31 protein-coding genes, 1 pseudogene and 1 riboswitch (1 of these 33 running past the window's edge) are annotated in these 41,116 nt (G+C 75.2%); of the genes and pseudogenes, 20 read left to right on the top strand and 12 right to left on the bottom strand.

The window, feature by feature from the left end; translation table 11 throughout:
• A pseudogene (locus ABT015_RS26245) lies at window positions 1–239 on the bottom strand (manganese transporter); the annotation flags it as partial.
• A gap of 327 nt (window positions 240–566) precedes the next feature.
• A riboswitch (M-box (ykoK) riboswitch) is annotated at window positions 567–744 on the bottom strand.
• 212 nt (window positions 745–956) lie between these two features.
• On the opposite strand from ABT015_RS26245, the gene ABT015_RS26240 reads away from it, so the two are divergent.
• Complete coding sequence (locus tag ABT015_RS26240) at window positions 957–2,255, top strand: YhgE/Pip domain-containing protein (protein WP_350883132.1); 1,299 nt, start codon at window positions 957–959, stop codon at window positions 2,253–2,255.
• 47 nt (window positions 2,256–2,302) lie between these two features.
• On the opposite strand, the gene ABT015_RS26235 is transcribed toward ABT015_RS26240, so the two are convergent.
• Together ABT015_RS26235 and ABT015_RS26230 are read right to left on the bottom strand one after the other, a co-directional pair.
• Complete coding sequence (locus tag ABT015_RS26235) at window positions 2,303–4,570, bottom strand: FdhF/YdeP family oxidoreductase (protein WP_350883140.1); 2,268 nt, start codon at window positions 4,568–4,570, stop codon at window positions 2,303–2,305.
• A 92-nt stretch (window positions 4,571–4,662) separates the two neighbouring features.
• A complete protein-coding gene (locus ABT015_RS26230) occupies window positions 4,663–5,133 on the bottom strand; it encodes a GreA/GreB family elongation factor (RefSeq protein WP_350883130.1) in 471 nt (156 codons plus the stop codon).
• Between the two features lie 297 nt (window positions 5,134–5,430).
• Here ABT015_RS26230 and ABT015_RS26225 point away from each other — a divergent pair, with 297 nt between their 5' ends.
• The 5 genes from ABT015_RS26225 to ABT015_RS26205 all read left to right on the top strand — a co-directional run bounded on the left by ABT015_RS26225 (window position 5,431) and on the right by ABT015_RS26205 (window position 14,099).
• The gene (locus tag ABT015_RS26225; RefSeq protein WP_350883128.1) at window positions 5,431–6,873 is read left to right on the top strand and encodes a glyceraldehyde-3-phosphate dehydrogenase; all 1,443 of its coding nucleotides are present in this window, start codon (window positions 5,431–5,433) and stop codon (window positions 6,871–6,873) included.
• A gap of 196 nt (window positions 6,874–7,069) precedes the next feature.
• On the top strand, window positions 7,070–7,903 hold the full coding sequence (locus ABT015_RS26220) for a hypothetical protein (RefSeq protein WP_350883126.1): 834 nt from the start codon (window positions 7,070–7,072) through the stop codon (window positions 7,901–7,903).
• A 313-nt stretch (window positions 7,904–8,216) separates the two neighbouring features.
• Window positions 8,217–9,245: a hypothetical protein gene (locus tag ABT015_RS26215; RefSeq protein ID WP_350883124.1), complete on the top strand. Its 1,029-nt coding sequence runs from the start codon at window positions 8,217–8,219 to the stop codon at window positions 9,243–9,245.
• A gap of 55 nt (window positions 9,246–9,300) precedes the next feature.
• Entirely contained in the window at window positions 9,301–11,187 is a 1,887-nt protein-coding gene (locus ABT015_RS26210) for an HSP90 family protein (RefSeq protein ID WP_063349747.1), read from the top strand.
• A complete protein-coding gene (locus tag ABT015_RS26205) occupies window positions 11,187–14,099 on the top strand; it encodes a tetratricopeptide repeat protein (RefSeq protein ID WP_350883122.1) in 2,913 nt (970 codons plus the stop codon). The genes ABT015_RS26210 and ABT015_RS26205 overlap by 1 nt, the downstream gene beginning before the upstream one ends.
• A gap of 60 nt (window positions 14,100–14,159) precedes the next feature.
• Here ABT015_RS26205 and ABT015_RS26200 read toward each other — a convergent pair whose 3' ends face one another.
• Window positions 14,160–15,452, bottom strand: a complete 1,293-nt coding sequence (locus tag ABT015_RS26200; protein WP_350883120.1) for a carbohydrate-binding protein — start codon at window positions 15,450–15,452, stop codon at window positions 14,160–14,162.
• A 219-nt stretch (window positions 15,453–15,671) separates the two neighbouring features.
• The gene (locus tag ABT015_RS26195; RefSeq protein ID WP_350883118.1) at window positions 15,672–16,622 is read right to left on the bottom strand and encodes a LysR family transcriptional regulator; all 951 of its coding nucleotides are present in this window, start codon (window positions 16,620–16,622) and stop codon (window positions 15,672–15,674) included.
• Between the two features lie 177 nt (window positions 16,623–16,799).
• On the opposite strand from ABT015_RS26195, the gene ABT015_RS26190 reads away from it, so the two are divergent.
• The 3 genes from ABT015_RS26190 to ABT015_RS26180 are packed head-to-tail and all read left to right on the top strand — an operon-like array spanning window position 16,800 to window position 19,699.
• Entirely contained in the window at window positions 16,800–17,738 is a 939-nt protein-coding gene (locus tag ABT015_RS26190; RefSeq protein ID WP_350883116.1) for a DMT family transporter, read from the top strand.
• Between the two features lie 9 nt (window positions 17,739–17,747).
• A complete protein-coding gene (locus tag ABT015_RS26185; RefSeq protein WP_350883114.1) occupies window positions 17,748–19,058 on the top strand; it encodes a sensor histidine kinase in 1,311 nt (436 codons plus the stop codon).
• Window positions 19,043–19,699 (top strand): LuxR C-terminal-related transcriptional regulator, encoded by a 657-nt coding sequence (locus tag ABT015_RS26180; protein WP_350883112.1) that lies wholly within the window; start codon window positions 19,043–19,045, stop codon window positions 19,697–19,699. Before ABT015_RS26185 ends, ABT015_RS26180 begins: the two co-directional genes overlap by 16 nt.
• 82 nt (window positions 19,700–19,781) lie before the next feature.
• On the opposite strand, the gene ABT015_RS26175 is transcribed toward ABT015_RS26180, so the two are convergent.
• The 5 genes from ABT015_RS26175 to ABT015_RS26155 form a co-directional block, all read right to left on the bottom strand.
• Complete coding sequence (locus ABT015_RS26175; RefSeq protein WP_350883110.1) at window positions 19,782–21,014, bottom strand: lanthionine synthetase LanC family protein; 1,233 nt, start codon at window positions 21,012–21,014, stop codon at window positions 19,782–19,784.
• A gap of 137 nt (window positions 21,015–21,151) precedes the next feature.
• Window positions 21,152–21,322, bottom strand: a complete 171-nt coding sequence (locus tag ABT015_RS26170) for a hypothetical protein (RefSeq protein ID WP_350883108.1) — start codon at window positions 21,320–21,322, stop codon at window positions 21,152–21,154.
• 12 nt (window positions 21,323–21,334) lie between these two features.
• Entirely contained in the window at window positions 21,335–24,106 is a 2,772-nt protein-coding gene (locus tag ABT015_RS26165) for a lantibiotic dehydratase family protein (protein WP_350883106.1), read from the bottom strand.
• 1 nt (window position 24,107) lies between these two features.
• A complete protein-coding gene (locus ABT015_RS26160; protein WP_350883104.1) occupies window positions 24,108–25,070 on the bottom strand; it encodes a thiopeptide-type bacteriocin biosynthesis protein in 963 nt (320 codons plus the stop codon).
• A gap of 264 nt (window positions 25,071–25,334) precedes the next feature.
• Complete coding sequence (locus ABT015_RS26155) at window positions 25,335–26,486, bottom strand: glycosyltransferase family 4 protein (protein WP_350883102.1); 1,152 nt, start codon at window positions 26,484–26,486, stop codon at window positions 25,335–25,337.
• Window positions 26,487–26,754: 268 nt separating this feature from the next.
• On the opposite strand from ABT015_RS26155, the gene ABT015_RS26150 reads away from it, so the two are divergent.
• The 9 genes from ABT015_RS26150 (at window position 26,755) to ABT015_RS26110 (ending at window position 37,711) form a co-directional block, all read left to right on the top strand.
• A complete protein-coding gene (locus ABT015_RS26150; protein ID WP_350883100.1) occupies window positions 26,755–27,756 on the top strand; it encodes a GNAT family N-acetyltransferase in 1,002 nt (333 codons plus the stop codon).
• The gene (locus ABT015_RS26145) at window positions 27,749–28,540 is read left to right on the top strand and encodes an aminotransferase class IV (RefSeq protein ID WP_350883097.1); all 792 of its coding nucleotides are present in this window, start codon (window positions 27,749–27,751) and stop codon (window positions 28,538–28,540) included. Before ABT015_RS26150 ends, ABT015_RS26145 begins: the two co-directional genes overlap by 8 nt.
• A gap of 152 nt (window positions 28,541–28,692) precedes the next feature.
• Window positions 28,693–29,550 (top strand): ABC transporter ATP-binding protein, encoded by an 858-nt coding sequence (locus ABT015_RS26140; protein ID WP_350883095.1) that lies wholly within the window; start codon window positions 28,693–28,695, stop codon window positions 29,548–29,550.
• A gap of 43 nt (window positions 29,551–29,593) precedes the next feature.
• A complete protein-coding gene (locus ABT015_RS26135) occupies window positions 29,594–32,209 on the top strand; it encodes an FtsX-like permease family protein (RefSeq protein WP_350883093.1) in 2,616 nt (871 codons plus the stop codon).
• A 279-nt stretch (window positions 32,210–32,488) separates the two neighbouring features.
• Window positions 32,489–32,959, top strand: coding sequence for a hypothetical protein (locus ABT015_RS26130; protein ID WP_350883091.1), 471 nt, complete (start codon window positions 32,489–32,491; stop codon window positions 32,957–32,959).
• A complete protein-coding gene (locus tag ABT015_RS26125; protein ID WP_350883089.1) occupies window positions 32,956–34,548 on the top strand; it encodes a multicopper oxidase family protein in 1,593 nt (530 codons plus the stop codon). The genes ABT015_RS26130 and ABT015_RS26125 overlap by 4 nt, the downstream gene beginning before the upstream one ends.
• 150 nt (window positions 34,549–34,698) lie before the next feature.
• Entirely contained in the window at window positions 34,699–36,057 is a 1,359-nt protein-coding gene (locus ABT015_RS26120; RefSeq protein WP_350883087.1) for a DUF2252 domain-containing protein, read from the top strand.
• 87 nt (window positions 36,058–36,144) lie between these two features.
• Complete coding sequence (locus ABT015_RS26115) at window positions 36,145–36,687, top strand: GNAT family N-acetyltransferase (protein ID WP_350883085.1); 543 nt, start codon at window positions 36,145–36,147, stop codon at window positions 36,685–36,687.
• 103 nt (window positions 36,688–36,790) lie between these two features.
• Window positions 36,791–37,711 carry a DUF6891 domain-containing protein gene (locus ABT015_RS26110; protein WP_350883138.1) on the top strand — a complete coding sequence of 307 codons (921 nt, stop codon included), beginning with the start codon at window positions 36,791–36,793 and terminating at the stop codon, window positions 37,709–37,711.
• A 31-nt stretch (window positions 37,712–37,742) separates the two neighbouring features.
• On the opposite strand, the gene ABT015_RS26105 is transcribed toward ABT015_RS26110, so the two are convergent.
• Together ABT015_RS26105 and ABT015_RS26100 are read right to left on the bottom strand one after the other, a co-directional pair.
• The gene (locus ABT015_RS26105; protein WP_350883083.1) at window positions 37,743–38,654 is read right to left on the bottom strand and encodes a diacylglycerol kinase; all 912 of its coding nucleotides are present in this window, start codon (window positions 38,652–38,654) and stop codon (window positions 37,743–37,745) included.
• Window positions 38,651–40,273: an FAD-binding oxidoreductase gene (locus tag ABT015_RS26100; protein WP_350883081.1), complete on the bottom strand. Its 1,623-nt coding sequence runs from the start codon at window positions 40,271–40,273 to the stop codon at window positions 38,651–38,653. Before ABT015_RS26100 ends, ABT015_RS26105 begins: the two co-directional genes overlap by 4 nt.
• 20 nt (window positions 40,274–40,293) lie before the next feature.
• Between ABT015_RS26100 and ABT015_RS26095 the strand changes: the two genes are divergently transcribed.
• Window positions 40,294–40,908 carry a TetR/AcrR family transcriptional regulator gene (locus tag ABT015_RS26095; protein ID WP_350883079.1) on the top strand — a complete coding sequence of 205 codons (615 nt, stop codon included), beginning with the start codon at window positions 40,294–40,296 and terminating at the stop codon, window positions 40,906–40,908.
• Window positions 40,905–41,116: the 5' end (the start) of a glycerol-3-phosphate dehydrogenase/oxidase gene (locus ABT015_RS26090; RefSeq protein WP_350883077.1), read on the top strand. Its footprint extends 1,378 nt past the window's final position; the window shows 212 of its 1,590 coding nt (coding positions 1–212); it begins with the start codon at window positions 40,905–40,907; its stop codon lies beyond the right edge, outside the window. The genes ABT015_RS26095 and ABT015_RS26090 overlap by 4 nt, the downstream gene beginning before the upstream one ends.

Raw genomic sequence — 41,116 nt, 5'->3', positions numbered from 1 at the left:
TGCCCCGCCTGTCCGTACGTCGAGAAGGCGCCCGCGTCGTTGTCGCCGACCATCACGATCAGGCCGGGGCCCACGATCGCGAGCAGGGTCTTGAGTCTTGCGGACAGGCCGTGGCGTGGCGTGGTGTCGTCGAGCCGGATGGTGCCGAGCGCACCCTTGATGTCGCCGACGTGGGCGTCGTCCAGTACCGCTGAACGCGGGGCGGGGACCTTGGAGTCGAGTGTGGCGTTGGTGGTCATGACGATCCTCCCGTGGGCCCCGGGGCAGGCGGGGCGATCGGGGGCGCACGGCGGCGATCCCCCTGCGGACGGGCGCGGCGCATCGCCACCCGGCGGTGCGGGCCCGTTCGGGCACGGCGAAGCCGGGTGTCGAGGTGATGAGCCGTCAAAGATGTTCGCAGGGAGGGTCGTTACCGCGTGCCGGGAGTGTGCGAGGACAAGCGGGGGTAGGGGCAACTGTGGCCCGGACTACTGCAATCCATGTCTCTCGCCTCCTCCCGGTCGACGCACCCCGTGGTGCGTGTGATCGACGCGGCAAGGAGTTCGCCGGCGCGCGAAGCGACCGCCGGTTCACCCCAACTCGTCAGAGCTTTGGCACTCCACGGCGTGTCCAGCCCGGTCGGGCCGGAAGCCACTTCGGATCAACCCTTAGGTCGGGAAGATCTGTCCTAACCCTGGGCGTCTCTCGACGTCGTCGGATCAGTGGCCTGTGTCCGTGAAGAAGCCTCACCGAACGAGGTGCCTTCTTCAAACCTCCAGAAGCATAGACCGCGCGGAGGCCGATACTTGCGTACTTGGTAGAACCTTTACCTTAGGTCTCCGGCCGCCCCGGCCGAGGCGCGGCGGGCGGCGGCGGGGCGGATCGGGTGACGTGGGGTTTTGCCGCCGGGCCGCCACGGAACGACTTCCCACCGCATCGGCAGCAGCACCAGGTTGCGCCCGAATCCGAGGGGTGGCATGGCGTCCGCAGGCTCCCAGGGCGGTCCCCGGCAGGCGCGGGCCCTCGTGCTCGCCCGCCACGCGAAGCTGTGGCTCGTTCCGAGCATCCTGTGCGGCCTGCTGGCCGTGGTGCTGTCGCTGCTCTACATGGGCGGCATCCTCAACCCGAACGGGCACCTGCACCGGCTCCCGATCGCCCTGGTGAACGCGGATCAGGGCCCGCCGCCGCCGGGCCGGACGGAGAGCCTGGGCGCGCGGCTCAGCCGGGAGATCGTCGCCGGGACGCCCGGCAGCACCGTCGAATGGCGCCAGGTCGACCAGGCCGAGGCGATGGACCAGCTCTCCACCGGGAAGGTCTACGGCGCGCTGCTCGTCCCGCAGGCGTTCACCGCCGACGTGGCGGCACTGACCACCGGCCGGGCCACCGAACGGCCCACCCTGACGGTGCTGACCAACCCCGGCCTCGGCAGCCTCGGCTCCTCGCTGGCCTCCCAGATCACCCAGTCCGCCGCCCACCAGGCCTCGCTGGCGCTCGGCAAGGAACTGACCGCGGCCGTGCCGCCCACCGCCTCCGGCACGGGCACCAGCGCCACCGCGCGGCTGCTGCTCGCGGACCCGCTCGCCGTCACCACCCGGGTCGGCCACCCGATCGGCGCCCACAGCGGGCTCGGCCTGAGCGCCTTCTACTACACCCTGCTGGCCGTGCTGACCGGCTTCATCGGCGGCAACATCATCCACAACGGCGTCGACACCGCGCTCGGCTACAGCGACAGCGAGCTCGGCCCCTGGCACACCCGGCGCCCGACCGTCCCGATCACCCGCACCCAGACCCTGCTGCTGAAGATGGTCATGACGGCCGGCATCATGCTGCTCACCACCACCCTGGTGATGCTCTGCTCGGTCACCGTGCTCGGCATGGACGCCCCGCACCAGGGGCTGCTCTGGGTCTTCGCCTACTGCGCCAGCCTCGCCGTCGGCCTCGGGGTCCAGGCGATCAACGCGGCGTTCGGCGGGATCGGGCAGCTGGTGTCCATGTTCGTCTTCATCGCGCTGGCGCTGCCCTCCTCGGGGGCGACCATCCCGCTCCAGGCGGTGCCCGGCTTCTACCGCTTCCTCAGCGTCTTCGAGCCGATGCGCCAGCTCAGCGACGGCATCCGGGCGATCCTGTTCTTCGACGCCCGGGCGGACGCGGGCCTGGCCCGGGGCTGGACCATGATCGCGGTCGGCGTGCTGCTCGCCCTGGCCTTCGGCTTCGGGATGACCCGGTACTACGACCGCAAGGGCCTGCACCGCTGGACGCCGCAGCCGTCGGAGTAGGCGCGGTCGTCGGCGTGGGCGTTCGGAGCGGGCGCCGCGCCTGATCCCTACGCCTTGGTGACGGTGACCTTGAGGTGCTTCATGATCGGCTGGTCGCTCTGGGTGCTGTGGTCGCCGATCGCGCACAGCACGTTCATCTCGGGCATGTAGCCCGCCGCGCAGCCGCGCGGGATGTCGTACGGGATCGCGAGGTAGCCGTTCAGGGTGCGGGTGCTGCCGTCCTTCGCGGTGCTGGTGATGTCGACCGGGTCGAGCTCGGCGATGCCGCGCTCGCGCATGTCGTCGGTGTTCAGGAAGACCAGCGTGCGCAGGTTCCGCACGCCCCGGTAGCGGTCGTTGTCGGAGTAGATCGTGGTGTTCCACTGGTCGTGGGAGCGCATGGTGCCCAGCGCCAGGGTGCCCGGGGCGGGGACGACGTCGGGCAGCGGCGCGGTGGAGAACTCGGCCCGCCCGGAGGGGGTGAGGAAGACCAGTTCGCGGGCCGGCTGCTTGATCCGGAACCCGAGGGGCAGCCGCACCCGGCGGTTGAAGTCCTCGAAGCCGTCCAGTGCCCGGGACATGGTGTCGCGGATGCGGTCGTAGTCCTCGATGTACCACTCCCAGGGCGTCCCGCTGTCCGGCAGCGCCGCCCGGGCCATCCCGGCGACGATGGCGGGCTCGGACAACAGGTGCGGGGAGGCCGGGCGCTTCATGCCGACGGACAGGTGCACCATGCTCATCGAGTCCTCGACCGAGGTGCTCTGCACCCCGCCGCGCTGGTGGTCCTTCTCGGTGCGGCCCAGGCACGGCAGGATCAGCGCCCGGCGGCCGTGCACCAGGTGGCTGCGGTTCAGCTTGGTGCTCACCTGGACGGTCAACTCGCAGCCGCGCAAAGCCTCGTGGGTGTAAGGCGTGTCGGGCGCGGCGAGCGCGAAGTTGCCGCCCATGGCGACGAAGACCGTCACCTCGCCGCGCCGCATCGCCTCGATGGCGGAGACGGTGTCCAGGCCGTGCGCGCGCGGCGGGTCGATCCCGCAGGCCTCGCCGAGGCGGTCCAGGAACTCGGGCGAGGGGCGGTGGTCGATGCCGCAGGTCCGGTTGCCCTGGACGTTGCTGTGCCCGCGTACCGGTGACGGGCCGGCGCCCTCGCGGCCCAGGTTGCCGCGCAGCAGCAGGAGGTTGACGATCTCCCGCACGGTGTCCACGCCGTGCTCGTGCTGGGTGACGCCCAGGCACCAGCTGACGATGGAGCGGTCGGCGTCGCGGTAGACCCGGGCGGCCTTGAGGACATCGGCCCGGCCGAGCCCGCTCTGCCGCTCGATCTCCTCCCAGGGCGTGTCCTCGCACAGCGCGCGGTAGGCCTCGAACCCGGTGGTGTGGCGCTCGATGAACTGCCGGTCCAGGGCCCGGGGGTCGGCGGTGGCCTGCTCCAGGATCGCCTTGGCCATGCCGCGCACCAGCGCCATGTCGCCGCCGATGCGCGGCTGGAGGTTCAGCGTGCTGGTCTTCGTGGACTTGAACAGCGCCATGTCCACGAACTCGTGCGGGACGATGGTGCGGGTCGCGGCCGCCTCGACCAGCGGGTTGATGTGCACGATCTGCGCGCCGCGGCGGTGCGCGTCGGCGAGGGCGGTGAGCATCCGGGGCGCGTTGGAGGCGGCGTTGACGCCCATGATGAACAGCGCGTCGGTGACCTCCCAGTCCTTGAGGTCGACGGTGCCCTTCCCGGTGCCCAGCGAGGCCTGGAGGGCGCGTCCGCTGGCCTCGTGGCACATGTTGGAGCAGTCCGGCAGGTTGTTGGTGCCCAGTTCGCGGGCCATCAGCTGGTAGAGGAAGGTGGCCTCGTTGCCGAGCCGGCCGGAGGTGTAGAAGGCGGCCCGGTTCGGGTCGTCCAGCTCGCGCAGGGTGCGGCCGACCAGCTCGAAGGCGTCCTTCCAGCCGATCGGGACGTAGTGGTCCGAGCCGGCGTCGTACACCATCGGCTCGGTGAGGCGGCCCTGGTCCTCCAGCGCGAAGTCGCTCCACCCGGACAGCTCGGTCACCGAGTGGGCGGCGAAGAACTCGCGGCCGACCCGCTTGCGGGTCATCTCCCAGGTGACGTGCTTGATGCCGTTCTCGCAGATGTCCAGGTGCAGGCCCTTGGTGTCGTCCGGCCAGGCGCACCCGGGGCAGTCGAAGCCGCCGCTCTCGTGGTTCATCCGCATGATCGCCCGGGGCCCGTCCACGTACGCGCCCTCCTTCACCAGGAAGCGCGTCACGCTCTTCGCGGCGCCCCAGCCGGCGGCCGGGTGGTGGTACGGCGCGAACCGCGGCGGCCCGACGGGGTCGGGGCCCACGGCCGGCTCGTCCTGGACGGGGCGGGCCTGGGCGGCGTGGTTCCGCGTGGGGTCCTGCGCGGAATCGTCCGGCGCGCGGTCGTCGGGGGAGCTCACGAAGCCCTCCGTCCGCCGACCGCCAGCACGACCGCGCTCGCCGCGCCGTTCGGCGCCTCGTAGCTCACCGTCTCCCCGGCATGCCGCCCGAGCAGCGCCCGCCCGAGCGGGCTGTCGGCGGTCACCAGGGTCTCCTCCCGCACCTCGGCGAGCTCCGCCACCTCGACGGTCTCCTCCACCCCGTCCGCGAACCGCACGGTGACGGTGGAGCCCACCCCCACCACCTCCGTGGACGGCGGTCCGGCGGCGGCCCCCTCGCGGACCCGGGCCTCCAGCTCGGCGATCCGCTCGTCCAGCCGGGCGACGTCGTCGGCCCGCTGCAACTCGTCCGCCGCGTCCGCCCGGTCGCCGACGTCCTCCCCGCGCAGCGTCCCCACCACTTTCGCCCGCTCGCCGCGCAGCTCGGCCAACTCCTCCTGCACGGCGCGCAGGGCCTCGGCACTGATGGGCTCAGGACCGTCTGTCATGGCTGCTCCCGGGTCGTTCGCGGAACGCTCAAGCACGGGTCGCTTCCATTACCCCACCACCCCGCACCCCCGGCAAATCCGCCGCGGGCGAGGCCCCCGCGACCGGCCCCGGGGGTGGCGGTGATCACCTTCGCGGTGGGCGGGCGCCGCAGGGGTGGGCCCCGGCCGGGACGAAGTCGCAGGTCCGGGCGGTGCGGGCGGGGCGAGGTCGGGCGGGCGGGGGGAGGGACCGGCCGAAGGGGCGGGGGCGGGCGAAGCTACCATGTGCGCAACACCCTCAGCTCGAAAGATGGACTTGTGACTGTCAACGACGACGTGTTCACGGACTGGAAGAACCGCGAGGAGATCGCGGAGTCGATGATCCCGATCATCGGGCGACTGCACCGCGAGCGGGACGTGACCGTCCTGCTGCACAGCAGGTCCCTGGTGAACAAGTCGGTGGTCAGCATCCTGAAGACGCACCGCTTCGCCCGCCAGATAGCCGGCGCCGAGCTCTCGGTCACCGAGACGATGCCCTTCCTGAGCGCGCTGACCACCCTGGACCTCGGCCCCTCGCAGATCGACATCGGCATGCTCGCCGCGACCTACCGGGCCGACGACCACGGCCTGTCGGTCGAGGAGTTCACCGCCCGGGCCGTCTCCGGCGCCACCGGCGAGAACAAGCTGGAGCGCCGCGACGCCCGCGACGTCGTCCTCTACGGCTTCGGCCGGATCGGCCGCCTGGTCGCCCGCCTGCTGATCGAGAAGGCCTCCGGCAACGGCCTGCGCCTGAAGGCCATCGTCGTGCGCGACAGCGGCGGCGACGACCTGGTCAAGCGCGCCTCGCTGCTGCGCCGGGACTCCATCCACGGCCAGTTCCAGGGCACGATCACCGTCGACGAGGCGAACAACAAGATCATCGCCAACGGCAACGAGATCACCGTGATCTACTCCGACGACCCGACCAAGGTCGACTACACGGAGTACGGGATCAAGGACGCCATCCTGATCGACAACACCGGCCGCTGGCGCGACCGGGAGGGCCTGTCCAAGCACCTGCGCCCCGGCATCGCCAAGGTCGTGCTGACCGCGCCGGGCAAGGGCGACGTCCCGAACATCGTCCACGGCGTCAACCACGACACGATCAAGCCCGACGAGCAGATCCTGTCCTGCGCCTCCTGCACCACCAACGCCATCGTCCCGCCGCTGAAGGCGATGGACGACGAGTACGGCGTGCTGCGCGGGCACGTGGAGACCGTCCACTCGTTCACCAACGACCAGAACCTGCTGGACAATTACCACAAGGCCGACCGTCGCGGCCGCTCGGCACCGCTCAACATGGTGATCACCGAGACCGGCGCCGCCTCGGCCGTCGCCAAGGCCCTGCCGGACCTCCAGGCGAAGATCACCGGCAGCTCGATCCGCGTCCCCGTGCCGGACGTCTCGATCGCCATCCTCAACCTGCAGCTGGCCCGCGAGACCAACCGCGAGGAGGTCCTCGACTACCTGCGCAACGTCTCGCTGACCTCGCCGCTGAAGCGCCAGATCGACTTCACCGACTCTCCCGACGCGGTCTCCAGCGACTTCATCGGCTCGCGCCACGCCTCGATCGTCGACGCCGGCGCCACCAAGGTCGAGGGCGACAACGCGATCCTCTACCTGTGGTACGACAACGAGTTCGGCTACTCCTGCCAGGTCATCCGGGTCGTCCAGTACGTCTCGGGCGTCGAGTTCCCGACCTACCCGGCCCCGGCGGTCTGATCCTCGGGCAGTTCCGGCGGCTCAGGCGGTTCCGGCGGCGGGGCGGTGACCACCACGGTCACCGCCCCGCCGCCGTTCCGTTCCTGATCGGCCCGGGTGCACCCGGGCGCGGGCCGGCCGGGGGCGGCGGCTATCTTGATGGGTCACGGACATCCGGAGGGAGTGGGCGATGGGGATGGGGATGGCTGGTCGGAGGGTGGCTTCCGCAGTGGCGGCCGGGGCGTTGATGGGGGTGCTGGCCGGCTGCTCGGCGGGTTCTGCGGGGAGTTCCGCGGCGGGCTCGGACGCGGCCAAGGGCGCGGCGGGGGCGGCGAGTGCGGTGGCGAGCGCGACGGGTTCGGCGGGCGGTGAGAGCGCTTCGGTCCCGGCGTCGGCTTCGGCGTCGGCGTCTGTGCCCGCTGCCGCGACGGGGGCGGGGGCGGGGGCGGCCTCGGGTGCGGCCTCGGCGCCGGCGACCGGGGGCGGCGGCGCCGGGGCGTCCGCTCCGCCGGCCGGTGCGGCGACGCCCGGAGCGGACCTGGAGGCGGTGCTGCTGGACGACAAGCTCGTCGGGCAGGTGCTGCCGGACGCGAAGGCGATGACGGGCTGGGAGGAGGAGAAGCGCAAGGTCGACACCATCGACCACACCACCACCTGCACCGCGTCGGCGCCGTGCACCGGCAAGCCGCTCAGCGGCTCCGTCCGGTTCTCCTCGGGGGACGTGGTCGCCCGTTTCATCGTCGAGACGCTGCCGAACCGCGACGCCGCCAAGGGCAAGCTCAAGGAGTCCTACGCCTCCTACGGAGCCGGGCCGTTCCGCAAGGTCGACTCCCCGGTGCTGGGCAGTGAGAGCCAGGCCTTCCAGGGCCAGTTGGGCGAGAGCGAGGGCATCGGCATCGTGCTGCGCTCGGGCACCGTCGTCGCCAGTGTGACCACCGAGGGCGGGCCGGCCGACGTGGCTGCCGCCCGGCGGTTCGGGGCGATGCTGGTCAAGCGGATCGAGCAGGCCCAGGCGGGCAGGACCCCGGACGCCGGGCTCGGACTGGCCTGACGGCCGCCGCGTACGCGGAGCGGAGCGAAGCCCCGGGCCGAGGAGGCGCCGGGGCCGTTTGCGCTCGGCGCCGGAGCGGACGGAGCCGCCGCGTTCGACGTGCCCTCAACCGCGTTCGACGTGCCCTCACCCCGGCCGTCGGCCCCGGCCGTTCGCCCCGGTCGGCGGGCCGTGGGGCGGTCCCCGCGCGTGCCGGACCGGGACCGCCCCTGGGCTGGGGAAACGGATGTCGGTCGGCCGTGATATCTACTCATCTGGGGTGGCCGTCGTGCGGCCATGCGAAAGATGCCGATGATGTTCGAGGGGGCCACACATGCCGCTGTTCCGACGCCGCTCCGGCGAGGAGTCCGCGCAGGGCGGGGCGGGCTGGCGCGGGAGGGTGCGACGGGCCGTCGGGTCCGCGCCCGTGAAGGCCGTTGCGGCGCCGCGGCTGGATCCGGCGCTCGGGGACGAGTCGCTGCGCCTGATGCTCGCCCAGGCCGCCGCCGGTGACTGGGCGGCCCTGGGCCCCGCGCTGGCCGCCGTCGGGGACGGCGTCGACCTGACCGGGCGGGTCGGTGCGATCGCGGACGTGCCCCGGGTCGAGGAGTGGACGGCCCGGGCCCTCGCCGACCGGCCCGAGGACACGTCGGCGCTGCTGCTGTCCGGTGCCCGGCACGTCACCTGGGCCTGGGAGGCCCGGACGGGCGCCCGGGCGAAGCACGTGTCCGAGAAGCAGTGGAAGGTGTTCCACGAGCGGCTGGACGTCGCCGAGGAGCAGCTGCTGGAGGTCGCCGAGCGCGAGCCGTCCTGGCTCGTCCCCTGGTACTTCCTGCAGATCAGCGCCCGCGGCGCCTCGCTCCCGGCGGAGGTCGCGACCTGCCGCTTCGAGGCCGCCGTACGCCGTGCTCCCGGGGATCCGGCCTCGCACCGCCAGCGCCTCCAGCAGCTGTGCGCCAAGTGGGGAGGCTCGCACGAGGAGATGCACGCCTTCGCCCGCGCCTCGATGCTCGCGGCGCCGGAGGGCAGCCAGCTCGGCGAGCTGGTCGTGCTGGCGCACCTGGAGCGCTGGCTGGACCTCCCGGACGGTGAGGACCGCGCCTACCTGGCCAGTGCGGAGGTGGTGGCCGACTTGCAGGAGGCGGCCTTCCGCTCCGTGCTGCACCCGGACTTCACGCCGGTCCGCGGCTGGCAGGGTTCCTTCAACGCCTTCGCGATGGCCTTCTCGCTGGCCGGCCAGCGCAAGACCGCGCGCCTGCTGTTCGAGGCCTTGGACGGCGCCGTCACCGAGTCGCCCTGGCACTTCCTGTCCGGTGATCCGCTCAAGGCGTTCGCCTCCCACCGGGACCGCTGCGCGTACTGACGCCCCGGCCCGCCCAGAACCTCCGTCACCCGCCCCGCGATCGAAAGAGCCCCCGGTGTCCCCATCCGAGAACCCGACGCCCGACAACGCGGCGAGCGCGCACACCTTCCAGGTGGACCTGCGCGGCCTGGTGGACCTGCTCTCCCACCACCTCTACTCCAGCCCGCGGGTGTACCTGCGCGAGCTGCTGCAGAACGCGGTGGACGCGATCTCCGCCCGCCGCGCCCTCGATCCGCAGGCGCCGGCCCGGATCGTCGTGCGCGCCGACGACGAGCTGAGCGTCACCGACACCGGCGTCGGCCTGACCGAGGCGGACGTCCACACCTTCCTCGCCACCATCGGCCGCAGTTCGAAGCGCGACGCCGACGGCCGGCTGGACGGCGCCGGGCTGGCCCAGGCCCGCGGCGACTTCATCGGCCAGTTCGGCATCGGCCTGCTGGCCTGCTTCGTGGTCGCCGACGAGATCACCGTGGTGACCCGCTCCGCCGCCACCCCGGACGCGCCGGTGATCGAGTGGCGCGGCGGCTCCGACGGCCGCTACACGATCCGCACCCTGCCCGCCGCGGCCAAGCCGGAGCCGGGCACCACCGTGACGCTGGTCCCGCGCGCCGACGCCGTCGAGTGGACGCGGTCGGGCCGCGTCCTCGCGCTGGCCCGGGACTTCGGCAGCCTGCTGCGCCACGACGTCACGGTGGTGGACGCGAACGGCACCGAGCACCGGGTGAACCGCACCCCGCCGTGGGCCGAGCGGCACGGCTCGCCGCTGGCCCGCCGCGACGCGCTGACCGAGTACTGCCGCGCCGCCTTCGACTTCGCCCCGCTCGACACCATCGACCTGGACCTGCCGCTGGTCGGCCTGCGCGGCGTCGCCTACGTGCTGCCGGACGCGGCCCCGCCGTCCCGCCGTTCGGGCCACCGGGTGCACCTCAAGGGCATGCTGCTGTCCGACCAGGCCGACGAACTGCTGCCGGACTGGGCGTTCTTCGTCCGCTGCGTGGTGGACACTGACGGCCTGCGCCCGACCGCCTCCCGCGAGGGCCTGTACGCGGACGAGACGCTGGCCGCCGTCCGCGACGCGCTGGGCGTCCGGATCCGCGACTGGCTGACCGGCCTGTCCGCGAGCGATCCGGCGCTGCTGCACCGCTTCCTGTCCGTGCACCACCTGGCCGTCAAGGAACTCGCCCGTTACGACGACGAGTTGCTGCGGATGATGCTGCCGTGGCTGCCGTTCGAGACCACCGACGGCAACGTCACCCTGGACGAGTTCACCCGCAGCCACCCGGTGGTGCTGGTGACCCGCACCGTCGAGGAGTTCCGCCAGGTCGCCCCGATCGCCGGCGCCGCCGGCCTCGGCGTGGTCAACGGCGGCTACACCTACGACCGCGACCTGGTGCACCGGCTGCCCGAGATCCGCCCCGGCGTCTCGGTCTCCGACCTCGACCCGGGCACCGTCACCGCGCACCTGGACACCGTCGACCCGGCCGCCGAGCTCGCCGCGAACGCCTTCCTCGCCGTCGCCCGCGAGGTGGTCGGCCGCTTCGACTGCGACGTCGCCCTGCGCAGCTTCCACCCGACCAACGCGCCCGCGCTGCTGCTGGACAACCGGGAGGCCCGGCACGAGCGCAGCCGCGCCCAGCTCGCCGAGGAGGCCGACGGCCTGTGGGCGGACATCCTGGGCTCGCTGCGCGCCGAGGCGCCCCGCGCCCAGCTGGTGCTCAACCACCTCAACCCGCTGGTGCGCCGCGCCGCGACGGTCACCAACCGCGAGCTGGCCGTCACCGCCGTCGAGGCGCTGTACGGGCAGGCCGTGCTGATGACCCGCCGCCCGCTCAAGGCCAGCGAGAGCGCCCTGCTCAACCGCTCGTTCATCAGCCTGCTCGACCACGCCATGCTCGGCCACGAGTCGGCCGGCCCGGACCGCACCGACCCGAAGGAGGCCTGATGCTGGACACCCCCGACGCGGTGATGGCCGCGCTGCGCGAGAACGACGCCCGCCCGTACGGCCGCCAGCGGACCGTCGCGGCCGAGGAACTCGTCGACGCCGCCGAGCAGTTCGACGACACCGGGGCGCGCTCGATGGCCCTGCTGGAGCTGATGGAGGCGTACGAGTACGACGGCGAGCGCAGCAAGAGCCCGGTCGTCTTCGCCCGCCTCCTCAAGCTGTGGGACGCCGACCCGGACGGCTTCGGCGAGTGGGCCCGCCAGCAGGTGTTCTGGCGCTTCAAGTGGGTGGCCGGCGCGCTCCTGGGCAACCCGGACGTGCCGCTGCCGGCCCTGCGGCGCTGGCACACCGAACTGCGCGACCGCTACCGGGCGGCCGGCTTCGACCTCCAGCCGTACTACGCCCAGCGCTACCACCTGGCCGCGCAGACCGGCACCGGCCGCCAGGACGCCTACGAGCTGTGGACGGCCCGCCCGCGCTCCGAGCTGAGTGACTGCCACGCCTGCGAGACCCGGGCGCGCGCCGAGCACTTCGCGGACGCCGGCGACGACGCCCGGGCGCTGGACGTCCTGCAGCCGGTCCTCGACGGCCGGAGCAGCTGCGAGCAGGAGCCCGCCCTCAGCCAGGCCGCCGCCCTGCTCCCGCTGCTGCGCCGGGGCCGTCTGGACGAGGCCCGCTCCAGCCACCTGACCGGCTACCGCGCCGCGCGCGGCAAGGCCTCGATGGCGCACGCCGTCGGCCGCCACGTCGAGTTCTGCGCGCTGTCCGGCAACGAGCCGCGCGGCCTGGAACTGCTCGCCGAGAACCGCGACCTGTTCGCGGTGGCCGGCGAGCCGTCCGCGCTGCTGTCCTTCCTCACCGGCGTCGAGGTGCTGCTCGCCGTCCTGGCCCGGGGCGGCCACGGCGGGCTCGCCGTCAGCGGCCCACCCGGCACCTCCTGGACGGCGGACACCCTGCTCGCCCACGTGCGCGCCGAGGCCGACGCGCTCGCCGCCCGCTTCGACGCCCGCAACGGCACCGACGCGGTCGGCGCCGACCGGCGCGCCCGGCTGGCCCGTGAGCCGCTGCTGGCCGAGCCGCTGGCCCTCGGCGTGCGCGCCGCCGCCGCGCCCGAGCTGGCCGCCGCCCCGGCCCTCGCGCCCGCACCGCGCCGGGCCGTCGAGCCGGAGCCGGAGGACTTCACCGCCCTGGTGGTCCGGGCCCGCGAGCTGGAGCTCGTCGGGCACCCGGACGCCGACCGGCTCTGGCGGCGGATCGCCGAACGCGCCGCCGCCGACGGCTTCGCCCACCCCGAGGGCACCGCGGTCGGCAGCCCCGAACGGCTGCGCGCCGAACTCGCCGAGCAGCGGGCCCACCAGGCGCTGGAGCGGGACGAGCACGCCGACGGCCGGGCCGGGCTGCTGGCCGCCGCCGAGCTGTTCGAGCAGGCCGGGCTGCCCGGCCAGGCCCTGATGGTCCGGGCCCGCGCGCTGATCGTGGAACTCGGCGACGTCGAGGGCGCGGTGGCCGACTGGCCGGCGCTCGACGAGGCGCTGCGCCGGGCCGAGGAGCTGCGGGCCGCCGGCGCGATGGCGGACGACGACCACCTGATCGTGTGGCAGGTCCGCGCCTACGCCGCCCACCACGACCTGGTCGAGGCGCTGCCCGAGCCGCCCGCCGAGGCCGTCGAGCGCTTCGAGGCGGCGGCCGGCGGCTACCACCGCACCGCCGTGGAGCTGGGCTCCGCCCGCCGCGCCGCCACCTCCCGCCAGTACCTGGCCGACGCGGCCGCCCGGCAGGGCCGGCTGGCTGAGGCCACCACCGAACTGCGCGAGGTGCTCGGCGAGTTGGATGCGGCCGAGCTGCCCTGGCACACCCCGCGGGTGCTGGGCCTGCTGGGCCAGGTGCTGCTGCAGGGCGGCGAGTCCGCCGAGGCCGTCGAGGTGTTCCACCGGGCGCTCGCCGAGGCCGCCCGCTGGGGCGACGACTCCTACCCGTACGCGCCCACCTATCTGATGCTCGGCCACGCGGCCATGGGCGCCGGGGACAGCGGCGGTGCGGTCCGGGCGCTCACCGAGGCGGCCGCGCGCTTCGACCGCAAGGGCCGGGAGGAGGCCGAGGACGCCGCCCGGGCCCGCCTCCAGCTGGCCGACGTGCTGCGCGCCGCCGACCGGACGGCCGACGCCGTCGCGGTGCTGGAGTCGGTGCTGCTGGACGCCGCCGCGTCGGAGCTGGACGTACGGATGCTCGCGCAGGCCCGGCTGGACCTCGCCCGGGGCCTCACCGAACTGGACGAGCACCGGGACGCCGCCGAGGAGTACCTGCGGCTGGCCGACGTCGTCGCCGGCTGGGAGGAGCAGGACACCCACACCATGGTCGCCTGCGAGGCCGCGCTGGCACTGGCCCGGGCGGACCGCTGGGAGGCCGCGAAGGCCGCCCTCGACCGCGCCCTCGCGGCCCACGCCGAGGCCCCCCAGGTGGACCAACTGGCCGCTACACTGCGCGAGTTCGCCCGGCTGACGATGCACGCCGAGGGCCCGGAGGGGCTGGCGTCGGCGCTGGCCCGGCTGGCCGAGGCGGACGCCGCCGGGGAGCATGCCGGGCAGACCGGTCAGGAGTACAACCCCTGGTACCTGCGCGGCGGTTCGCACTACGAGCGGGCGCGCTGCCTGGCCATGGCCGAGCGCCACGAGGAGGCGCTGGCCGAGGTCGAGCGGGCGATCGCGGTCTACGAGGGCGGTGACGAGCGGGCCGGGACGTCCCGGGCCGAGGCCGTCCGGCTGGCCGCGCTGATCGAGGGCGCCGACCTCGGCCGTACCGAGGCGGCCGTCGCCCGGCTGACCGCGGGCATCGCCCGCTGCGAGGCCGCCGGCCTCCCGGAGGCGGCGCGGGTGCTGGCCGACCTGCGGGAGCGGCTCGCGGCCGCGAACTGACGTGCCCGGGGCCCGGGGGTGCGCAGATCCCCGGGCACCAGGCGTCAGCCCGTCAGCCCGTCAGCAGGGGCCGTCGTCGCCCCAGACGCCCCACTGGCCGCTGGCGCTCGGCACCTCGTTCAGCGTCCACCACTTGGCGTGGTACTTGTGGCCGCCGTACGAGACCTTGCTGCCGCTGGTGTACGTGGTGCTCGCGCTCCACGCCGGGTCGGTGCAGGCCCCGGGAGTGGTCGGGGGAGTCGTCGGCGGCGTGGTGGGCGGGGTGGTCGGAGGCGTGGTCGGCGGGGTGGTGGGCGGCGTCGCCCCGGCGAACTTCACGGTGTACTTGGTGAAGTCCCAGTCGTTCTGCGCCACGCTGGAGCAGGAGCCGGACAGTCCCGGGTCCACCGGGCCCGTGCACTGCCGGTCCCGGTTGACCGACCAGTAGGTGTACCGGGCCAGGTTGTGCGCGGTGGCGAAGTCCAGCACGGCCTGGAAGTCCGCCTGCCGGAAGTACTCGGCGGCGTCGGTGCGGCCGTTCATCATCGACACGCCCTCGTGGGCGTAGGCCGTCGCCTCGGACCAGCCGAAGGTGGTCTGGAGGATCTGGTTGAACTTCACCAGCGCGTCGGTCTGCGCGGCGGCGCCGTTGAACCCGCCGTCGAACGGCATGATCGAGTAGTTGTTCGGCGTGAAGCCCTGCGACTTGGCCTCGTTCAGCATCTGCGTGCCGAACCAGCCCGTCCCCGCGTTGGTCCCGGCGGTGGTGATCGAGATGTAGAGGCCGGGGTTGTTCTGCTGGAGGATCCGGGCGGCGCCGATCTCGTTGTGGATCGCCGCGGTGTTCTCGTACTCCGGCTCCTCCAGGTCGAAGTCGATCGCCTTCAACTGGTACTTGGTGATCACCTTCTGGTACCCGGCGGCGGTTGCCTCCGGCGTGCCGCAGACCTGGCCGAGCTTGGTGCCGCCGTAGCCGCCGACCGACACCGAGACGTCCCCGCCCTTGCCGCGGATGGTCTGGATGACGCCGGGCATGGTGGTGTCGGTGTCGATCGAGGAGGTGCCGCCCCAGGACGGCGAACAACCGGTGCCCTGGGCCAGGATGAACGCCAGTTGGAAGGCCTTCTGCCCGGTGGCGTCCATCACCGCCGCGGCGTCCGGCGGGCTGTTGTCCTCGGGCATCAGGTAGGGCGCCGAGGCGTACCAGTTGCTGCCGAGGCCGGTCGTGGTGTCGGCGGCGGCGGAGCCGGTGTCGGCGAGCGCGGCGACGCCGCCGGCGACCAGGCCGAGCACCCCGGCCACGGCGGCGGCGACCCGGCGCGGGCGGCGGCGCTGGTTCCGGGGGGCGGGGTGCGGGGGAAGTGCGCGTTCCATCGAGGGCCTTTCCAGGCGGACGGCGGTGGGGGAGGGCTCGGCCGGACAGGGTCTAACGCCGGAGGTGGGGGTGGCGCGCGGACCGAACGGGCCTCCGGCAGGGGGTAGTTGCCGAAGGCTGTCACTGGTATAGACCTGTCGGGGAAGGGAGGTCAACCCCGAAATGGTCAAGCCGGGGCCCGGCGCCGGCGGTGGACCGGGCGCCGAACGGGCTCCCCGTCAGGCGCGCGCCGCCACGCGGGCCCCGGCCCCCGCCCCCTGCGCGGCGTCACCGGCTTCCTGCGCGGCACCCACCGCTCCCCGCGCGGCGCCCACCGCCGCCAGCAGCCCGCCGACCGCAGGCGACCACGGCCGGCTGGTCGGCCCGGTGAGCGTGAGCGTGCGGTGGACGGCCGGCCGGATCGGGACGAGCACGCAGTCGGCCGGGAGCATGGTCAGCGCCAGCGCGGGCATCACCGAGACCCCGACGCCCGCGTGCACCATGCCGATGAGCGTGTTGAGATCGCGGATGCGGTGCCGGGGGGTGAAACGGGCGCCGGCCCGGCGGAAGGCCTCGCGGATGTGGCGTTCGCAGCCGCCCTCGGAGAGCAGGAAGTCGTCGTCCTCCAGGTCGGCGACGTGGATGGCCTCCTGCCCGGCGAGCGGGTGGTCGCGGCGCAGCAGCGCGTGCATGGAGTCGGCCCCGAGCGCGACCGCCCCGGGCGGGAGCGGCCCGGGGTCGACCAGGACGGCGGCGTCGACGGTGCCCGCCTCCAACCAGGTGGCGAGCTCGTCGTCCTCGCCCTCGAAGACCCGGACGGTGATCTGCGGGTAGGCGGCCTTCCAGTCCCGGAGCAGCCCGGGCAGCAGCGCCTGGCAGACGGTGGTCGGCGCGGCGAGCCGCACGGTCCCGACGGGGCCGCCGGAGTGCCGGGTGGCGATGGCGCGCACGGCGGCGGCGGAGGCGACGGCGGTGCGGGCGTGCGGGAGGATCTGCTCGCCCAGGGGAGTGGGCCGGGCCGGGGTGCCGCGCAGCAGGACGGGCGCGCCGAGGGTCCGCTCCAGCGCGGCGACGGCGTGCGAGACGGCGGACTGGCTGATGCCCAGTTCGTCGGCGGCCGCGCCGAACCCACCGGTGTCGGCGACCGCGACCAGCGCCCTCAGCTGGGCCAGGTTGACCTCCGAGGCCATGAGACTTCCTCATCCATCCGGTGCTGCCACTTGTTGGACTCATGCTCTGCCGCCGGGCCACCCTCTGTCCAGGCAGGATCCGAGGCGGGACCGAGGCGGGACCCGAGACGGGCCCCGAGACTGGACCCTGGGCGGGACCGACACGGAACCAACGGGACGAAGACGGAGGTGGTCCGGGTGCGGCGCTGGTTGCCGGGCTTCGTGGCGCTGTCGGCGATCTGGGGCGCGAGCTTCGCGCTGATCAAGGTGGCGGTGGAGGCGGGGGTGCCGCCGCTGTGGGTGGCGCTGTGGCGTTGCGCCCTCGGAGCGGTCACGCTGTGGGCGATCCTCGTGCTGCGCCACGAGCGCGTCCCCCGCGACCGCGCGCTCTGGGGGCACTCCGCCGTCGTCGCGGTGCTCCTCAACACCGTGCCGTTCACGCTGTTCTCGTTCGGCGAGACCCGGGTCAGCTCCGTCCTCGCCGGGGTGATGAACGCGACCACCCCGCTGTTCACCCTGCTGTTCACCGTCCTCACCGTCGCCGAGGAGCGCCGCCCCGGCGCCCGCCGGCTCTCCGGCCTCGCCCTCGGCTTCGTCGGCGTGCTCACCGTGCTCGGGGTCTGGCGCGGCATCGGCTCCGGCGAGGCCGCCGGCGGCCTCGCCTGCCTGGCCGCCGCCTGCTGCTACGGCGCGGGCTTCGCCTACCTGCGCCGCTTCCTCTCCGGTCGGCCGGAGTCGGTGGTCACCCTCTCCGCCGTCCAGATCGCCTGCGCCACCGCCGAGCTGGCCGCCATCGCGCCGTTCGCCGCGGGCGCCCCGCGGTGGCCGGGGGTGGGCGCGGCCGGCGCCCTGCTGGTGCTGGGCGCGGTCGGCACCGGCCTCGCGTACCTGCTCAACCTCGGGCTGGTCCGCACGGCCGGCACCGCGGTGGCCTCCGCCGTCACCTACGTCATGCCGCTGTGGTCCACGGCCCTCGGCGCGGCCTTCCTCGCCGAGCCCGTCGGCTGGAACGCCCTGGCCGGCGGCGTCCTGGTGATCGCCGCCGTCGCCCTGACCCGCCCCCGGCCCGCAGCCCGCCCGGTCGGCTCCGCCGCCTCCACGTCCGACGCCCCGAGGCCTGGTCAGAGGGTTCGTTAGAGTGGCCGGGTGAACGAGGGGGAGCAGCAGCCGACGGCCGTCTGGGCCGCGCTGCGAGCCCATCCGCTGCGCTTCCCCGTCACCCCGTGGGTGCCGCGCTGCTGGGCGTACCTGCTCGGCGGCGCGCTGCTCGGCCCGCTGCTGCTGGCCGCCCTGACGGTGCTGCTGGTGCTCGGTCTGGGCCTGTCCGTGGTCGGGGTCGGACTGCCGGTCCTCCTCGCTCTGGCCCTCGCGGGCATCCCCGTCGCCGCCCTCGAACGCCGACGGCTGCGGCTGGTCGAGCCGGCACCGCTGCCCGACCCGCACCGCCCGCTGCCCGGTGCCGGCCGCCGCGCCCGGCTGCGGACCCGGCTGCGCGAGCGCGCCACCTGGCGCGAACTGGCCCACACCGCGCTCACCGCCACGGCCCTCGCCGCCGCCGCGCTCGGCTTCGGCGCCGCGCTGCTGTTCTCCGGCGCCCTGGTCGCCTCCCCGGTGATCGTCTGGGCGCTGGCTCCCGAAACCGTCATGATCATCCCCGGCCGGGCGGTGCCCGGGCCGCTCGCCGCCCTGCCGTTCAGCGCCGCCGGGCTCGCCGGACTCCTCCTCTGCGCCTACGCCGGAGCCCTGCTGACCACCGCCCAGGTCGCCCTCGCCCGCCTCCTGCTCGGGCCCCGCGAGGAGGACACCGGGCGGCAGGTCCTCGAACTCACCCGCTCCCGGGCCCGGCTCGCCGACGCCTTCGAAGCCGAACGCCGCCGCATCGAACGCGATCTGCACGACGGCGCCCAACAGCAGCTCGTCGCGCTCAGCATGACCCTCGGCCTCGCCGACCACGCGCTGCGCGACGGCAGCGCCGAGTCCGGCGACCGGGCCACCGCCCTGGTCGCCCGGGCCCGCGGCGAAGCCCGGCAGGCCCTGGAGCAACTGCGCGGCCTGGTCCGCGGCATCCACCCCCAGGTGCTCACCGACCACGGCCTCGCCGCCGCCGTCGCCGAGGTCGCACTGCGCCACCCCATCCCGGTCCGGTCCGACTTCGACCTCCCCGGCCGGCTGCCCGCCCCCGTCGAGACCACCGCCTACTTCACCGTCACCGAGGCGCTCACCAACGCCGCCAAGCACAGCGGCGCCGCCACCATCACCGTCAGCGGGCGCATCGCCGACGGCCGGCTGGTGCTCCAGGTGACCGACGACGGCCACGGCGGGGCGGACCCGGCCGCCGGGGCCGGACTGCGCGGACTCGCCGACCGGGTGGCACTCCTGAAAGGACGGCTCATGGTGACCAGCCCGACGGGCGGCCCGACCACACTGCGGCTGGAGGTCCCGTGCTCCGGATCGTGATCGCCGAGGACGCCGTCCTGCTGCGCGCCGGACTCGTCGAACTCCTCACCCTCGGCGGCCACCGGGTGACCGCCGCCGTCGGCGACGCCCGCGCCCTCGCCGCCGCCGTCGACGCCGAACGGCCCGACGCCGTCGTCACCGACGTCCGGATGCCGCCCGACTTCTCCGACGAGGGCCTGCGCGCCGCCCTCGACCTGCGCGAACGCCACCCGGGCCTGCCCGTCCTGGTGCTCTCCCAGTACGTCGCCACCCCGTACGCGACCCGCCTGCTCGCCGCCGCCGGCGCCCAACCCGCAGGCCTCGGCTACCTCCTGAAGGACCGCGTCGGCGACGTCGCCGACTTCCTCGACGCCCTGCGCCGGGTCGCCGCCGGCGAGACCGTCATCGACCCCGACGTGGTCCGCGTCCTGCTGCGCCAGCAGTCCGCCGACCACCCCCTCACCCGCCTGACCCCCCGCGAACGCGAAGTCCTCGCCCTCATGGCGGAGGGCCTCAACAACCAGGCGATCGCCACCCGGCTCACCATCACCGAGGCCTCGGTGGTCAAACACTGCGGCAACATCTTCATGAAGCTCGACCTCGACCCCACCGAGGGCAACCGCCGCGTCCTCGCCGTCCTGGCCCATCTCCGGGCGGCGTAGGGCGGCGTAGGGCGGCGCAGGGCGGCGTAGCGCGGGCGGTGCAGGTCGGTGGAGGGCGCGCCCGACACCGGGCGTCGGCGGCTCAGCGCAGGCCGAGACAGGGCAGCCAGGCCCGTGAGGCGTCGTGGCCCGCCGTGAGCAGGGCGCACAGCGGGCCGGCCGCGCCCCCGAGCAGGCCCATCCCCTCCGCGCCCAGGGCCTCCACCTCGGGCAGGCGGGCCCTCAGGTGGGCGAGCAGGCGGGCCCTCAGCGCGGCCGCGGCAGGCAGACCGGCGTGGTGGGCGAAGGCGTCGGCCACCGCCAGCACGCCCGAGGCGCCGTGGCACAGGGCCAGCAGGTCGCTCGCGCGGTCGCCGAAGAGGTGGAACCGCTCGTCGTACCGTTCGGCGAGCGTGCCGAAGGCCGCTGCGGCCCAGTCGGCCGTCTCCCGGTCGCCCGTCGCGTCGGCCGCGTCCCACAGGGCCCAGGACACTCCGGGGGTGCCGTAGCACCAGGCCTGGCGGGCGCGCGCTCCGGCGGGCGGCGGGCCGTCGAGCCCGGCGCCGTCCCAGGTGCGGATGGAGCGGGCGTCGTCGAAGGACTGCCGCACCAGCCACCCGGTCGCGCGGCGCAGGGCGGGCGTCAGGGCGGGCTGCGGTCCGAGGTGGCGTACCGCTGCGGTGAGTGCGATGACGACTCCTGCGGCGCCGTGGCCCGTGCCGGTGTTGATCCGGCCGTCGAGCCAGCCCAGGTGCGGGTGGCCGGCGTACTGCCCCGTCCGCAGCCGGGGCAGCTCGTCGGTGTCGCACAGCCGGGCCAGGTGGTCGGCGTACGGGCCGAGTTGGGCCGGTGTCGGGCGGGTTCCCGTGGTCAGGGCGAGCAGGGTGCCGGAGGGGCCGACGATGAGGTCGTAGTCCGGGAAGGCGACCTGCTCGGAGCGCCAGTCGAGGGCCGGCGCGGTGCGGACCAGGTGGTCGCGGAGCCGGTCGGCGACCGGATGCAGGCCCGGGTGGACCAGGGCTCCCAGCCGCAGGCCCGCCAGCGTTCCGGCCAGCCCGCCGTCGTACAGCCCGCAGTGGCCCGGCCCCTGGCCGGCGGTGCGGGCCCACAGCGCCACGGCTCGGGCCGCGGACCGTTCGGCTTCCGGCGCTCCGGTGGTGTGCAGCAGGGCGGCCAGGACGGGGATGCCCGGATCGGAGGTGTGCTCGGCGACCGCCGGGCTCTCGCGGGGCCGGGCGGACCAGGCGTCGAGGAGCCGGACGGCGATTCCGGTGACGGCGGTGCCGGCGGTGTCGGCGGTGTCGGTGTTCTCGGCGTTCGCGGTGTGCTGCGGCACGGTGGCTCCTCGGGAACGACGGGTCGGCACTCCGCCCGGCCTGGAGGGGCCGGGCGGAGTGCCGGTGGTGGCGGCCGTCAGGGGCCGCTGTCCGGGTGGCCGTCCGAGGGCGTGCCCTCGGACGGCCTGACGGGAGATCAGCAGAACAGGCCGCTACAGAGCAGCACCGTGTCGCAGATCAGGACGGTGCAGACGCCGCTGCAGCCGCCGCTGCTGGCCTCGGGGGTCGGCAGGGTGGTCTCGGTGATGCGCGCGTCCAGGTCGCCGATGAGGGCGTCGAGGTCGGTGAGCGCCGTGATGTCGGGCATGGTTGTCCTCCTTCAGGAGCGGTGACGGGTGGAGACCGCCCCGGTGGCCCGCCCGCGAGGGGCGGGCGCACCGGGGACGTCGGGTTCGCCGCGCAGTGCGGCGGCGGCGGGCTCCGCGAGTTCCTCGGCGCCCTGGTCGAACGGAAGTCTGAGCAGCAGTTGGGCGGCGACGGCGGCACCGCCGTGCACGGGGTCGTGGAGCAGCAGGCCGCCAGGGTCGGGGAGCATCTCCTCGACCAGCAGGTCCGCACCGGGGTGGCGCGCGCAGATCCGCTCCAGCAGGGCGACCGAGGTCAGCGCCGCGAAGTCCACGGGCACCGGTTTCGGCTGGGGTACGGCCCGGACGAACGCGAAGCGCGGCAGTCCGGCGCAGCGCCCGAGGGCGGCGAGGGCGCGCACCTTGGTCAGGTCGCCGTCGCCGGGCCGCCACAGCTGGGCCGCCGGCACCCGCCAGACGGCGGGGCTGATGACCAGGGCGCCGCCGCCGACGGTCACCCGGGGCAGCCGGTCCGTGTCGGGGAACGCCTCGGCCAGGCCGTCCAGGCGGATCAGGCGCGAGCCCGCCGGGTGGCCGGCGGCCAGCAGCAGCCGGACCAGGACGTCGTACGGGGGCAGGGGTGTACGGGTGGCGTGGTGGACGGGCAGCAGCCGGCACCCGTCGGCCTCGGCGATGATCCGCGGGCCGACCCGTCGCAGGGTGATGCGCTCCAGCGGCAGGTAGCGGGCCGTCAGGCCGTCCGCTCCCTGGTACGGCAGGGGATCGGGATCACCCGTCCACCAGCCGGTGATGACCGGCCGCCGTACGGCGTTGGCGGCGCGTCCGGCCAGCGGCGGCACCAGCAGTTCGACGAAGCGTGCCCCGGACAGCCGCTCGACGGAGGCGAGGAAGGCCCGGTAGCTGCGGAGGTTGTCGTAGCCGCCGTGCAGGGTGTGGAGCGCGTCGGCGAACCGGGCGTCCAGCACGCCCGCCGGTGAGGCGGTCTCCAGGACCGCGACCGGACCGGGGCCCGGCAGCGGACGCAGCACGCAGTCCAGGGGCCAGGGCGGCAGCGCGGTCGCGGCCGGGGGCGCCCCGAGAGTGTCCAGCAGGTCGTCGTCCAGGTCCACCGGTCCGCTGCCGGCCCGGGCTGACAGGTGGGCCAGCAGCCCGGCGTAGCCGGAACCGGAGGTCTCGGCGGGGTGCCAGCCCGCGTACCGGCGCGGGGGCGGAGGCGGCGGCGGGCAACTGCCGTCGGGCAGGTGGCGCGCGAGGATCTCGCCGAGGGGGCACGGCCGTTCGGTGAGCTCCGCGAGCTCGGCGGGCAGCCGGTGCGGGTCCGGCCCCGCGAGCCGGTCGGCTTCCCGCAGCCACGCCACGCGGGCGGCGGTGTCGAGGCCCTGCTGCACCTGGCGGGCGGCCGTTCCGGAGACCGCCGAGGCTATGGCGCGGTAGGAGTCGGTGAACCACGGCCGGGCGTCGTCGGCGGGGGCGGCGGGGCCGGTGGTACGGAGCTCCGACGCGGGTGCCGGCGCGGGTACGGGTGCGGGTGCGGGTATGGGCGCGGGTACGGCGGAATCGGCGCTCGGTGCGGGTGCCGGAGGAGGCGCCGGTTGCGGGAGGGTGCCGCGTGCGCGGACGTCCTCGGCGGCGAGCCAGCCCGTGGTGCGGCGGCGCGGGGCCGCGCAGGCCTGGAGCACGCCGAGTCCGAGCAGGTGCGCGAGGAAGCCGCGCAGCACCGCGGGAGCGGAAGCCGCCGCCCCGGCCGCCGTTGCGACGGTCGTCGCCGTGCCCAGCAGAGCCGCTTCGAGGTCGCCCAACAGGCGGGGGCCGTCGGCCAGGTGGGCCAGCACGTGATCCAGGGGGAGGGACCGCCGCAGGTCGACCCGCCGCAACCGGCCCCGGTCGTGCGGGTCGGTCACCCAGCAGCGCAGGACACCGGCTCCAGGTGCGGTGCCCGCCGGCTGGGGGAAGTGCAGTGGAGCCAGGGCCAGCACCGTGGCCGGGTCCGCCGCCCGCAGGTCCAGGGCGCCGAGCCGGGCCCGCACCCCGTGGACGTTCTCCACGGCCTGGGCCGCCACCCCGCCGAGGGCCGTGCCGGGCGGGACGAGCCGCGGCAGGGCGCCGTCGGCCCCGCCGCCGTTCGCGCCGTCCTTCGCGTCCGCCGGGGTGACCGGCAGCAGGGTGACCTGGCCGACCCAGCCGCGCGGGGTGGTCTTCGCCGCGGCCCGGCCGAGCGCCCGCCACACGTACGCCGCCCGCTTGCGCAGCCGCTTCCCGCTCCAGGACTCGCCCGCCGCCAGTCGGCCGGCCACGTCTGCGGCCGCTCCGGGTTCCACCTCGTCCAGGAAGGCCCGCATGACGGGCGACGCGCACACCAGGGACCAGCCCAGGGCGCCCACGCGCTCGCGCTCGGCCGCCACCGCGGCCTCCAGCCGCCGCAGGGCGGCGGCCGCCGACTCGGCCTCGCCGGCCAGCCGTGCGGCGTCCGCGGCGAGGCCGCCGGCGGCGGGCAGCCGCCCCAGCAGCCCGCAGTCGGCCGGGCCCGGTGCGGCGCCGGAGTGCAGCCGACGGCGCACGGCCAGCACAGCGCGGCGGTCGGTGGCGGTGAGGGCGGGGTGCGGCACGACCAGGATGCCCAACTGCTCGGCCAGTCGGCGGGCGTGCTCCGCCCGCCGCTCGTCCCGCCGGGCGTGGTCGGCGACCTGTGCGAACAGCTCGGGGTTGCCCGCCGCCGCCCACGCCGCCAAGGGCATGCCGGCCACGCGGAGCAGTGCCGCGGCGCCCAGTTCCCGGTCCTCGTCCACGTCAGGACCTCCCGTCACCGGTGAGCGCGTGGGTCAGCAGGCTCTGCCGGGCCAGGGAGAACCGCCCCCGGTTCCAGTGGAAGACGACGTAGTGGGCGGCGGCGCGGCGCGGGCCGATCACCGCTTCACCGGACTCGAAGTAGCCGGTGCGCCAGCGCTCGGCGGCCCGGCGTACGGCGTCCCCGTGCACCTCGACCGCCGCCCGCCGTCGCGGCGGCAGCGGAGCGAGCAGGCTCCGCCCGCCGGCCCGCCAGGCCGCGAGGATGCCCGCGGCGGCGCGCCGGGTGTCCTCGTCCGGGTCGGTGCCCAGCCTGCGGCCGGCGTCGTCCTGGAGCACCTGCCAGACCCCGCGGTGCTCCCAGCCGACGATGCCGAGGCCGCCGAGGAGTTCACCGAGGAGGTACAGGGACAACCGCCAGTCCGCGACGGCCTCCGGTCGGCCCGGTGCCGTGACGGTGTCGTGGTGATCGAGCCAGGCCAGGGAGTCCACCGTGAACAGGTCGTGGACGTGCCGCATCGAACGCGGGCCGCCGAAGAGGTAGGTCTCCGGCTCGTACCGCCCGCACAGCGGCGGTTGCGGCTGTCCGTCCACCGCGCGGAAGCGGCGCGTCAGTTCCTCGCGCAGCGCCCCGGCATCGGACCGGCCGGCCTCGAACCGGACCCGTAGTCCGGGCGGTTTGTGCATGAAGAAGAAGGAGCGCGCCGCGCCGGCGGAGATCAGGTCGCGGGCCGTGTCCGCGACGGCGCGGTACGTCCGGTGCCAAGTGGCCGGGCCCGGCGCGAGGTTGATCTGCACCCAGCCGTCCTCGGGCCGGTCGTCGCGCAGCGCGGACAGCCCGGCCGTCAGGAACGCGCGGCGCGCGGCCTCGTACTCGGGGCCCGCGGAATCGACCGGTACCGTTCCCCACGGAATGTCGCGAGCGTCCCGGAGGCAGTCGGCCAGCAATCGTTCGACCTCCACCATGGTGCCCACCTCCTCGTGATTTCGGCTCTGCTCCTGGGGTTTCCACGATTCGGTCGGATTGAAAAACGGAAGGCAAATATTCATATGATGAAAAAGGGTGCGCCCGCTGCGCGTAAGGGACTTCGCGCGCCGAAGGCGCATCCTGCGGGCGGATTCGTTGGCCTTCACCCCCCCTGACTCGATGATCGCCGGAATATCGGCGAGTTGGTGCCATGGTGGCTTGAACTCCCTTTGAAGAAAGCGGCGTTGGCGCGCCAGAAAGTGTCAGGAGAGCTCGGCGGGAGCGCCGGTGACGGACCGGGTGGGGTCGAGCAGGTGGGCGAGGCGGTGGGCGGAGGCGGTCCAGGACCAGTGGGTGGTGGCCCAGTCGCGGCCGGCGGCGCCCATCCGGGCGCGGTCCGCCGGCGGGGCGAGGAGGAGGCGGGTGAGGGCGGCGGCCACGTCGGCCGGGTCGCGCCCGTCGACGACGGTGCCGGTGACGCCGTCGAGGACGGTGTCGGGGGCGCCGCCGGAGCGGCCGGCGACGACGGGCAGGGCGGCGGCGGCCGCTTCGAGGTAGACGATGCCGAGGCCTTCGGCTTCGAGGCCGGCCCGGCGGGTGCGGCACGGCATGGCGAAGACGTCGGCCTCGGCGTAGTGGGCGGCGGTGGCCGCGTGGTCGAGACCGCCGGCGAATTCGACGCTGCCGGGCTCGGTGCACCGGTGGGCGAGCGCGCGCAGGCGGTCCTCGTACGGGCCCTGGCCGACGAGGACGAGGACCGCGCCGGGGACGGCCCGGCGGATCGCCGGCAGGGCGCGGATCAGGACGTCCTGCCCCTTGCGCGGGACGAGCCGGGCGACGCAGAGGATCACCGGCCCGGTGCGGGCCCGTCGGGCGCCGGCCGCGCCGGGCCGGAAGCGGTCCGGGTCCACGCCGGGGACGAGGCGGGCCAGTCGGGCGCCCGGGCCGAGCGCGGGGGCGATCCGGGCGCGGGTGTACTCGCCGAGGTAGGTGACGACGTCGACGCTGCGGCCTATCCGGCGCAGCAGGCGGCGGGCGCCGGGGGTGCGGGCCCACCAGATCTCGTGGCCGTGGGTGGTGGCGACGGTGCGGCGGATGCCGTCGGCCTGGCGGAGCAGCCCGGGGGCCATCGCGGCGAGCGGGGCGGCGGCGCCGAACCAGACCCGGTCGCAGCCGTGGGCGCGGGCGATCTCGGCGGCGCGGCGGGTGGCCCGGGCGGTGGGCAGCAGGGTGCGGGCCCGGTCGCGGATCACCGGGAAGGGGAGAGCGGCGTCGTGCCGATCGGCGCCCGGTTCGGCGGAGGTGTAGACCACGACGTCGGAGTGGGGCAGCCGGGTGGCCAGGGCGTGGACGAAGGTTTCGATGCCGCCCTGGCGGGGCGGGAAGTCGTTGGTGACGATGAGTGTGCTGCCCATGGGCGGGTGAGACCTCGGTTCGGTGTTGGCGAAGGGATCGGAGCCAGGGCCGGCCGGTGGCGGTCGCAGGTCTGGGGAGTCGTGCCGATTCATCACCCGTTCATTGCATCGTCGCAGGTCAGCCTGGTCATCACGGTCAGGTCGAGTCCTCTGGTCGGGTTTCCCCTACCATCCGTCGGGGCCTTCGTCCGGCGAGCTTCGCATCCGATCTGACGTTCGGTGTCCGTCGAATTACGGAAAGTGCCCGCGCTCCCGCTATCGTGTCGGCGTGGTGAGGTCGTGGGATGCGGCAGTGGAGCGGGCGCAGGACCGGCTGGCGGCGGGGCCGCGGCTGCGGGCGGTCGCCGAGGGGGACGAACGGCGGTTCGCCCTCTGGGACTTGGCGTCCCTGGTGGAGGGCGAGCTGGGGGAGCTGGTGGCCCCGGACGAGCTGACGCCGGAGGCCGAGCGCCGGTGGCGCGAGCGGCTGGGGGAGAGCGGCCGGGAGTGGCCCGGCGGCGAGCTGTACCGGCGCCGCTACTGGGTGCTGGACGAGGACGGCGCCGCGGCCGGCACGGTGGCGGTGGACAACTGGACCAGGGGGCCCGGCCAACTCGCCGTCTCCTCCCTCTACTTGATTCCGCAGGCGCGCGGCCGGGGGCTGGCCGCCGGGGCGCTGGACGAGGTGTACGCGGCGGCCGCCGCGGAGGGCCTGCCCGGCTTCCGGCTGGAGGCGCACTGGGCCTGGCAGCACGCCGTCCGCTACTACCTGCGCCGTGGCCTCTGGGTGGTCGGCTGGAAGCGTTCGCTGGCGCTGGCCCGGATGCCGCAGCTCCCGCCGTACCGGGTGTGCGAGGAGGGCGACTGGCTGCACCTGCTGGTCGCGGACCGGGGGTGGGGCTGGGTGCCGATGCTCGCCGCCGGCTGCGAGGGCCGCTGGCTGCGGCTGGACGAGACGCCCGACTACCGGGCGGCCGACGGCTGGGTGCACGAGTACGCGCGCTCGACCCTGGCGCTGCACCTGGCGCTCGCGGGCCGGCCGCTGGTGCGCGGCCCGCAGTGGTGGGCGGAGGCGTGGCGGTGGTCGGACGCCGGGGAGCCGGAGGGCCTGGCCTACAAGATCGAGCAGTTCGAGCAGCTGGCCCTGGCGGCGGGCCGCGAGGTGGTCAGCCCGTACCGCCCGGCGGCGGTGTCCGAAACCCCGGTGCCGACCCCGACTCCGCCCCCGGCGTCGAGGGCGCAGGCCCCGGTGGCGGCGGCGCCGGGGCTGGCAGACTCGGGGGATGGCTGAGATCGAGATCGACGGCGCCCCGGCCGACCCGGCCCGGCTGGCCGCACTGGGGCTGCTGAACTACGGGCACTTCACCACCCTGCGCGCCGAGGCGGGCCGGGTCCGGGGCCTGGCACTGCACCTGGACCGGCTGGTCCGGGACTGCCGGGTGCTGTTCGCCGCCGAGTTGGACCGGGCGGCGGTGCGGGAGCGGATCCGCGCGGTGCTGCCCGCCGACGGCGCGCCGGTGATCGTCCGGGTGACGGTGTACGACCCGGAGCTCGGCCTGGAGCGCCCCGGCGCCCCGGCGGCGCCCCGGCTGCTGCTGACCACCCGCCCGGCGGCGGTGGCCGCGCCGGGCCCGCTGCGGGTGCGCACGGTCGGGTACCGGCGGGAGCTGCCGGAGGTGAAGCACGTCGGCCTGTTCGGCCTGGTCCACCACCGCAGGCGGGCCCAACTCGACGGTTACGACGACGTGTTGCTGGTGGATCCGGACGGCGGCGGGGTGGTCGAGGGCGCCACCTGGAACGTCGGCTTCCTCGACGGCCGCCGACTGGTCTGGCCGGACGGCCCGAGCCTGCCCGGGGTGACCGCCGCGCTGCTGGCCGGCGCGTACGGCGGGCCGCAGTCGCGCGAGCGGGTGGACGCGTCCGGGCTGGGCCGCTTCACGGCGGCGTTCGCGGTGAACGCGGGCGTCGGCGTCCGGCCGTTGGCAGCGGTCGACGGTACGGCCCTCGACCCGGCGCACCCCGTGCTCGCCGAACTCGCCGCCGCCTACGGGGAGATCGCCGCCGACCCGGTGTGAGCCCACCCGGCGCGGGCCCGCAGCCCCCCGGAGGGGGGGTGGGGATATCCCCACCCCCGGTCCGCCAGCGGCCTCCATGGTCCGCCGGCCTGGACTTTTCTAGCGTGGAACCCGTCGACGACCACCGACGATCCCCGAGGGAAGGCCCACCCATGGCACGCCGCCACGACCGCCCATCGACCGAGCCGTACGCCGCCGGACCGCACGCCGTCGGACCGTACGCGACGGGGGCGTACGGCGGCGGCCCGTACCCCGAGCAGGGCGCCCTTCCGGCGATCGAGCTGCGCGGGGTGCGCCGCACCTACGGCCGCGGCAGCGAGACGGTGCACGCGCTGCGCGGGATCGACCTGGCGCTGGCCCGGGGCAGCTTCACCGCCGTGATGGGCCCGTCCGGCTCCGGCAAGTCGACCTTCCTGCAGTGCGCGGCGGGCCTGGACAAGCCCGACCAGGGGGAGATCCGCCTCGGCGGCGAGGACATCACCCGGCTGAGCGAGGACCGGCTCACCAAGCTGCGCCGCAGCCGGATCGGCTTCGTCTTCCAGTCCTTCAACCTGCTGCCCTCGCTGACGGTGGAGCAGAACGTGCTGCTCCCGCAGCGGCTGGCCGGCGAGCGCCAGGACCGCGCCCGGGCCCGGGAGCTGCTGGCCCAGGTCGGCCTCGGCGAGCACGCCAAGCGGCGGCCCGGCCAGCTCTCCGGCGGCCAGCAGCAGCGGGTGGCGATCGCCCGCGCGCTGATCACCGACCCGGACGTGGTGTTCGCCGACGAGCCGACCGGCGCGCTGGACACCCGCACCGCGCACGAGGTGCTGGGCCTGCTGCGGCGCGCCGTGGACGACCTGGGCGCGACGGTGGTCATGGTGACCCACGACCCGGTGGCGGCCTCGTTCGCCGACCGGGCGCTGTTCCTGGCCGGCGGCGCGCTCGTCGACGAGCTGCACCACCCGCACGCGCAGGCCGTCGCCGACCGGATGGTCTCGCTCACCGCCCGCCCGGTGGGGGTCGCGGCGTGAACGGGCGGCGTGGACCGATCGACGAGTGGAACGGGGCAGGGGCATGAGCAACGGACTGGCGCGCGCCTCGGTGCGCTTTCGACCCGCCTCCTTCGTGGGCACCCTGGTCGCCCTGCTGCTGGGCGCCGCCGTGGTGGTGGCCTGCGGCGTGCTGCTGCAGACCGGACTGACCGCGGGCGTCGCACCGCAGCGGTACACGGGCGCCCCGGTGGTGGTCGCGGCCGACCCGATGGTGCGGATCACCGCCAAGGTCGGCCACGACAACGAGACCAGGGAGCTGACCACCCCCGAGCGGGCCCGGACGGACGCCGCCCTGGTGGGCCGGATCTCCGCACTGCCCGGGGTCGCCGCCGCCCGCCCGGACAGCGCCTTCCCGCTGCCGGCCGGCGCCGGCACCCCCGCCCTGACCGGCCGGGGCTTCGCCGCGCTCGGCATCGCCGGCCCGGCCGACCAGCTGGTCGAGGGCCGCGCGCCCGGCGCCGACGAGGTGGTGCTGGACGCCGACACGGCGCGCGCCGCCCACCTCGCGCCCGGCGCGAAGCTCACCCTCACCGCCCCCGGCGGCACCGGCGACTACCGGGTCTCCGGCCTGGCCGCCGCCCAGTCGGCCGGCCCCACCGCCTGGTTCGCCGACGCCACCGCCGACCGCCTCTCCGGCCACCCCGGCCGGATCGACGCGATCGCCGTCCAGCCGCGCGAGGGCGTGGACCGCGCCGCGCTGGTCGCGCAGGTCCGCCAGGCCCTCGACGCCCAGGCCCCCGGCACCAAGACCGCGGACGCCAAGGCCGCCGGCACCCCGGCCATCGGCCTTGAGACCAAGGCCGAGAGCGGCGGTGCCAAGGTCTTCACCGGCGACGGCCGCGGCACCGTCGAACAGCCCGCCATCGGCGAGGCCCGCACCCTGCTGATGGCGCTCGGCGGCAGCTTCGGCGGCTACGCCACCATGACCGCGATCTTCGTCGTGATGAGCACCGTCGCCCTGGCCACCGGCCAGCGCGCCCGCGAGTTCGCCCTCCTGCGCGCCATCGGCGCCACCCCGCGGCAGATCCGCCGCACCATCGCCACCGAGGCGATGCTGGTCGCGCCGGTCGCCGGGGCGCTCGGCATCCTGCCCGGACTGGCCCTGGCCCACTGGTGGTTCGACGAACTGACCTCGCGCGGCGCCGTGCCGCAGGGCGTGCGGCTGGACGTCGGCCCGCTGCCGATGCTCGCCGCCGTCCTCATCTGCACCCTCGCCGCGCTGACCGCCGGCTTCCTGGCCGCCCGCCGCCCCGCCAAGCTGCGTCCCGGTCAGGCGCTCGGCGCGGCCGCCGTCGAACCGGGCCACCCCGGCAAGGTGCGGACCGTCATGGGGCTGCTCTTCGCCGTCGGCGGCGTGGCGGCCGCCGGCTTCGCGGCCGCCCTGGACGGCATGAACGCCGCCAACACCGCGCTCGGCGTGGTCATGTGCTTCATGCTGGCCGTCGCGCTGCTCGGCCCCTGGGTGGCGCGGGTCGCCGCCACGGTGTTCGGCGCCCCGCTGCGGGCCGGCGGCGCCCCCGGCTCGCTGGCCGCCGACAACACCCGCGCCAACGCCCGTCGGTTGGCCTCCGCGATCACCCCGATCGTGCTGGTCACCGCCTTCTGCGGCACCCTGCTGTTCCTCCAGAGCACCATCAGCCACGCCACCGGCGTGAACGTGCGGGACGGCATCGTCGCCGACCACGTGATCGGCTCCACCGGCCCCGGCCTGCCCGCGGGCACCGCCGACCGGGCCGCCAAGGTGCCCGGTGTGGACACCGCGGTCGGCGTGCTGCGCACCGCCGCCGTGTACACCCACGACATGCAGCTCGGCTCCGCGACCGCGCTCGGCGTCGGCGGCGACCCGGCCCGGCTGTCCCGGGTGCTCGACCTGGGCGTGCGCAGCGGTTCGCTCGCCGACCTGGGCCGCGCCGCCGACACCGTCGCCCTGGACGCCACGCTGGCCGACGCCCTGGACGTCAAGGTCGGCGACCGGGTGCCGCTGCGGCTCGGCGACGGCACCCCGGTGCGGCCCGCCGTGGTCGCCGTCTACGACCGCGGGCTCGGCTTCGGCCAGGTGCTGCTGCCCCGGGCGGTCGTCGCCGAGCACGTCACCGCCGGGTACGACAGCCAGGTGCTGGTCGCCGACGCGCCGGGCGCCGACCGCACGGCGGTGGCGGCCGCGCTGGCGGGCCTCGCGGGCCCCGGCGGGGCGACCGTGACCGACCGGGCCGGATTCGTCGCCCAGTCCGACAAGATGATGGAGCTGAACGCCTGGGCCAACACCGTGATGGCCGGCGTGCTCGGCGGGTTCGCCGCCGTCACCGCCGTCAACACCCTGGTGATGACCGTCCTCGACCGGCGCCGCGAGGTCGCCCTGCTCCGACTGGCCGGCACCACCCGGCGCCAGGTGCGCGGCATGATGCGCTGGGAGGCGCTGCTGGTCGCCGCGACCGGCCTGGTGATCGGCGGGGGGATCGCCTGGACCGCCCTCGTCCCGATCGCCCGGGGCGTCGCCAACTCCTCCCCGTACATCCCGCCGGTGCTCGCCCTGCCGCTGGCCGCCGGAGCCGTCCTGCTCTGCCTCGGCGCGACCGGGCTGCCCGCCCGGGCCCTGCTGCGCACCCGCCCGGTGGCGCTGGGCGCCGCCCGGCAGTAGCCGAGGCCCGTGAAAGCCCGAAGGGCCCCGTCCGGTACCGCCGGACGGGGCCCTTCGGGCTGTCGCGGCACCTGCTCGAGGATCGCTGGACGGGCACACCAGAGCCTCGCTCGTACGGGTGACAAAAGTCGGGCCGAGTAGGCGCAATGGGGTAGCTGGGAAAGTCCAAACCCCTTTATTGGAGCTGATCGTGATGTCGGATCAGCTACGCTCTCGCCCGCCCCGACCCGTCCGACCCGCCCGACCCGCCCGACCCGCCGAAGCAGAGAGTAGCCCGACATGAGCAGTCCTCCCGCGGCCGCCGCGCCCCGCTGGCCGCTGATCCTGCTGCGCACCACCGCGACCACCCTGGCGGTCCTGGCCCTGCTCCAGGTCATGCTGGCCGGCAGCTTCCTCAACGGCACCTACGAGTCCCTCAAGGACCACGAGGGCAACGCGATGACGCTGGCCACCGTGGTCCTCTGCCAACTGGTGGTGGCCGCGCTGGTGCGCCGGCCCGGCCGCGGCCCGCTCTGGCCGCTGTGGACCACCGCCGTGCTGACCGTCGCCGTCGTCGGCCAGATCGCGGCCGGCTACGCGCGGTCGATCAGCGTGCACGTCACCCTCGGGGTGCTGCTGGTCAGCGGGGTCCTGTTCGGGCTGGTCGGGGCCTGGCGGCTGCCGCTGCCCGCCCGCGCGGACCACCAGCCCGAGCCGGACGGAAGCGGACGCCTGCCGCGCCCCGGCGGGCCGCTGGAGGTGTCCAAGTGAACCGTCGCCGGTTCCTGGGCGTCGGTGCCTCCGTCCTCGGCGCGGGCGCGCTGGCCGCCGTCGCCGGCCCCGCCGCCGCCCGGCTGTTCGCCGAGGGCCACCCCGGTCGGCTGCTCGGCAGCGGCCTCGACCTGCCCGAGCCGTTCCAGGTCCCGCTGCCGGTGCCCACGGTGCTCCAGCCGGTGCGCACCGACGCGACGGCCGACTACTACGAGATCACCCAGCGGGTCGCCGAGCTGGAGATCCTGCCCGGCGTCAGGACCAAGGCCTGGACGTACGGGGGTACCTTCCCCGGGCCGACGCTGGCCACCCGGTCCGGCCGGGCGGCGGTGGTCAAGCACCGCAACGAGCTGCCGGTGCCGTCCGTGGTCCACCTGCACGGCGGCCACACCCCGGCCGACAGCGACGGCTACCCCGTCGACCTGCTGCTGCCGGTCGGTTCCTCCGGTGCGGGCCAGGGAGCGTCGGGCATGCAGGGGATGTCTGATATGCCAGGCATGTCAGGGATGGGCCACGAGGCGGGGCGCACCGCCGAGGGCGAGCGCACCCACACCTACCCGGGCAAGCAGCGCGCCGCCACCCTCTGGTACCACGACCACCGGATGGGCTTCACCGGCCCCGGCGTCTGGCGCGGCCTGGCCGGCTTCCACCTCGTCCACGACGACGAGGAGAACGCCCTGCCGCTGCCGCGCGGCGACCGCGACCTCCCGCTGATGCTCGCCGACCGCTCCTTCACCGAGGACGGCTCCTTCCGCTACCCCGCCATCGACGAGGACCTCGCCTCGCCCGGCGTCACCGACGACTACATGAACGGCGTCCTCGGCGACGTCATCCTCGTCAACGGCGCCCCCTGGCCCCGCCTCGACGTCGACCGCGCCCGCTACCGGCTGCGCCTGCTCAACGCCTCCAACGCCCGCCCCTACCGGCTCCGGCTCGACCCGCAGCCCTCCGGCGGCGACGCCCTCGTCCAGATCGGCTCCGACGGCGGCCTGCTCGCCGCCCCGGTCGCCCACGACGTGCTGGAGATCGCCCCGGCCGAGCGCTTCGACATCGTCGTCGACTTCTCCCGCTACGCCCCGGGCACCTCGGTGCGGCTGCTCAACCTCTTCGGCAGCGGGCGCACGGCGGAGGTGATGCGCTTCGACGTCTCCGGCAAGAAGGTCAGCGACGACTCGACCGTGCCCGACAAGCTGTCCACGATCGAGGGCCTGGACGCCTCCGCCGTCGACGTCACCCGCAAGTTCGTCTTCCGGCGCAGCGGCAGCTACGGCTGGACCATCAACGGCGACCTGTACCGGCCCGGCCGCGACCTCGCCCGGCCCGCCCTCGGCAGCACCGAGCGGTGGCGCTTCACCTCCGACCTGCACCACCCCGTCCACGTCCACCTCAACCAGTTCCAGGTGCTCAGCCGCAACGGTCGCGACCCGGGCCCGTACGACGGCGGCTGGAAGGACACCGTCGACCTGCGCCCGGCCGAGGCGGTCGAAGTCCTGGTGCGCTTCACCGACTACCGGGGGACGTACATGATGCACTGCCACAACCTGGAGCACGAGGACATGGCGATGATGGCGGACTTCACCGTGCAGTGAGACCGTGCAGTGAGCCGGGGCCGGCCTGCGTCATTCGGCCGGCTTCCCCCGGCACTCGTGGCCTGGCGTCGCGGGGAGACGTACCCCGCCCGCCGCCCGCCGTCTTCGCCGTTTCGTCCTCCCGCCGTCCCACCGACCGAGGAGCCGCGTATGACCACCCCCGCCGAACGCCGCCGGCACGGCCGGGCCGCCCGCGACCGCGTCTCCCGCTCCGCCCACGGGCGGTGGATCCCCGCCGCCGACCGGCCCGACCCGGTCGAGGTGCTGGTGCGCCAGGGCGAGGACCGGGTCGCCCGGCTGCTGCCGATCCGCTACGGGCGGATGGCCGACACCCCCTTCGCCTACCTGCGCGGCGCCGCCGCCGTCATGGCCGCCGACCTCGGCGCCGTCCCCGACACCGGCCTCACCGTCCAACTCTGCGGCGACGCCCACCTGGTGAACTTCGGCCTGTTCGCCTCGCCGGAACGCGCCCTGCTCTTCGACGTCAACGACTTCGACGAGACCCACCCCGGCCCCTTCGAGTGGGACGTCAAACGGCTGGCCGCCAGCATCGCCGTCGCCGCCCGCGACCACGGACAGGACGAGGACCGCGCCCACCGCGCGGCCCGCGCCGCCGTCGAGGGCTACGCCACCGCCATGCGCCGCCTCGCCGGGCTCGGCGAACTCGACGTCTGGTACTCCCGGATCGACGCCGGCGACCTGCTGGCGCCGCTGCGCAAACCCCGGCAGCGCAAGCAGGCCGAGGCCGACCTCGCCCAGGCCCGCCGCCGCACCAGCCTGCACGCCTTCGGCAAGCTCACCGAGGAACGCGACGGGCAGCGGCGCATCATCAGCGCGCCACCGCTCATCGAACCGCTGAAGAAGAACGAACTGCGCGACGTCGGCAGGGTGTTCAGCGACTACCGGGCCACCCTCGCCGAGGACCGCCGCGTCCTCCTCGACCGCTACCGCTTCGTCGACGCGGCGATGAAGGTCGTCGGTGTCGGCAGCGTCGGCACCCGCTGCTACATCGTCCTGCTGGAGGGCCGGGACACCCGCGACCCGCTGTTCCTCCAGCTCAAGGAGGCCGGACGGTCCGTCCTGGAGGACCACCTGCCGCCCACCCGGGTCGACGCCGAGGTCTCCGTCCACCACGGCGGGCGCCGCGTCGTCACCGGCCAGCACCTCATGCAGGCCGCCGGCGACATCTTCCTCGGCTGGACCACCGGCCCCGCCGGGCGCCACTTCTACGGGCGCCAACTGCGCGACATGAAGGGCTCGGTCCAGGTCGCCGACCTCGCCCCGTCCGGCCTGCGCGCCTACGCCGACCTGTGCGGCCGCACTCTCGCCCGCGCCCACGCGCGCACCGGAGACCGCCTCGCCATCGCCGGCTACCTGGGCGGCGCGGACACCTTCGCCGAGGCGATCGCCGACTTCGCCGTCCGGTACGCCGACCAGACGGCGCTCGACCACGCCGAACTGGTCGCCGCGATCGACGCCGGCCGGATCACCGCGACCCCGGGCGTCTGAAGCACGACGCGCCCCCGGGGCGCAGGGGTGCGGGGGAGGCGGAAAACGGGTTGCCTCGGCAGGCGCGGTCGGCGTTGGCTGGCCCGCATGACCGAACTGCGTACCGACCGCCTGCTCCTGCGCCCCTGGCGGGACACCGACCTCGCACCCTGGGCCGCGCTGAACGCCGACCCCGAAGTCCGCGAGCACCTCGGCGACATCCTCACCCGCGAGCAGTGCGACGCCTCGGTGGCGCGCTTCGAGGCCGAGACCGCGGCGCGCGGGTACGGCTGGCTGGCCGTCGAGGTGCGCGCCACCGGCGAGTTCGTCGGCCTGGCCGGCCTCGACGAGGTCGACGAGGGCCTGCCCTTCACCGGCGTCGAGATCGGCTGGCGCCTCGCGCGCGCCGCCTGGGGCCACGGCTATGCCACCGAGGCGGCCCGCGCCGTCCTCGCCCACGGCTTCGACACCCTCGGCCTCCCCGAGATCCTCGCCGTCACCACCGCGACCAACCACCGCTCGCAGGCCGTCATGCGCCGCCTCGGGATGACGTCCGACCCCGCCGACGACTTCGAGGACCCGACCGCCCCCGAGGGCCCGCTGCGGCCCAACGTGCTGTTCCGCCTCCGCCGCGAGCAGCGGGCGGCCTGACGGCGGCCTGACGGCGGGCCGGGAACGGGCCGGGAACGGGCTGACGGCAGGCGCGTCCCGGGGCTCGGCGCCGTTGTCAGTGGCGTGTGGTTGGGTGATCCACATGTTGGCGATCGGGGTGCAGGAGAACGACGGGACGCGCCACCTCCGGGTGGAGGCGGCCGAGTTGGCGCGGCTGGTGCGGCGGATCGGCGCGAAGGGCGACCGCTTCCTGGTCGCCCAGCGGATACCGGACCTGCCGGACGTCTTCATCCAGGTGTGGCACGCCGAAGGCGGCGAGTACACGCTCGAACACCGCGACGGCTCCGCGGCCCGGCACTTCGAGGTGCGCACCGAGGGGCCCGAGGCGGTCATCGCGGCGATGACGGGCTGGGCGCGGCACGAGCCGGGCTGGGGCGACGACCTGGACTGGCAGCCGCTCGACCTGGGCCCGCAGCCCGAGCCGGCCCCGCCGCTCGACCTGCCCGCCGACGACCTGCGGCAGTTGCACGACCGGCTGCGCCTCACCCTGGCCGGCGGCTACACCACCCGCGCCGAGCTCGCCGAACTCGCGGAGGACCACCTGGTCTCCGGCGACCACCGCCCGCTCTCCCGCGACCAGGCCGAGCAACTGGCAGACCGGCTCTGGCTGGAGCGCGTCGGCGAGCAGACCGGCTGGATCGGCGAGACCGACCCGGAACGCCTCACCCGGGCCTTCGCCGCCCTGGAGGAGGCCGGTATCACCGCCCGGGAGCACTTCAGCTGCTGCGCTTCCTGCGGCGACGCCGAGATCGCCGCCGCCGGGGCGCCGGACGCCCGCGGCTACGTCTACTTCCACACCCGGTCCACCGACTCCGCCGCCGCCGGCCACGGCCTCACCCTCCGCTACGGCGGCTTCGACGCCTCGCCGCTGACCACCACCGCCATCGGCCACGAGGTGGCCGGCGCGCTGGCGGACGTCGGCCTGCCCGTCGGCTGGAGCACCGACCCCTCCCGCGCGATGGAGATCCGCTCCCTCCTCTGGCGCCGCCGCCTGGCCGGGTGAGGACCGTGGCCCCGACGGGGAGGCGGGTGGGTCACGGCACCAGGAGGTGCAGGGCGCCGGGCGCGGCGCTCACGTCGACGGGGAGGGCCGCGATGAACTCGCCGTCGGCGTAGGCGGTGATGGCGGGGGAGTCGATCCGCAGGGACGCGGTGCGGTGGGTGGTGACTTCGGGGTGGGCGGTGTGGGTGCCCTTGAAGAGGGTGGGGAAGAAGCGGGCGATGCGCAGCCGGGGCATGGCGGCGACGAGGGTGAGGTCGAGGAGGCCGTCGTCCGGGAGGGCGTCGGGGCAGATGAGCATGCCGCCGCCGTAGCTGCGGGTGTTGCCGACGGCGGCCAGGGTGAGGTCGCGTTCGATGACGGTGCCGTCGGCGAGGGTGATGCGGAACGGCAGCGGGCGCAGGTTGGCGAACTCGGCGAGGATGGCCAGGTTGTAGCGCATCCGGCCGCGGGGCCAGCGCAGGCGGTTGGCGCGGTCGCTGACCAGCGAGTCGAAGCCGGTGGCGAGGACGGAGCCGTACCAGCGGGTGGTGCCGTCGGCGGCGGTGACCAGGCCGAGGTCGACGGTCCTGGTGCGGCCGGCGGCGACGACGTCGGCGGCGGCTTCGGGGCCGGCGAGCGGGAGGCCGTACGCGCGGGCGTGGTCGTTGCCGGTGCCGGCGGGTATCACGCCGAGCCGGACGGCGGTGCCGGCGACGGCCTGGAGCGCGAGGTTGACCATGCCGTCGCCGCCGACGGCCACGACGGCGTCGACGCCGTCCGCCACGGCCCGGCGGGCGAGGCGGACGGCGTCCTCGGGGTCGCGGCCGGCGTGCCGGTCGACCTGGAGGCCGAGGGCGTGCAGACGGGCGACGGCCCGGTGGGCGGCAGGCGCGGCGTGGCCGGCGCCCGCCGCCGGGTTGCTGAGGACGGCCACTCGCCTGATGGCTCGCGGACCGCCGGTCACGGGATCAGCTTGCCGGGGTTGAGGATGCCCGCCGGGTCCAGTTCGGCCTTGACGGCGCGCAGGATGCGCACGCCGAGCTCGCCGATCTCGTCGCTCATCCAGGGCCGGTGGTCGGCGCCGACGGCGTGGTGGTGGGTGATGGTGCCGCCGGTGGTGACGATGGCGTCGCCGGCGGCGCGCTTGGCGGCGGCCCACCGGGTGAGCGGGTCCTCGCCGAGGGCGGCGACGACGGTGAAGTAGAGCGAGGCGCCGGTCGGGTAGACGTGCGAGACGTGGCAGAGGACGAGGGCGCCGGGCAGGGCGGTGGTGAGCGCCTCGGTGACGGCGGTCCGCAGCTGCGGGAGCCGGCTCCAACTGGCCGCGGTCTCCAGGGTTTCGCAGAGGGCGCCGGCGCTGAGCAGGGAGTCCCGCAGGTAGGGGGCGTTGAAGCGGCCGTGTTCCCAGGCCCGGGCGGGGGCTTCGCCGAGGGAGGTGGCGCCGGCGGCGAGCAGGGTGTCGCGGGTGAGCCGGTGGCGGGTGGCGACCTGTTCGGTGGTGCCTTCGAAGACGGTGACGGCGAGGCAGCCGGTGACGGCGGGGGCGCCGCCGATCTGCTCGGTCATGGCGAGGTTGACCATCGTCTCGGCCTCGTCGGAGAGCCGGATGACGGTGGGGCCGGTGCCGGCCTGCTCGACGGCGCGCAAGGCGGCGCTGCCGGTGGCGAAGTCGGGCAGGCTCCAGGCCTCGTAGGCCTTGACGGCGGGCAGCGGGTGGACGCGGAGCCGGACGGCGGTGATGACGCCGAGGGTGCCTTCGGAGCCGAGGAAGAGTTCGCGCAGGTCGGGGCCGGCGGCGGAGGCGGGGGCGCGGCCGAGGTCGAGCACACCGGCGGGGGTGACGACGCGCAGGCCGCGGACCATCTCGTCGAAGCGTCCGTGTCCGGCCGAGTCCTGGCCGGAGGAGCGGGTGGCGGCGAAGCCGCCGAGGGTGGCGTAGCGGAAGCTCTGCGGGTAGTGGCCGAGTTCGTAGCCGCGCTCGGCGAGCAGGGCCTCGGCGGCCGGGCCGGTGAGGCCGGCGCCGAGGACGGCCTCGCCGGAGGTCTCGTCGAGGTCGTGGAGCCGGTCGAGGCGGCGCAGGTCGAGCGAGATGACGGCGGTGAGGCCGCCGCGCTCGGGGTCGAGGCCGCCGACGACGCTGGTGCCGCCGCCGAACGGGACGACGGCGATGCGGCGTTCGGCGCACAGCGCGAGGACGGCGGCGATCTCCCGCTCGTCGCCGGGCAGCACGACGGCGTCGGGCGCGTCCTGGGGGGCGCGGCTGCGGCGGCGCAGCAGGTCGGGGGTCGACTTGCCGCCGGCGCGGGGGAGCCGGTCGGCGTCGGCGGCGCTGACGTTGGTCTCGCCGACGGCGGTGGCGAGGGCCTTGAGGTCGTCGGCGGCTATCCGCGAGGGCTGCAGGAGGACCTCGTCGGCGGCCGGTCCGGGGGTGGCGTCGCCGGTGACGCCGAGGGCGGCGGCGAGCAGTCCCTTGATGTCCGCGGACAGCTCCTTGGCGAGGGCCGGGTCGCCCCAGGCGTCCCACTTCATCGGGGGGAGCGGCAGCGCGGCGCCGGCCGGTCCCGCTTGCGTCTCAGGTGCCATGCGTTACAGTTTCACACATCATGTCAAGTAGTAACGCCGAGCCCCCTGGCAGTCCCGCCCGCAGCACCGACGACGCGATCCTGGACGCCGCCGCCGACCTGATCGTCCATCTCGGCGTGCGCCGAACGCAGTTGGCGGAGATCGCCCGCCGCGCCGGGGTCAGCCGGCCGACCGTCTACCGGCGCTGGCCGGACGTCCGGGCGGTGATCGGCGCCCTGCTCACCCGGGAGATCCGGGCCACCCGGGAGGGTGTCGCCCTGACCCTCGGGGGCGACGGCGCCCCGATCGGCCGGGAGGCCTTCGTCGACGGGGTCGTCGAGGTGGCCGTTCGGCTGCGGGACCACCCGGTGCTCGGCGCGCTGCTGCGCTCCGCCGACTCCGACCTGCTGCTGGAGTACGTCGTCGAGCGCCTCGGCACCAGCCAGCGCGGCCTGCTGGAGGCGCTGCGGGCCGGCATCGAGCAGGGGCAGGCGCACGGCTCGATCCGGGCCGGGGAGCCGGTCGAACTGGCCGCCATGGTCCTGCTGATCGCCCAGTCCACCGTCCAGTCGCACCGCATGGTCGCCTCCCTGCTGCCGGAGGCCGCCTGGCGGCGCGAACTGACCAGAGCACTGAACGGATACCTCGCGCCATGACCTCGACGCCCGCCGGATCCTCCGCCGCTCACCCCGCCGAATCCTCCGCCGCTCCCTTCGCCGGCTCCAGCCGACTCGACGCCGGCCGGCGCCAGGCGGAACTCGAAGCGCTGGGGGACGACCCGCGGGTCGACCTGCTGGTGATCGGCGGTGGCGTCACCGGCGCCGGGGTGGCCCTGGACGCCGCCTCGCGCGGGCTGCGCACGGT

The sequence above is a fragment of the Kitasatospora sp. NPDC094016 genome, from assembly GCF_040304045.1.
GTDB lineage: Bacteria > Actinomycetota > Actinomycetes > Streptomycetales > Streptomycetaceae > Kitasatospora.
This window is presented reverse-complemented; position numbering and strand designations above follow the sequence as displayed.

Coding starts and splice junctions, on each gene's coding strand:
- ABT015_RS26240 (WP_350883132.1), top strand. CDS start 957: ATGGCGTCCGCAGGCTCCCAGGGCGGTCCCCGGCAGGCGCGGGCCCTC.
- ABT015_RS26230 (WP_350883130.1), bottom strand. CDS start 5,133: ATGACAGACGGTCCTGAGCCCATCAGTGCCGAGGCCCTGCGCGCCGTG.
- ABT015_RS26215 (WP_350883124.1), top strand. CDS start 8,217: ATGCCGCTGTTCCGACGCCGCTCCGGCGAGGAGTCCGCGCAGGGCGGG.
- ABT015_RS26205 (WP_350883122.1), top strand. CDS start 11,187: ATGCTGGACACCCCCGACGCGGTGATGGCCGCGCTGCGCGAGAACGAC.
- ABT015_RS26200 (WP_350883120.1), bottom strand. CDS start 15,452: ATGGAACGCGCACTTCCCCCGCACCCCGCCCCCCGGAACCAGCGCCGC.
- ABT015_RS26195 (WP_350883118.1), bottom strand. CDS start 16,622: ATGGCCTCGGAGGTCAACCTGGCCCAGCTGAGGGCGCTGGTCGCGGTC.
- ABT015_RS26170 (WP_350883108.1), bottom strand. CDS start 21,322: ATGCCCGACATCACGGCGCTCACCGACCTCGACGCCCTCATCGGCGAC.
- ABT015_RS26160 (WP_350883104.1), bottom strand. CDS start 25,070: ATGGTGGAGGTCGAACGATTGCTGGCCGACTGCCTCCGGGACGCTCGC.
- ABT015_RS26155 (WP_350883102.1), bottom strand. CDS start 26,486: ATGGGCAGCACACTCATCGTCACCAACGACTTCCCGCCCCGCCAGGGC.
- ABT015_RS26145 (WP_350883097.1), top strand. CDS start 27,749: ATGGCTGAGATCGAGATCGACGGCGCCCCGGCCGACCCGGCCCGGCTG.
- ABT015_RS26140 (WP_350883095.1), top strand. CDS start 28,693: ATGGCACGCCGCCACGACCGCCCATCGACCGAGCCGTACGCCGCCGGA.
- ABT015_RS26135 (WP_350883093.1), top strand. CDS start 29,594: ATGAGCAACGGACTGGCGCGCGCCTCGGTGCGCTTTCGACCCGCCTCC.
- ABT015_RS26130 (WP_350883091.1), top strand. CDS start 32,489: ATGAGCAGTCCTCCCGCGGCCGCCGCGCCCCGCTGGCCGCTGATCCTG.
- ABT015_RS26120 (WP_350883087.1), top strand. CDS start 34,699: ATGACCACCCCCGCCGAACGCCGCCGGCACGGCCGGGCCGCCCGCGAC.
- ABT015_RS26115 (WP_350883085.1), top strand. CDS start 36,145: ATGACCGAACTGCGTACCGACCGCCTGCTCCTGCGCCCCTGGCGGGAC.
- ABT015_RS26110 (WP_350883138.1), top strand. CDS start 36,791: ATGTTGGCGATCGGGGTGCAGGAGAACGACGGGACGCGCCACCTCCGG.
- ABT015_RS26100 (WP_350883081.1), bottom strand. CDS start 40,273: ATGGCACCTGAGACGCAAGCGGGACCGGCCGGCGCCGCGCTGCCGCTC.
- ABT015_RS26095 (WP_350883079.1), top strand. CDS start 40,294: ATGTCAAGTAGTAACGCCGAGCCCCCTGGCAGTCCCGCCCGCAGCACC.